Source organism: Tropicimonas sp. IMCC34043 (genome assembly GCF_003390845.1).
In the GTDB taxonomy this organism is placed as follows: domain Bacteria; phylum Pseudomonadota; class Alphaproteobacteria; order Rhodobacterales; family Rhodobacteraceae; genus Tropicimonas.
The window spans coordinates 505,078-560,582 of record NZ_QMEK01000002.1; the positions used below are offsets into that span (position 1 = coordinate 505,078).

53 protein-coding genes, 1 tRNA gene and 2 pseudogenes (1 of these 56 running past the window's edge) are annotated in these 55,505 nt (G+C 64.3%); 24 read left to right on the top strand and 32 right to left on the bottom strand.

What is annotated here, in order from left to right; all coding sequences use genetic code 11:
- The 3 genes in view from DQG17_RS12160 to DQG17_RS12170 are tightly spaced (each overlapping or abutting the next) and all read right to left on the bottom strand, a layout consistent with a single transcriptional unit that may run on beyond the window.
- Positions 1-565, bottom strand: the start of a protein-coding gene (locus tag DQG17_RS12160; RefSeq protein ID WP_116133097.1) for a DNA polymerase III subunit delta'. It extends 575 nt beyond the left edge of the window; only the first 565 of its 1,140 coding nucleotides appear in the window; its start codon is at positions 563-565; the stop codon falls past the left edge of the window.
- Complete coding sequence (tmk, locus tag DQG17_RS12165; protein WP_116133098.1) at positions 562-1,233, bottom strand: dTMP kinase; 672 nt, start codon at positions 1,231-1,233, stop codon at positions 562-564. The genes DQG17_RS12160 and tmk overlap by 4 nt, the downstream gene beginning before the upstream one ends.
- Positions 1,233-2,384 carry a D-alanyl-D-alanine carboxypeptidase family protein gene (locus DQG17_RS12170; protein WP_116133184.1) on the bottom strand — a complete coding sequence of 384 codons (1,152 nt, stop codon included), beginning with the start codon at positions 2,382-2,384 and terminating at the stop codon, positions 1,233-1,235. Before DQG17_RS12170 ends, tmk begins: the two co-directional genes overlap by 1 nt.
- 177 nt (positions 2,385-2,561) lie before the next feature.
- Between DQG17_RS12170 and DQG17_RS12180 the strand changes: the two genes are divergently transcribed.
- Positions 2,562-2,651: transfer RNA gene (locus DQG17_RS12180), tRNA-Ser, on the top strand.
- 136 nt (positions 2,652-2,787) lie between these two features.
- On the opposite strand, the gene DQG17_RS12185 is transcribed toward DQG17_RS12180, so the two are convergent.
- The 3 genes from DQG17_RS12185 to soxR all read right to left on the bottom strand — a co-directional run bounded on the left by DQG17_RS12185 (position 2,788) and on the right by soxR (position 4,795).
- Positions 2,788-3,075, bottom strand: a complete 288-nt coding sequence (locus DQG17_RS12185) for a thermonuclease family protein (protein ID WP_116133100.1) — start codon at positions 3,073-3,075, stop codon at positions 2,788-2,790.
- Between the two features lie 543 nt (positions 3,076-3,618).
- Positions 3,619-4,029 (bottom strand): VOC family protein, encoded by a 411-nt coding sequence (locus tag DQG17_RS12190; RefSeq protein WP_116133101.1) that lies wholly within the window; start codon positions 4,027-4,029, stop codon positions 3,619-3,621.
- Positions 4,030-4,363: 334 nt separating this feature from the next.
- Positions 4,364-4,795 (bottom strand): redox-sensitive transcriptional activator SoxR, encoded by a 432-nt coding sequence (gene soxR, locus DQG17_RS12195; protein ID WP_116133102.1) that lies wholly within the window; start codon positions 4,793-4,795, stop codon positions 4,364-4,366.
- A 63-nt stretch (positions 4,796-4,858) separates the two neighbouring features.
- Here soxR and DQG17_RS12200 point away from each other — a divergent pair, with 63 nt between their 5' ends.
- Positions 4,859-6,307: an MFS transporter gene (locus DQG17_RS12200; RefSeq protein WP_116133103.1), complete on the top strand. Its 1,449-nt coding sequence runs from the start codon at positions 4,859-4,861 to the stop codon at positions 6,305-6,307.
- A gap of 271 nt (positions 6,308-6,578) precedes the next feature.
- Here DQG17_RS12200 and DQG17_RS12205 read toward each other — a convergent pair whose 3' ends face one another.
- Entirely contained in the window at positions 6,579-7,430 is an 852-nt protein-coding gene (locus DQG17_RS12205; protein WP_116133104.1) for a helix-turn-helix domain-containing protein, read from the bottom strand.
- Positions 7,431-7,671: 241 nt separating this feature from the next.
- Here DQG17_RS12205 and DQG17_RS12210 point away from each other — a divergent pair, with 241 nt between their 5' ends.
- Positions 7,672-8,871: a CynX/NimT family MFS transporter gene (locus DQG17_RS12210; RefSeq protein ID WP_157973602.1), complete on the top strand. Its 1,200-nt coding sequence runs from the start codon at positions 7,672-7,674 to the stop codon at positions 8,869-8,871.
- Here the strand turns inward: DQG17_RS12210 and DQG17_RS12215 are convergent.
- Positions 8,804-9,289 (bottom strand): recombinase family protein, encoded by a 486-nt coding sequence (locus DQG17_RS12215; protein WP_232829415.1) that lies wholly within the window; start codon positions 9,287-9,289, stop codon positions 8,804-8,806. The two genes, DQG17_RS12210 and DQG17_RS12215, sit on opposite strands and share 68 nt — an antisense overlap.
- 211 nt (positions 9,290-9,500) lie before the next feature.
- Between DQG17_RS12215 and DQG17_RS12220 the strand changes: the two genes are divergently transcribed.
- Genes DQG17_RS12220 through DQG17_RS12230 form a run of 3 tightly spaced genes read left to right on the top strand, consistent with a single transcriptional unit; the run spans position 9,501 to position 13,903 of the window.
- The gene (locus tag DQG17_RS12220) at positions 9,501-10,781 is read left to right on the top strand and encodes an ATP citrate lyase citrate-binding domain-containing protein (protein WP_116133106.1); all 1,281 of its coding nucleotides are present in this window, start codon (positions 9,501-9,503) and stop codon (positions 10,779-10,781) included.
- Positions 10,782-10,793: 12 nt separating this feature from the next.
- Positions 10,794-13,505 (top strand): CoA-binding protein, encoded by a 2,712-nt coding sequence (locus tag DQG17_RS12225; RefSeq protein WP_116133107.1) that lies wholly within the window; start codon positions 10,794-10,796, stop codon positions 13,503-13,505.
- 2 nt (positions 13,506-13,507) lie between these two features.
- The gene (locus DQG17_RS12230) at positions 13,508-13,903 is read left to right on the top strand and encodes an acyl-CoA thioesterase (protein WP_116133108.1); all 396 of its coding nucleotides are present in this window, start codon (positions 13,508-13,510) and stop codon (positions 13,901-13,903) included.
- Positions 13,904-13,930: 27 nt separating this feature from the next.
- Here the strand turns inward: DQG17_RS12230 and DQG17_RS12235 are convergent, their stop codons facing one another.
- From DQG17_RS12235 to DQG17_RS12250, 4 genes are read right to left on the bottom strand one after another with little or no spacing between them, the layout of a single operon-like run.
- Complete coding sequence (locus DQG17_RS12235; RefSeq protein WP_116133109.1) at positions 13,931-15,010, bottom strand: isocitrate/isopropylmalate dehydrogenase family protein; 1,080 nt, start codon at positions 15,008-15,010, stop codon at positions 13,931-13,933.
- A gap of 40 nt (positions 15,011-15,050) precedes the next feature.
- Positions 15,051-16,115 carry a tricarballylate utilization 4Fe-4S protein TcuB gene (tcuB, locus tag DQG17_RS12240; protein ID WP_116133110.1) on the bottom strand — a complete coding sequence of 355 codons (1,065 nt, stop codon included), beginning with the start codon at positions 16,113-16,115 and terminating at the stop codon, positions 15,051-15,053.
- A complete protein-coding gene (tcuA, locus tag DQG17_RS12245) occupies positions 16,105-17,502 on the bottom strand; it encodes an FAD-dependent tricarballylate dehydrogenase TcuA (RefSeq protein ID WP_198666095.1) in 1,398 nt (465 codons plus the stop codon). The genes tcuB and tcuA overlap by 11 nt, the downstream gene beginning before the upstream one ends.
- Before the next feature lie 15 nt (positions 17,503-17,517).
- Positions 17,518-18,192, bottom strand: a complete 675-nt coding sequence (locus tag DQG17_RS12250; protein WP_232829416.1) for a GntR family transcriptional regulator — start codon at positions 18,190-18,192, stop codon at positions 17,518-17,520.
- A gap of 73 nt (positions 18,193-18,265) precedes the next feature.
- On the opposite strand from DQG17_RS12250, the gene DQG17_RS12255 reads away from it, so the two are divergent.
- A complete protein-coding gene (locus DQG17_RS12255; protein WP_116133112.1) occupies positions 18,266-19,309 on the top strand; it encodes an AbrB family transcriptional regulator in 1,044 nt (347 codons plus the stop codon).
- On the opposite strand, the gene DQG17_RS12260 is transcribed toward DQG17_RS12255, so the two are convergent.
- The 5 genes from DQG17_RS12260 to DQG17_RS12280 form a co-directional block, all read right to left on the bottom strand.
- Entirely contained in the window at positions 19,306-20,280 is a 975-nt protein-coding gene (locus DQG17_RS12260) for a D-2-hydroxyacid dehydrogenase family protein (protein WP_116133113.1), read from the bottom strand. The two genes, DQG17_RS12255 and DQG17_RS12260, sit on opposite strands and share 4 nt — an antisense overlap.
- A complete protein-coding gene (locus DQG17_RS12265; RefSeq protein ID WP_116133114.1) occupies positions 20,281-20,493 on the bottom strand; it encodes a hypothetical protein in 213 nt (70 codons plus the stop codon).
- 54 nt (positions 20,494-20,547) lie between these two features.
- On the bottom strand, positions 20,548-21,639 hold the full coding sequence (locus tag DQG17_RS12270) for a 4-oxalomesaconate tautomerase (RefSeq protein WP_116133115.1): 1,092 nt from the start codon (positions 21,637-21,639) through the stop codon (positions 20,548-20,550).
- 10 nt (positions 21,640-21,649) lie between these two features.
- A complete protein-coding gene (locus tag DQG17_RS12275) occupies positions 21,650-23,629 on the bottom strand; it encodes a tripartite tricarboxylate transporter permease (protein WP_116133116.1) in 1,980 nt (659 codons plus the stop codon).
- A gap of 139 nt (positions 23,630-23,768) precedes the next feature.
- Complete coding sequence (locus DQG17_RS12280) at positions 23,769-24,881, bottom strand: tripartite tricarboxylate transporter substrate binding protein (protein ID WP_116133117.1); 1,113 nt, start codon at positions 24,879-24,881, stop codon at positions 23,769-23,771.
- Between the two features lie 177 nt (positions 24,882-25,058).
- On the opposite strand from DQG17_RS12280, the gene DQG17_RS12285 reads away from it, so the two are divergent.
- The 3 genes from DQG17_RS12285 (at position 25,059) to DQG17_RS21995 (ending at position 27,419) form a co-directional block, all read left to right on the top strand.
- Complete coding sequence (locus tag DQG17_RS12285) at positions 25,059-25,730, top strand: response regulator transcription factor (RefSeq protein ID WP_116133118.1); 672 nt, start codon at positions 25,059-25,061, stop codon at positions 25,728-25,730.
- Positions 25,727-27,115: a sensor histidine kinase gene (locus DQG17_RS12290; RefSeq protein WP_116133119.1), complete on the top strand. Its 1,389-nt coding sequence runs from the start codon at positions 25,727-25,729 to the stop codon at positions 27,113-27,115. The genes DQG17_RS12285 and DQG17_RS12290 overlap by 4 nt, the downstream gene beginning before the upstream one ends.
- 175 nt (positions 27,116-27,290) lie before the next feature.
- Positions 27,291-27,419 (top strand): hypothetical protein, encoded by a 129-nt coding sequence (locus DQG17_RS21995; protein ID WP_369908026.1) that lies wholly within the window; start codon positions 27,291-27,293, stop codon positions 27,417-27,419.
- On the opposite strand, the pseudogene DQG17_RS21860 reads toward DQG17_RS21995, so the two are convergent.
- From DQG17_RS21860 to DQG17_RS12325, 6 genes and pseudogenes are all read right to left on the bottom strand, one after another.
- A pseudogene (locus DQG17_RS21860) lies at positions 27,388-27,504 on the bottom strand (ATP-binding protein); the annotation flags it as partial. The gene DQG17_RS21995 and the pseudogene DQG17_RS21860 overlap by 32 nt on opposite strands.
- Positions 27,505-27,814: 310 nt before the next feature.
- Positions 27,815-28,444 (bottom strand): flavin reductase family protein, encoded by a 630-nt coding sequence (locus tag DQG17_RS12305; RefSeq protein WP_116133121.1) that lies wholly within the window; start codon positions 28,442-28,444, stop codon positions 27,815-27,817.
- A 57-nt stretch (positions 28,445-28,501) separates the two neighbouring features.
- Positions 28,502-29,500, bottom strand: a complete 999-nt coding sequence (locus DQG17_RS12310; RefSeq protein WP_232829417.1) for a TRAP transporter substrate-binding protein — start codon at positions 29,498-29,500, stop codon at positions 28,502-28,504.
- A 77-nt stretch (positions 29,501-29,577) separates the two neighbouring features.
- On the bottom strand, positions 29,578-30,852 hold the full coding sequence (locus DQG17_RS12315; protein WP_116133123.1) for a TRAP transporter large permease: 1,275 nt from the start codon (positions 30,850-30,852) through the stop codon (positions 29,578-29,580).
- Entirely contained in the window at positions 30,849-31,376 is a 528-nt protein-coding gene (locus DQG17_RS12320; RefSeq protein WP_116133124.1) for a TRAP transporter small permease, read from the bottom strand. Before DQG17_RS12320 ends, DQG17_RS12315 begins: the two co-directional genes overlap by 4 nt.
- Before the next feature lie 74 nt (positions 31,377-31,450).
- Positions 31,451-32,383, bottom strand: a complete 933-nt coding sequence (locus DQG17_RS12325; RefSeq protein WP_116133125.1) for a carbon-nitrogen hydrolase family protein — start codon at positions 32,381-32,383, stop codon at positions 31,451-31,453.
- 297 nt (positions 32,384-32,680) lie between these two features.
- Here DQG17_RS12325 and DQG17_RS12330 point away from each other — a divergent pair, with 297 nt between their 5' ends.
- Together DQG17_RS12330 and DQG17_RS12335 are read left to right on the top strand one after the other, a co-directional pair.
- On the top strand, positions 32,681-33,427 hold the full coding sequence (locus DQG17_RS12330; protein WP_116133126.1) for a TrmB family transcriptional regulator: 747 nt from the start codon (positions 32,681-32,683) through the stop codon (positions 33,425-33,427).
- A gap of 84 nt (positions 33,428-33,511) precedes the next feature.
- A pseudogene (locus DQG17_RS12335) lies at positions 33,512-33,724 on the top strand (transposase); the annotation flags it as partial.
- Positions 33,725-33,952: 228 nt separating this feature from the next.
- Here the strand turns inward: DQG17_RS12335 and DQG17_RS12340 are convergent.
- Positions 33,953-34,732, bottom strand: a complete 780-nt coding sequence (locus tag DQG17_RS12340; protein WP_116133127.1) for an SDR family oxidoreductase — start codon at positions 34,730-34,732, stop codon at positions 33,953-33,955.
- Positions 34,729-35,043, bottom strand: coding sequence for a nuclear transport factor 2 family protein (locus DQG17_RS12345; protein ID WP_116133128.1), 315 nt, complete (start codon positions 35,041-35,043; stop codon positions 34,729-34,731). The genes DQG17_RS12340 and DQG17_RS12345 overlap by 4 nt, the downstream gene beginning before the upstream one ends.
- A 99-nt stretch (positions 35,044-35,142) precedes the next feature.
- On the opposite strand from DQG17_RS12345, the gene DQG17_RS12350 reads away from it, so the two are divergent.
- Positions 35,143-36,042 carry a LysR substrate-binding domain-containing protein gene (locus tag DQG17_RS12350; protein WP_198666096.1) on the top strand — a complete coding sequence of 300 codons (900 nt, stop codon included), beginning with the start codon at positions 35,143-35,145 and terminating at the stop codon, positions 36,040-36,042.
- A 189-nt stretch (positions 36,043-36,231) separates the two neighbouring features.
- Here the strand turns inward: DQG17_RS12350 and DQG17_RS12355 are convergent, their stop codons facing one another.
- Positions 36,232-37,224, bottom strand: a complete 993-nt coding sequence (locus tag DQG17_RS12355; protein WP_232829418.1) for a GlxA family transcriptional regulator — start codon at positions 37,222-37,224, stop codon at positions 36,232-36,234.
- 173 nt (positions 37,225-37,397) lie between these two features.
- On the opposite strand from DQG17_RS12355, the gene DQG17_RS12360 reads away from it, so the two are divergent.
- From DQG17_RS12360 to DQG17_RS12395, 8 genes are all read left to right on the top strand, one after another.
- Positions 37,398-38,228: an alpha/beta fold hydrolase gene (locus tag DQG17_RS12360; RefSeq protein ID WP_198666097.1), complete on the top strand. Its 831-nt coding sequence runs from the start codon at positions 37,398-37,400 to the stop codon at positions 38,226-38,228.
- A gap of 292 nt (positions 38,229-38,520) precedes the next feature.
- A complete protein-coding gene (locus tag DQG17_RS22145; protein WP_369908024.1) occupies positions 38,521-38,832 on the top strand; it encodes a DUF6538 domain-containing protein in 312 nt (103 codons plus the stop codon).
- 122 nt (positions 38,833-38,954) lie between these two features.
- Positions 38,955-39,845, top strand: a complete 891-nt coding sequence (locus tag DQG17_RS12370; RefSeq protein ID WP_116133131.1) for a substrate-binding domain-containing protein — start codon at positions 38,955-38,957, stop codon at positions 39,843-39,845.
- 105 nt (positions 39,846-39,950) lie between these two features.
- A complete protein-coding gene (locus DQG17_RS12375) occupies positions 39,951-41,465 on the top strand; it encodes a sugar ABC transporter ATP-binding protein (protein WP_116133132.1) in 1,515 nt (504 codons plus the stop codon).
- Positions 41,462-42,433, top strand: coding sequence for an ABC transporter permease (locus DQG17_RS12380; protein ID WP_116133133.1), 972 nt, complete (start codon positions 41,462-41,464; stop codon positions 42,431-42,433). The genes DQG17_RS12375 and DQG17_RS12380 overlap by 4 nt, the downstream gene beginning before the upstream one ends.
- A 3-nt stretch (positions 42,434-42,436) precedes the next feature.
- Complete coding sequence (locus DQG17_RS12385; RefSeq protein WP_116133134.1) at positions 42,437-43,381, top strand: sugar kinase; 945 nt, start codon at positions 42,437-42,439, stop codon at positions 43,379-43,381.
- Positions 43,382-44,665 carry a D-tagatose-bisphosphate aldolase, class II, non-catalytic subunit gene (locus tag DQG17_RS12390; RefSeq protein ID WP_232829419.1) on the top strand — a complete coding sequence of 428 codons (1,284 nt, stop codon included), beginning with the start codon at positions 43,382-43,384 and terminating at the stop codon, positions 44,663-44,665.
- Positions 44,666-44,740: 75 nt separating this feature from the next.
- Entirely contained in the window at positions 44,741-45,748 is a 1,008-nt protein-coding gene (locus DQG17_RS12395) for a LacI family DNA-binding transcriptional regulator (protein WP_116133188.1), read from the top strand.
- A gap of 49 nt (positions 45,749-45,797) precedes the next feature.
- Here the strand turns inward: DQG17_RS12395 and DQG17_RS12400 are convergent, their stop codons facing one another.
- From DQG17_RS12400 to DQG17_RS12425, 6 genes are all read right to left on the bottom strand, one after another.
- A complete protein-coding gene (locus DQG17_RS12400; protein WP_369908025.1) occupies positions 45,798-46,775 on the bottom strand; it encodes an FAD:protein FMN transferase in 978 nt (325 codons plus the stop codon).
- Positions 46,765-48,972 (bottom strand): PepSY domain-containing protein, encoded by a 2,208-nt coding sequence (locus tag DQG17_RS12405; protein WP_116133136.1) that lies wholly within the window; start codon positions 48,970-48,972, stop codon positions 46,765-46,767. The genes DQG17_RS12400 and DQG17_RS12405 overlap by 11 nt, the downstream gene beginning before the upstream one ends.
- Before the next feature lie 15 nt (positions 48,973-48,987).
- Positions 48,988-49,458, bottom strand: coding sequence for a DUF2271 domain-containing protein (locus DQG17_RS12410; RefSeq protein ID WP_116133137.1), 471 nt, complete (start codon positions 49,456-49,458; stop codon positions 48,988-48,990).
- 68 nt (positions 49,459-49,526) lie between these two features.
- Positions 49,527-49,889: a hypothetical protein gene (locus DQG17_RS12415; RefSeq protein WP_116133138.1), complete on the bottom strand. Its 363-nt coding sequence runs from the start codon at positions 49,887-49,889 to the stop codon at positions 49,527-49,529.
- A gap of 166 nt (positions 49,890-50,055) precedes the next feature.
- Positions 50,056-50,721, bottom strand: coding sequence for a cytochrome b/b6 domain-containing protein (locus tag DQG17_RS12420; RefSeq protein WP_232829420.1), 666 nt, complete (start codon positions 50,719-50,721; stop codon positions 50,056-50,058).
- Complete coding sequence (locus DQG17_RS12425; RefSeq protein WP_116133140.1) at positions 50,714-51,043, bottom strand: PepSY domain-containing protein; 330 nt, start codon at positions 51,041-51,043, stop codon at positions 50,714-50,716. Before DQG17_RS12425 ends, DQG17_RS12420 begins: the two co-directional genes overlap by 8 nt.
- Positions 51,044-51,189: 146 nt before the next feature.
- On the opposite strand from DQG17_RS12425, the gene DQG17_RS12430 reads away from it, so the two are divergent.
- From DQG17_RS12430 to DQG17_RS12440, 3 genes are all read left to right on the top strand, one after another.
- On the top strand, positions 51,190-51,849 hold the full coding sequence (locus DQG17_RS12430; protein WP_116133141.1) for a response regulator transcription factor: 660 nt from the start codon (positions 51,190-51,192) through the stop codon (positions 51,847-51,849).
- Positions 51,846-53,183 carry an ATP-binding protein gene (locus DQG17_RS12435; RefSeq protein ID WP_116133142.1) on the top strand — a complete coding sequence of 446 codons (1,338 nt, stop codon included), beginning with the start codon at positions 51,846-51,848 and terminating at the stop codon, positions 53,181-53,183. Before DQG17_RS12430 ends, DQG17_RS12435 begins: the two co-directional genes overlap by 4 nt.
- A gap of 305 nt (positions 53,184-53,488) precedes the next feature.
- Complete coding sequence (locus tag DQG17_RS12440) at positions 53,489-55,378, top strand: heavy metal translocating P-type ATPase (protein WP_116133143.1); 1,890 nt, start codon at positions 53,489-53,491, stop codon at positions 55,376-55,378.
- The last annotated feature ends 127 nt before the right edge of the window (positions 55,379-55,505 follow it).

The window sequence follows — 55,505 nt, forward strand, 5'->3', positions numbered from 1 at the left end:
AGGGCTGATGGCTGATCAGCAGAAGATGGGCGCGGGCAGGGGGCTCTTCCAGAAGTTTCAGAACCGCGTTCGCGGCACTCGGGTTCATCTCGTCGGCGGCATCGATGATCACCACACGCCGCCCGCCGTCCGCGGACGACAGCGCGAAAAACCCCTTGAGCCTGCGCGCCTCGTCGACGGTGATTTCCTGACGCAGCCGCTTTGCCTTGGCGTCCCAGGGCCGGCGCAGCAGGAACAGGCGCGGTTCGGACAGCGCCAGCAACCGCCGCGCGACCGGATCGTCGGGCGGAATGTCGAGGCTGTCGGGGCCCGCGGGTGCCCCGAAAAGACCCGCACCCTCGTCCACAGGGGTGGCCAGAAGGAACCGCGCCAGCCGCCACGCAAGCGTCGCCTTGCCGATGCCGCGCGGCCCGGTGATCAGCCAGGCATGGTGGATGCGCTCTGCCCGCACCGCATCGAGAAATCCGGCCTCGGCCGCGGACTGGCCAAAGACCCGCGCCGCGCTGCGCGGGTGCGGGGCGCCATCCAGCCGGTCGGGCTCGGGGATGTCGTCTGCGTCGCTCACCGCGCCGCGCCGGGACCAAGGGCGGGTTCGGGCAGCCGGCTGCGGGCCTGCGCCAGAACCTCGGCCGCCACGGACTCGGCCGGCCGGTTGCCGTCGATCACGATGCAACGTTCGGGATGGGCGGCGGCGATCTGCAGGAACCCCTCGCGCATCCGGCGTTGCAGCGTTTCGCCGAAATCCTCGAACCGTTCCTCGGCGGTGCGGCGGCCCTTGGCGCGCGCCAGCCCCTCGGCCGGGTCCATGTCGATCACGAAGGTCAGGTCGGGTTCGGTGCCGATCATCAGCGCATGCAACTGATCGACCAGATCGCGCAGATCGCCGCGGCTGACGCCCTGATACAGCCGCGTGCTGTCGGCGAAACGGTCCGATATTACCACCTTGCCAGCGTCCAGCGCCGGCCAGACCCGCTTTTCCAGATGGTCGCGACGGGCGGCGGTGAACAGCAGGATCTCGGTCTCGGGCGACCAGCGGTCGGGATTGCCCTGCAGAACCAGCGCCCGGATCTCCTCGGCGCCGGGCGATCCGCCGGGCTCGCGGGTCAGCACCACGTCGTGACCCTGCGCGGTCAGCGCATCGGCCAGCAGCCGGGCCTGGGTCGACTTGCCCGACCCGTCGATCCCTTCGAAGGTGATGAAGCTGCCGCGGCCTTTGGCAGGCGCCGCCGGCATCAGAGCCCCGCCGCCTGGCCTGTTACCTCGGCAAGCAGGGTCATGGCGGCGGTGCGTACCCGCGGCAGGAACCCGCCCTTGGCGACCGCGGTCGCAGCCGTCAGCGGCAGTTCCTGACGCTCGAGGTCGGGCAGGTCGACGATCAGCGTGCCGATCTGCTGGCCTTCGGCAATGGGGGCGCGCAGCGGCGTCTCATAGGTGATCTCGGCCTCGATCCCGCCGCGCACGACGGCCGGCACCAGCAGCGAGATATCCTCGGGCGCGATCATGGCCACGCTGCGCTGCGAGCCCATCCAGACCGGCACTTCGGCCAGCCGCGTGCCCTTGGTCACCACGGTCTTCTGGACGAACTGGCGGAACGCCCAGTTGACGACGCTTTCGGCCTCTTCGGCGCGGGCGGCATCGTCGGGCAGGCCCGAGATCACGAAGATGATCCGCCGGTCGCCCTGCACCGCCGAGCCGACAAGGCCATAGCCCGCCTGCGAGGTATGTCCGGTCTTCAGCCCGTCGGCGCCGATCCCGAGGTGGAGCAGAGGATTGCGGTTATTGTGGTTCGAGGGCACGCGGCCGTCGAAGGCGAAGGTCTTGATCGAGAAATAGTGATAATACTCCGGGAATTCCTCGATCATCCGCCGCGCCAGCAGCCCGAGGTCCTCCATGCTCATCTTCTGGTTCGGGTCGGGCCAGCCGCTGGCATTGGCAAACGAGGAATTGCGCAGCCCGATGGCCTTTGCACGCTCGTTCATCAGCTTGGCAAAGCCTTCCTCGGTGCCGGCGAGGCCCTCGGCCACCACGACGCAGGCGTCGTTGCCGGACTGCACGATGATCCCCTGGATCAGTTCCTCGACCGTCGGGCGGTCCTTTGTGGTCAGGAACATCGACGATCCGCCCATGCTGACCGCCTTGGCCGAGACCGAAAACCGGGTGTCAAGCGTCACGCGACCGTCGCGCAGTGCCTCGAACAGCATGTCGAGCGTCATCAGCTTCGACATCGAGGCCGGCGGCAGCGGGGTCTGGGCATTCTTCGACAGCAGCACGGTGCCGGTGGTCTCGTCATAGACCCAGGCGGCGGTGGCCCTGGTTTCGAAGGCGGCTTGCGCCGGAACGACGAACCCGAGGGCCAGAATCAGGATGAGGGAAAACAAGCGCATCATGGCCGAAGTCCTAGCGTGCGGATCCGTCGGGGTACAGTGGATCGGGATGTCAGAGGCAGCGGTCCCCTTTGTCGGCAGCTTAGCCGTGGCGGCGCCCGGGGAAAAGAGCCAGACGACGTCCGCGCAGCATGGGTTCCAGAATCACCACAACCGGTCTATGCGACGTCTCCGGTCGGAGGCGTGGCAGAGCGGTTGAATGCACCGGTCTTGAAAACCGGCGTACGTGAAAGCGTACCGTGGGTTCGAATCCCACCGCCTCCGCCATCATCTCAATCTATAACCATGATATTGCATAAAAAAATCCCTTTGGGGCGAATTTATTCCCCCACTACTTCCCCCAATGCGTTCTGGAAGGCCCCGGAATTTGTCGGAACAAGCTGGCCGGAACGGCCTGCTGCGTTCAGCGATAAGCCCGCCTCCATCCTGCGGTCACGGCTTCCGATTCGGAGCAGAACCACCGCTCTCCCTTCTCGGTCGAGATGCGGGTGCGGTCGTAGCGGTTATGGTCGCGGGGTTCACAGACCAGCTTCCTTGCGGCCATGAGGCCTGTCAGTGTCTGGCCAGCCCATCGGCCGCAGGCCCCGGGTGAGCCGTCCGCGCGCTTGCAGACCTGTTCCTTCTCGGGCGCGTCGATGCCATGGAGCCGGATCCGCGTGTCCGCGATGTCGAGTGTGTCGCCGTCGATCACGCGAGCGCTGCCCGACACGGCACCGAAGCTCCAGTCTTGATGAGGTGTTCCAGATGGGGGTGGGACGCTGCATCCGATCACGATCGCCGCGGGCAGAAGGGAGAAGGATCGTGCCATGCCGCCGATAGGCCATCCGGGACGGGGTGAAGGCAAGTCCTAAACCGGTCTGGCAACAGGCGGCAAGTAGGACGCCCGAGGCCACAGAATTGGACGCTCTTGGCGTCAGAAAATGATCCGGATTGCCACAACGATGGACGCCCGGGTGCCAGACAGGGACTTCGTACAGACAGCAGGGAAGGTTCGCTTGGGGCCCATATTTGCCCCTGCCGGGCTGCGCGTTTGCTGCGAGTGCAATCGGCTGGCGTCAGCCCCTTGCGACATTCGTACTCGTTGCAGCATGAAGCGGGGTGTCGACCCGATGAGCGGGAACCGGTCTTTCGTTTCGCGTAGCGTGAAGGTCGGCTTTGGGCCGAGAGCGACGGCGCACCTGGGGCAACGACGCGTGTGCCTCCTGCTGCGCCGCCGCATGACCGCTTCGAGCCCTTAGTGCCCAGTTCCGCTACGGTTGGAATGAGAGAATTCGATAAGATCCCAGCGGTTTCCCCAGGGGTCTTTCCAGACCGCGACCCGCCCGTAAGGTTCATCGCGGGGAGGGGATTCGAACTCGACACCCTCGGATTTGAGACGCTGGTAGTCGCTCGCAAAATCTTCTGTCTCGAGAAACAACCAGACACGCCCGCCGCCTTGTTCTCCGATAGATGCAGTTTGGCGATCACCTACGGCTCGGGCGAGCAAAATTTCGGTCTCGCCACCGGGAGGCGCGATTCTCACCCAGCGTTTGCCATTTCCGAGGTCGGTATCCTCCCGGCACTCGAAGCCGATGCGATGGAAAAAATCGAGTGCTGGATCGTAGTCCGGGACCAGAAGCGAAAACAGAGCAATACGCGCGGGCATAATGCGGTCTCTCGAGTGATTTGTTGTCGTTGCTCAAGTGAATCATATGATCGTCCAGAATGACATAGCTTGGTCGGCAGAGGCATTTGGGGAGCGTCCACTTCGTCCCGCACTGTGGACCTCAGGGTCCCGGGCTATGCTGCGCGGTGCCATGAAAGTCCGGTATGGGGAAGCTGCGTTGCGGCAATGGCGATCTTGGCGAGTGGCAACTATGCGCCGGAAGCGACGTCCGCTGATGCCTGCCAGGTGGCTGACCCGCAGCGACGCCGCATGTCAGCTTGGAGCCCATTTCTACGGAGCTTCAGCAACGCGGCGAATGACCGCTCCGGAGAGTTCAGAGCAATCGCGCTCCTGGCCCTTCTTTTGCCAGATGATCGTCTTCGTTGACCAGCGGGCAGCGTTTCACGCTGAGACAACCGCATCCGATGCACATCGCCATCTTGTCGCGCAGTGCCGTCAGGGCGTTGATCCGGCGCGTAAGATCGTCGTGCCAGGCCTCGGAAATCCGCGCCCAGTCTTTCGTGTCAGGCACAGAGTGTGTGGGTTGGCTGGAGAGGGCTTCAGCGATTTCGGAAAGCGGCACTCCCGCACTTTGGGCGACCTTGATCACCGTCACCCGTCGCAGGACCTCACGGCGATAGACACGGTGGTTCGCGCTGTTCCGCACAGAGGCGATCAGCCCCTTCCGCTCGTAGAAATGCAGCGTCGATACCGGCAAACCGCTTCGTTTCGCGACCTGACCAACCGACAAATAGATTGTTGCCATGAAAAACTCCTTGACCTCAACCAATGTTGAGGTCGCAGGCATAGGGCTGTCAAGGAGATCACGATGGCCGATACCAACCCAGATCCGGATTTCAGGAAAGACGCATTCGTCTCGTGGCGTGAATTCCTGGGCAGCGCCTACATGCCAGCTCTGGCCGTTGTTTGCCTCTCTGTCTGGTTGCACGCGGCGGATTCACTGATCGTGGCAACGATGCTCCCTTCGATTGTGGCTGAGATTGGCGGGGCTGGTCTGGTCGGCTGGTCGGTTTCGCTTTACGAAATTGCGTCTGTCGTTGCCGGTGCCGCAAGTGCCCTTTTGACGATGCGCTACGGGCTTCGCGCGCCCATGTGCCTTGCGGCGCTTGTCTTCGGATTGGGATGTTTTCTGAGTGCGTTTGCACCGACCATGCTTCTCCTTCTGGCGAGCAGGGTCTTTCAGGGTCTGGGTGGCGGCGGTCTGGTTGCCATGGGTTTTGTGGCCGTCGGCGTCATCTTTCCCCGGCGCTACACCGCACGGGCCATGGCCGCTGTTTCGACCTTCTGGGGCGTGTCGGCGTTCCTCGGGCCGCTGATCGGCGGCTTTTTTGTCGAGTTTGCAACCTGGCGGTGGGGCTTTGCATTTTTCGGCGGGCAGGCCATCGTCCTCGCCCTCTGGATTGTGCTGCGCCCGGATCACGCACCATCCGATGCCAGTTCCAGAACTGTCTTCCCTTGGAGGCGTCTGGCATTGCTCTGTCTGGCTGTGCTTCTGGTCTCCTATGGGGGCGTGGAGATCGAACCGGTGCAGACCACGCTATGCGTTCTTTCCGGGGTCGCCTGCCTGGTCCTGTTCCTTCGCCAGGACCATCACGCCCAGAACGACCGCTTGCTTCCATTAAGACCGTTTGACTTCACCAAACCGACCGGATCGGCCCTGCTGATGATCCTGTCGCTATCTATTGCCACGATTGCCATCACCGCATTCGGCCCTCTTCTCGTCGTCGCGATCCACAATGCATCCGCCCTGACGGCCGGATACATTGTCGCCTGCTCCTCAATCGGCTGGACCGTGATGGCGGTGCTCGTAAGCGGATCGCCTGAAAGGCTGGACCGTCTGATGATCGCAATCGGGATGGCGCTCGTGGCGGCGAGCATCGCCGGGTTTCTCTACGCCGTTCCTAACGGGCCGGTTTGGCTCATCGCCGTGTTTGCAGCGCTGGAAGGCGGAGGGTTCGGGATGGCATGGACATTCATCCTCAGAGTAACCACCGCCCTTTCCGCTCCGCAAGAAGTGCAGCGTATTTCCGGTGCGATCTCGACCATTCAGCGCCTCGGCTATGCCCTGGGTGCTGCGTATATCGGGATCGTCGCGAATGCGGCTGGTTTCGCAACGATGGATACAGCGGCTCAAACGGCGGAAACAGCTCGATGGATATTTGCTGCCTGTCTACCCTTTGCCCTCCTCGGTCTTCTATCCATGGTGACGCTTGTTCGGAGTGAGCTGCGTAACGGCAGTGGAGCCTTACATGGCTAAAGCAGACCTTGGCGCGGGCGCAGCGAAAGTCCGTTCCGTCCGCAAAGTGTGAGTTCGAAGCTGCCTCGATCTCGCGACCGCTGCGAACGGCCGGTTCGGCGGGCCGCGCTGCGGCATCCGGAGAAGCGGTGAACGGCGGCTGTGGACCGGGAGCGACGGACGCTGCTGTCCGCCAGGTGTACGGCTCGCTGCTCTGCCGCAAGCCCGCTCGGAGTCCAAATTGCTTGATGCTGCAGCGCAGACTCGCTTGGCTCCCAAGGAAGAAGCCGTTTCACCGCATGGCATTTGGGGTGTAGCCGAACACCGCCCGAAATCGACGGATCATATGTGTCTGCGATGAGAAGCCACACAGCACCGCCACATCACGTGCCTTCTGTCCATCCGCGAGCAGATCGCGGGCGCGCTCCACGCGTTGGCGCAAGACCCATTCGTAGGGCGATGTCCCATAGCTGACGGTGAAGGCGCGCGAGAACTGGCGGGAGCTCAGGCCGCTGACCTCCGCAAGGTCGCGGACGGTGATCCGGTTGGCGAGAGATGTCTCGACGGTGTCCTCCACCGCACGCCTTTGCGCGCCTGTCAGGCCGCCGTTGGGGGCCCTGAAATCGCTGGTCACATGCTCGATCACGAGCGCGCGCGCCAGCAAGGTCATCAGGGCATGATCCAGAACGTTGCCCTGGTCGGGGTCCGCCCAATCCAGCACGAGAAGAAACCGCTGGCAAAGCTCTCGCAACGCTGGATCGCAGCCGAACAGGACCCGCGCGGGCGTCGTCGCGGTGCTGCCGGTCGCGAAGCTCAGGTGGCGGTCCCTGAAATAGACGTCCAGCCATCTGACGTAGCCCTCGTTGTTCCAGGCAAAGCAGTCGCCGGCGCGCAGGGTGCAGATCGCTCCGGGAGAGCCCGCAGAATTCGGGCGGATTGCGGTGCGGGTCACCTCGCGGACTTGGCTTCCGCCTCGCAGATAGAGGCTGAACGTATGGTGGTCCGCCGCGCGATAGTGGACCTCGCCCTTGCGCTGCTCCCAGACCGCCAACCCGATGCCCATGGCCGTGACATGGGAGCGGAGGAGGCTTGCCCGAGACCGGAGCGCCCGCGCCACGTCAAAATCGAATATCTCCGGGGCCATGTCGCTCCGTTCTGAACATTGTGGCAGGATCGTATCAGATACGGCCTGATTAGGCGAGATGCGGCGTCCTCGGTTCGGTAGAACACGCCTCGGGATCACCAAAAATCGAGACCGTAGTCATGCCGCTCAACCCCGCTTCCGTCCTCGCGAAAAGAGGGCTCGAGACACCCTTCAACGCCCTGCCGTTCACCGCAGGCGAAGACGTCGCAAGCCTCTCCTGCAACTTCCTGGACGCGGCGCGATGACGGTGGTGAAGGGTTACTCCGCCTGGTCTGCACGGCAGATTGCCATTCTTTGCCTCCTCTGGGCCACTGGGTTGTTTCTCCGAATACCGGTGCTCGCGGTTTCGCCGCTGGCTGGTCGGATCGCGGAGGATCTGAAGCTGTCGACCACCGGCGCGGGCGCCCTGACCATCGTTCCGGTGGTGGTTCTCGCGTTGGCGGCGCCGCTTGCAGTATGGGCCATTGCGCAGATCGGGCCTGCCCGGACGATTGCAGTCGGTCTCCTACTCAGTGCCGCGCTGTCGGCCTCTCGCGGATGGACCTCGTCGGCGGTGGTGCTGTTCGCTGCCACCATTGGCATGGGGATCGGAATCGCGATGTTCCAGACGGCCCTGCCGAGCGCCGTCCGGGGGTGGCTTCCCGCGCAGGCGGCCATGGGAAGCGCGGTTTATCTGAACGGGATGATGGTTGGCGAGCTTCTCGGGGCCGGGGCAACCTTGCCCGTCATCATGCCCCTGGCGGGGCAGGACTGGCGCATGGCCCTGGCGCTCTGGGCGATGCCTGCCGCGGTGATCGCGGTGCTCATCCTGCTTGCCCGGGAGAAGGCCAAGCCCGGCGGGACCAGGCCAGTCTCGCCGGACTGGTCGGATGGCCGGACATGGGAGCTTGGTCTCTGGCTGGCCGGGTCGATTGCCGTCTTCTTTAGCATCAACGCCTACATGGACGTGGCCCTTTCTGCGCGAGGGAACGCCGCGTGGCTCGGTGCCCTGATCGTTGCCTATAATGCCACGGCGTTGCTGGCGTCTCTGGCCATGCTCTGGTGGAAGGCGGCTTGGATCGGTCGCCGCGGCCCGGTCGTCATGACCGGCATCGCCGCTGCTGCCGGTATGATCGGTTTTGGCTTCGTGCCCGGTCCGGTCGGCTATCTCTGCGCCCTCGTCGCCGGCTTCGCCGCATCACTGCAACTCATCCTGATCATGTCGCTGCCGCCAGTCGTGACCGAAGAGTCGAATGTCGCGCGCCTGACGGGCGGGATCACCTTCGTGGGCTACCTCGTCGGATTCGCATTGCCGCTCCTCGGTGGCTTGCTCTCAGATGCCGCTGGCGGTGTCGGGATGATTTTCATACCGACAGCCGTTTTCATTCTCGCTCTCACCGGGGTCGGTCGCAAAAGCGGCGGATACGCGGAGTGCTCGTCCCACATCGGGGGCAAAGTATAGGAGGCCGTAAGATCGAGCCGTCCCGTCCGCGGCAATGTAGACTATGTGCGTCCAGCCGTACGGCAGCTTCGCCGCGATAGATGCGGTTCATCAGCACCCTGTAGAGATATCCCTTGTCGACCAACGTGCCCTGCTTGTTGCGCAGCGCTCTGCGGCGCAGTTCGCGGGCCAGCACGGTCGCTGATCCGACCTCGACGAACCGTTCGAAGATGCCCCGCATGGCGGCAGCCTCGTCCTCGTTCACCACGAGCTTGCGGTCCTTCACATCGTACCCGAGCGGGACGTAGCCGCCCATCCACATGCCCTTCATGCGGTAGGCGCGGACCTTGTCGCGGATGCTCTCGGCTGCGACCTCACGCTCGAACCTCCCCTTTCTCTTGTCGCCTTGGGTCGAATGTCCGACTTCGACGCCTCGCATCCGACGGATTCCGAAATCCGCAGACGTCGACCATCCGTCATGGCCGCATCTGGGCAAGACTCCGCCAAACCGGCAGGCGGTCGCGGTCGTATCGACGCCGGAGCGTCACCGGTTCCATCGGGCCAGACAGGTTTCAGACAGCTACGTCGGTTATTTCTTCTCGAAATTGTCGATCGCAGGGGGCGGTCGAATCAGATTGGGAGGAAGTCTGATGGAGGTAACCGGAATGCTGACCGGCGCGAAGCTGCTTGGTCATGTCGGGTTTCCCACGACCGAAGTACTGGGGCCGGACGCAACCGAGGATGAAATCCAGAACCTGATCGACCGGCACAAGCTGATCTTCATCAAGCCGCTCTTTCGCGGCGGCGTCGGCAAGAAGGGCAAGGCCGGGCTGATCGGCAAGGCCAGCGACCTCAAGACGGCACTGGCCGAGAAGGAACGGCTCTATTTTGCCGAGCACCGTCATGGCAATGTGATCGCCAAGGCAAATGGCATTACGTTCGAGGCCGGGGTACCGGCAGAGCACGAGGTCTATTTCGCGATCACCGATGACAGCCGGTTCCGCGCACCGACGATGACGCTGACCCACCGGGGCGGCGTCGACATCGAGGAACTGGAGAAGCACGAAATCGCCTCGGTTCCCTTCGATGCGCTGACAGGTCTCAAGGCTTTTGTCGTCGCCAATGCGCTGACGGACATCAACGCGCCGCGCGAGATCATCTCGCCTCTGGTCCAGCATCTGCCGAAGCTCTGGGAGCTGATGCACCACTACGGCATGACGACGCTGGAGTTGAACCCGATCCGGATGCGTCCGGGGCGCGACGGTCGCCTGACACCGGTGGCGTGCGATTTCAAATGCGGGTTCGACCGTGACGACGCCCGCGTGGCGCGTCTTGGTCTTCCGGACTATCTCTTTGCCTCCGACATCTCGGCCTTCGAGCAGGAGGTGAACAGGCTGCGGACCCATCAGGGTCAGTCCGACGTGTTTGTCATCAACGACAAGGGCACGATCCTTGCCCCGACCTTCGGCGGCGGCGCCAACAGCCTCGTCACCGAAGTCCTGGGCGACGCGGCGATCATCTCGTCGGATTTCGGCGGCAACCCGCCCTACGAAAAGATGAAGGCGGTGGCGTCGATCTGCTACCGGCATTTCCTGGCCCAGACGAACGTGCTGTTCATCATCGGCGGCAAGTCCAACAACACCGACATTCTGGAAACCTTCAGGGGAATGGGCGACGCCCTGCGCGAGCATTTCTCGGCGCATGGGCCGACGCCGCTTTATGTCGTCGTCGGACGGGGCGGGCCCAACCTCGTGCGGGGCATGGGCAACCTTGCCGATACGCTCGACAGCCTCGGCCTGCCCTACCGGTTCTTCGGGTTCGACAGCGCCATTTCCGAGGTCGTCAATTACGCCAAGAAGGTCGACCTGTGGATGCGCGACGGCGGCAGGGCCGAGATCGCGCGACATCTCGGCATCACCGAAGCGGCCTGAGGGAGAGAGATCATGCATCGCCAAGGAATCGAGAATTTCCCCTATTATCTGGGGCTGAACTCGCTCGATCAGATCGCCACGCGCGAGGATCGGGTCTGTGTTCTGAACATCCTGGGGGGCGAATCCCGTCAGGTGACGCCCACCAGCCATGCGTTTTCGGGCGGAAACGTGGTGTTCGGCACCTCGCCGGGCCGCGCCGGGCAGAAGCTGAAAACGCCGGTCGGTGACATTCCGGTCTTCAACAACGTGCGCGAGGGCGTGAATGCCGGCCACGCCTTCAATGTCGGCGTCGTCTACCTGCCGCCGACCAGCGTGCGCGACGGGGTGGCGGAGCTGATCCGGGTCAATCCCAAGCTGACCAAGATCGTGATCATCACCGAAAAGATCTCCGTGCACGATGCCCGCGAGGTTCGTGCAATGGGGCAGGCCAACGGTATCGACATCATCGGCGGCAACTGCCTTGGCGTGGCCGACAGCTGGAACCGGATCCGGATCGGCGGTGCGCTCGGCGGCGATCGACCGGAGGAATCCCTGCTGAAAGGGTCGGTGTCGATCTTCTCGAATTCCGGCGGTTTCACGACCACCATCGCGCAGTATCTGTCGACCGAGGGCTGGGGCACCACCACGCTGATTTCTTCGGGCAAGGACGTCTATATCCATTATGCGGCGCGCGATTTCGCCCATGCCCTGCAGAACGATGCCCGGACCAAGGCCGCCGTGCTCTATGTCGAACCCGGCGGCTATTACGAACACGGCGTCACGTTCGGCAAGCCGACGGTCGCCTGTGTCGTCGGGCGCTGGAAGTCCAAACTGACGCGTGCCGTCGGTCATGCGGGTGCGATGGCCGGGTCTGGCGATTCTGCCGAGGACAAGGAAAACTGGTTCCTCGAGGCTTTCGGGGTCGACCGCGCCTTCACGCCCGACGATCCGGTCGTGTCAGCCAAGGGCGCGCTCGTGACCAACATCGCGGACATTCCGGCGGCGCTGACGGCGGTGATGAAGCTGAATGGCGTGGCGCCCGACTTCGCATCGACGGGAAGTCTGGCGCTGAAGCCGTGGATCGCCAACGATCAGGGGCTGAGGCTGCCGGAAGACCTGGCGATGCCGGTTGTCGAGGCGCCGGAGCCCTACAACGCGCAGATCGCGAAGCTCAGCGAACAGGTCGGCGCGGTTATCGCGCGCCAGACCATGAAGGACAAATCCGGCGCCTCGGTGATGGATCCCAATACCCAGGTCACCAGCGTTCACGGGCATTCGGTACTCGACATGGCATTGGAGCCGCTCGAGGCGATTTTCGCGCTGCCCCTGGTGCATGAAATTGCGACCGCGAACGACCGGGCAATGCTCGATGTCGCCGTCGCCGCCGAGGTGAACCTGGTCGGCGATCCGATCCTCGTGGCGACCGATGCGGCACGGGAGGCCGGCAATTCACCCAATACGGTGATGGCGGCCGCCGCGGCGATCGTCGGGCCGAACCGGGTCCGGCGGGCGCTCGACTGCGCCAGCGCCTTGATCGGGCTCTTTGCGCAGTCGGGGTTGAAGGACGGCCGGGATGAAGGCTTCGACTTCTCCAACATCCGCATCGACGACGAGACCCGCGCGCTTTTTCTCGCGACCGAGGCGGAAGCCGACGACCCCCGGCCGGAAGCGATGCTCGCCGCGATCACGGCGCGGGGCGGCAAGTCGGTTTTCCTGAAGTTTCTCGGAACGCTCGGCGGCCGGCTGTCGCGCGACGCAATCCTGGCCGCGATCTCGACGACGATCGCCTGGGGCCCGCTGATGCGCAAGCGCATATCGCGGCTGACGGCCGAGACGCTGCCCTGGTATCTGCGGCTCTACGGCGTGATGGTCGGGGCGACGATCCCTGGCGAACACCATCAGCACGGTTCTCTCTACGGCATCCCGCGCGAGGATCGCTTCGGCAAGTGGACCATGGCGGACATCTGCTATCTGGCGATGACGGGCAAGAAGCCGTCGAAGGAAGAGACTCTGCCACTGCAGATCCTGATCGGGCTGCTGATTTCCAACGGCCCGGGCTCGATCTCGGCGCAGGGCGCCAAGGGGGCGGTGGCCGCGGACGGCCCGCAGACACCGGAACGGGTGCAGATCAACAAGGCGATGATGGGCTTTCTGACCCACTCCGGCTACAGCCACGGCGGCAACGGGTTCGAGGGGATGGCCTTCCTGCTCGACCAGTTCAAGGATGCCGAACTGCACGACCCGACCGACCAGAACCACGGGCTTGACCTCAAGACCATGGCCCGCGATTTCGCGCTCAACTACAAGCGCGAGAAGGCGAAAGCGAAGGAGCTTGGCGCCGAGGTCCGCGCCCTTCCGGGCATTCATCACCCGGTCTTCAGGGGAAAGGCCGAAAATTTCGACCCGCGCGAGCGGTTTGTCGCGGCGTTCATGGAAAAGCGTGGCGATTACAACGTCTTCCACGAATACTACCGCGAAGTCGTCCGCGCCCTCTTCGACGTCGGGGCCAGCCGCTATGTCTTCTGCGTCAACGTCGACGCTATCATTGCGGCACTGCTGCTGGCGCTTCTGTGGAAGGATTACAAGTCGGGCGCGCTGACGACACGACATCTGGAGAACGCGGCTTTCACCGTGTTCCTGTTCGGGCGGATGATCGGATCGGCAGCCGAGATCGACGATCATCTCAATCGCGGCCGCAACATGGACACGCGCACGCCCGCCTCCGAGTGTCATTTCGTGGCGTGACCATGGGGGAGTATCACGAGCCCCCCAAGGATCAGCCGTCGATCCGCACGATCGCCATGCCGGCCGACACCAACCCTGCCGGTGATATCTTCGGGGGCTGGCTGATGTCCCAGATGGACCTGGCGGCGGGGAATCTCGCCGCCCGGGTTGCCGGGGGCCGCAGCGCAACCATCGCCGTCGATGCCATGAAGTTCCACCGGCCGGTAAAGGTGGGGGACGAAGTCACGCTCTTTGCCAATCTGGTGAAGGTCGGCCGCACGTCCATGCACATTCACGTCGAGGCCTGGCGCCGCCATCGCTTCGGGGAGCGTTCGGAACGGGTGACCGAGGCGACGTTCATCTTCGTGGCACTGGACGCAGAGGGTCGACCGAGGGAACTGCCGGTCAACCGCCCTTGAGTAGGGCGGGTCATGAATTTCGCCGGGTCACGCCGATGGCGGCAAATCTCGCAAGCCTTCAGCCACGGCCTGGGCGAAGCCACGTGTATCAAGGTTTCCGCCCAGGTCCCTGGTTCGCGTGGACGGGTTGGCGATCGTCGTGTCGAGCGCATGCAGGATCGCTCGACCGGCATGCGCCAGATCCGCGCGCCGACGGTTTGCACCCAGCCATTCCAGAAGCATGCCGCTCGATCCGATCAACGACGCGGGGTTGGCGATGCCTTTGCCGGCAATGTCCGGCGCCGAGCCGTGCTGGGCCTGGGCCATCGCCATACCGTCGCCGGCGTTGAGTGACGCGGCGAGCCCGAGACTTCCCGACAGCTCTGACGCGAGGTCCGACAGGATATCGCCGAACATATTGGTCGTGCAGACCACGTCGAACGCCTCCGGACGCCGGACAAGGTGCGCACAGGCCGCGTCGACGATGAGTTCGTCATACACGACCTCGGGGTGCCGCGCTGCGACCTCCCGGCAGCAGGACAGGAACAGCCCGTCCGTCACCTTGAGCACGTTCTGCTTGTGCACCGCAGTCACCTTCTTGCGACGCTGCATCGCCCCGGCGAAGGCCGCTTCCGCGATCCGCATCGACGCGTGGCGGGTGATGCGCCGCATGGCCAACGCCACATCGGCCGTGACCTGCAGCTCGCCCGAGCCGGTGTGCATGCAGCGATCCGCGTAGAAACCCTCGGTGTTCTCCCGGTAGATCACCAGATCGAACGCGGCACCGGTGGCCGATTTCAATCCCTTGCGCGTCGCCGCCGGCCGGATATTCGCATAGAGATCGAGGCGCTTGCGCAGCTCGCCCGAAGGGTTGAGCCCGCCCTCTTCACGGGCCGGATAGTCCAGGTGCGAGACAGGCCCGAGGATCAGGGCATCGGCCTCCCTGGCCTGGGCAAAGGCGGCGTCGGGAAGGGTCGAGCCTTGGTTCCGCAAGGCGGCAAAGCCGATCTCGATCTCGGAGAAGGCGAAACCGAGGTCGAAGTGGCGGTCGGCGGCGTCCAGAACCAACCGGGTCGCAGCGGAAATCTCGGGCCCGATTCCGTCTCCGGGCATGAAGGCGACTTTCATGAAGCGTCTCGCTGTTCAGGTTTGCAGAGGCGGGCGCGGCCTAGGCGCGGCGCTTCTGCTCTTCGACTATGAGGGTCGCAAAGCGGTAGAACCCGTGGATCATCTTGGTGAAGGGCAGAAGCAGGAAGAAGGCCACGATGCATCCGAGGTGGATCGCCAGCAGGCTCGGAACCGCAGCGGTGCCGGTTGCGGCGTAGAGCGCAAGTCCGGTGGCGCCGGTGGCACCCAGCAGCAGGACAAACGCCATCTCGCCGCCCCAGACACGCGCCGCACCGAGCGCCGGATCGGCCTGGGTCTTGAGCCACGCAAGGCCCGCGCAGCCGACGGTCAGCAGGATGCCGCCCGGTACGCCCAACAGTTTCGGCAGGCTGAACAGCCCATAGGGCGCGGGGATGGCAAAGGCATAGTGCAGGATGGTTCCCGACACCGTTGCCGCGAAGCACAGCAGGAAGCCGTACATCACCGCCTGGTGGAACCAGCGCCGCCGGTCGGAATATCGGTCTTCCTTTTCGAAGTTGCAGCCCTGGCCCTGACCGCCATTGAGGTTTTTCATCCGCGCCGCCGAGGCGCCGGCGGCCAAAACGTCCCGCCAGCGAAGTCTCTCGCCCCCGATCTCGCGCCAATAGGCACGAAGACTGACCGCAACCGAGGCGAGCGGCAGAAGAAATGCGGGCAGGAACAGCGCGAGGATCGTCCCGTGTGCAAGATAGGCGTAGAAACCGCTCCCGCTCTCGGGACGGAAGGCTTGAAGCAACCCGAAGAGAAGCACGAAACCCGCCAGCAGAGCCGCCGCAATGGCAACGCCGCTTTCATTGAACAGCCGGGCCAGCGGGCGCGGCCAGGCATGACGCTCCCAGCTTTCCTGCCGCACCTCGGCGAGGGCGGCGGGGAAGTTCAGCGCGAACTCGTGCGGCTCGGTGTATTGGCAGGAATAATAGCAGCCCCGGCAGTTGTGGCAGAGGTTCGCGAGATGCGTTATATCGCCATCGGCGAAGACCTTGCTGCGGGTAAGCGCTGGAAAGACCGAACAGAAGCCCTCGCAATAGCGGCAAGCGTTGCAGATTTCGGTCTGGCGGCGGGCTTCCGCGATGAGCTCAGTTGACATGGGCTGCGGCCTCCCGGCCCGCGATGCGTCCGAAGACTGTTCCTATGGTCATGCCGAATCCGGCGAGATAGCCTTGGCCGAGGATCGAGCCTGCCATGATCTCGCCCGCCGCCCAGAGGTTGCGGACCGGGCCTTGGGCGGTATGCACCTGCGCCCGGTCCGAGACCTTCAGGCCCAGATAGGTGAAGGTGACGCCGGGGCGAAGCTGGTAGCCGTAGTAGGGCGGCGTATCGAGCGGCCGCGCCCAGTTGGTCTTGGCCGGGGCAAGTCCCTCGGTCGCGAGCCCGTCAAGCTCGGTTGGATGAAACCGGCCCGGACGGCAGGCGGCGTTGAACTCGGCGACGGTCGCGGCCAGCCTGGCGCCGTCGAGGCCCATCTGGGTGCCCAGTTCCTCGATGGTGTCGGCGCGGTTCGGCGGAAAGACCGAGGGCATGAAAAGGTCGATGGACTTGGCGTCGATGATGGCATAGCCGACCTGATCGGGCTGCCCCGCGACCAGCCGGCCCCAGATCGCATAGCGCTTGGGCCAGACATCCTCGCCCTCGTCATAGAACCGCTCGGCATCGCGGTTGACGACAATGGAGAATGGCACGCAGTCGAGCCGGGTAACGATGCCGCCGTCGAATTTCGGCGCCCGCCCGTCGATGGCGACGGCGTGGCACTGGGTCGGGTCGCCGACGCTTTCGCAGCCCTGGTCGAGCATGTCGCGCAGCACCACGCCTCGGTTGTAGGGCGTGCCCCGTATCAGGAAGTTCGCCGCCGCCGGGCCCCAGGCACGGGTCAGCCATTCGAGGTTCGACTGGAACCCGCCCGAGGCGAGAACCGCCGCCCGCGCCTCGATACGCACGGTTTCACCACCGATCCGGGCCTTCAGATACCTGAAGCTGTCGCCCTCGAGATGCACATGGGTCACTTCAGCGTCGTAGGCGACCGTGACGCCCAGATCTTCGGCGGTGTTGTAATAGGCGTTCACCAGTGCCTTGCCGCCGCCGAGGAAGAAGGCATTGGTACGCGACAGCGACAACGTGCCGGACAGCGAGGGCTGGAACCGCACGCCATGCGCCTCCATCCACGGCAGGCATTCCTCGGAAGACCGGATCGCGAGACGCGCCAGCGGCTCGTCGGTCTTGCCCTTGGTGACAAGCATGAGGTCGTCGAAATATTCGTCCTCCCCATAGCTGTTCGTCAGCACCGAAAGCGGACCCTGGTGCATGCATCGGAAGTTGCGCGTATGGCGGCTGTTGCCGCCGCGATAGGGTTTGGGCGCCGATTCGAGGATCAGGACACGCGCGCCGGTTTCAGCGGCAGTGATCGCGGCGCAAAGGGCGGCATTGCCGCCGCCGACGACGACGATGTCCCAGGGGCCGTTCAGGTATGCCGATGTCATGGGTCTCTCCGTTCCCTAGCTTGCGTCGATGGGGCGTTCGCGGCAGCGTAATACTTTGAGCCGGACCCGGTGCGCCGCCTCGATATGCGCGCGCATCAGGGCCTCGGCCCGGGGTCCGTCGCCGTCCTTGAGCGCGCCCAGCACATCGGCGTGCTCCTTGACGGCCTGACTTGCCCGGTCCGCCTCTACCAGCGTCGACGGCCCGATGATGAGCAGCGCCTTCTGCAGCGCGTTGACCGACTTGACCAGGTAGCGATTCTTGGCCGCGTCGAGCAGTGTCATGTGGAACTGGCGGTTGAGCAGATAGGCCGCACCCGCATCCTGCGCCATGGCAAGCTCGTCATTCAGCGCGACCAGCTCGTCGAGCTCCAGATCGGATGCGGCCCGGGCGGCAAGGCGGGCGGCGGTGCCCTCCAGCACGGCCCGCATTTCGTAGAGCTCCATCACCTCCGAGTAATCCAGCACCCGGATCGTGGCACCCTGGCGCGGTACATGGGCGACGATGCCATCGGCCTCCAGCAGCCGGATCGCCTCGCGCACAGGCGTTCGGCTGATCCCGAACCGCTCCGCCAGCTCGGTCTCGCGCAGCCGCGCGCCCGGAAGCAGATCGCCACGGCTGATCTCTTCCAGCAGGCGGCGATAGGCGCTGTTGCCCTGCGGGCCATCCTCGAAGTCGGTTGGGTCAGTCACTCGAAACACCTGTTGTCGGATTGTATCCAACCGGATACGATAGGATTCAATAAACGTCAAGGAAGGAATCAGCATGACCCCGCTCCAGCGACTTCCGCCACGTATCCTGACCGTGATGATTGCGGCGTTGGGTGTGGCAACCTTCGCGATTGCGGGCTTGCCTCTGCCCTTTCTGTTCGGGCCGATGGCCGCCTGCCTGATCGCCGCGCTGTTCGGCGCGCCTCTGAAGGGACTGGGCCAGATCTCGGTCGCGGCGCGGACGATCCTTGGCGTCGCCGTCGGCGCGTCGATAACCCCGGACCTCTTGCACCAGGTGCCCCTCATGGCGGCCTCGGTGGCGCTGATCCCGGTCTATATCGCCCTGATCGCCCTCATCGGCGTCCCGTTCTTCAACCGCTTATGCGGCTTCGATCCAGTGACCTCGTTCTATGCCGCGATGCCGGGCGGATTGCAGGACATGGTCATCTTCGGCGAGGCAGCGGGGGCCAATGTGCGCACGCTGTCGTTGGTCCATGCCACCCGGATCCTGATCATCGTCACCGTCGCGCCCATCGTGCTGACCCAGTTCTACGGCGTGTCCCTGACCAAGCCGATCGGCGCCCCGGCGGCGGCGATCCCGCTGAAGGAACTGGCGCTGATGGCGGTCGCGGCGCTCGTCGGCTGGAAGGGCGGCGAGCGCATCGGGCTCTTCGGCGCCTCGATCCTCGGGCCGATGATGGTGGCGGCGGCGTTCTCGCTCGCCGGGTGGATCCACATGCGCCCGCCGAAAGAGGCGATCCTGATGGCGCAGTTCTTCATCGGCATGGCGATCGGGGTCTTCTATGTGGGCGTGACCCTGCGCGAGCTTCGGCAGGTCGTGGTGTCCGGCGTCGCCTTCGTCCTGATCCTGGCAGCGCTCGCCGCGGCCTTTACCGAGATCGTCACGCTTGCCGGCTTCGCGGGTCCGGTCGAGGCGTTCCTGTCCTATGCGCCCGGCGGGCAGGCCGAGATGACGGTGCTTGCCATCGTCACGGGCGCGGACCTCGGCTTTGTCATCACCCACCACCTGACCCGAATCGTCCTGGTCATCGCCGGCGCGCCGATAGCCGCACGACTGCTCGGGGTGCGGAAGCGTTAGCCCTTCCAGACCTCGGGATTGATCATGTGAACGGGTGCGCCTGCCGCGTAGGCATTGATCTGGTCGTAGATGTCGGCGAACTGGAGATCCAGTTCGTCCTCGGTCACATAGCCTATGTGGGGTGTGGCGATGACGTTGGGATGCGAGGCAAGCGGGTCGTCCGGATCCGTGAGCGGTTCGGTGTCGAACACGTCCAAGGCGGCCATGCCGGGGCGTCCGGCGTTCAACGCTTCCACAAGCGCGCCAGGCTGGACGAGGCCCGCCCGCGAGGTATTCACGAAGACCGACCCGGGCGCCATCGCCGCGAAATCGGCAGGCGTGATAATCCCGCGTGTCACCGGTTTCAGGCGGACATGCAGGCTGACCACGTCGCACGCGGCAAAGAACGCCTCGCGGCTTTCGGCGACGCGCTCGCCATCCGCCGAGGCCCGGGCGCGTCCGTCTTCGGACGCCCACCACAGCACTTCCATTCCGAACGCTCGCGCATACCCCGCGACCGCCCGGGCGATGCGACCATAGCCGTAAAGCCCGAGCATACGCCCCCGCAGCGACTTGCCGACGCCCATCTGCCAGCGCCCTGCGCGCAAGCTGGCCATTTGCTGCGGAATCTGGCGCATGGCCGCAAGGATCAGCCCCCAGGTCAGTTCGGCGGCGCCATGGGAGGGTGTGTCGGAGTGCATGTTGGAGCACAGCAGCACGCCGTTCGCGGTGCAGGCCGGAACATCGACGTGCGGGTAGACGCTGCGCTGCGAGACGAGCCGCAGCTTCGGCAGGTTTTCCAGCAGCCCGGCGGTGACCGGCGTGCGCTCGCGGAAAAGGACCAGAACCTCAGCCTCCTGCAGCCGTTCGGACAGCACGTCTTCGTCAACGACATGGTCGGTCCAGATCGTCACATCATGTCCGTCGAGCCGCGCGAAGGAGGGCAAGCCGCGCAGCGTATCGAACCAGTCGTCGAGAATATGAACCTTCATTTACGGCTGTCGGGGTGTCGGCACATGGGGGTCCGCGTCCAGCGCCTGCAGCGCGGCATTGACCCTGTTGCGCTGTGCAAGCAGGTGGTTGAACTGAGCGTCACACCCGGCAATCGGTGTCGGATACCCCGAGATTTCGTCCGCAATCTGTCGTCCGGCCGCCTTAAGCTCGGCTTTGGCCAGCGCGATGAAATCGGAAATGTCTGGTGTCATTTTGCGCCTCCTAATTGTATTTGACGGCATAGATGTCGATGAACCCGTCGCGACCTAAAGCCCTTTCCAGATGCTCCCCGGCACGAATACCTCGCCACGCGCAAGCAATCTGGCGGTGCGCAGCAATCCGGCGGATCGCAGCTGAAAGCCGTCCGCGCCGTTCTCATAATCGACCGTCACGTCGATCGTGCCGGAGGGATGTTCGATAACCACCAGCGCCGGAACGCCTTCGGGCGGTGTGAACAGACCTTCCGCGACCGTCCCCGGCGTCAGGACGCAGGAGGCGAGGCATTGCGACCCCGTCACGGCCATCGTCGGATGGCAACTCTTGGGCATGAAGTAGCGCGCCGCAATCGTCCCCCCTTCCCGGGGTTCGGCCAGCAGCCCGAACTTCGGCGTCACCGAGCCTGAGACGTCCCCCATGCCCATCCGCTTGCCCGCTTCGATCCGGATGGGCTCCATCCGCGCATAGAAATCGCGGTTGGCGTCAATCTCGGCGGCGGTCTCATGACCGGTCAGGCCAAAATCGGCAGCACGGGCGATCACCATCGGCATGGCGACATCCATGCAGGTGACCTCGATTCCGTCGATCTCGTCGCGGACCGAGCCGGTCGGCAGCAAGGCGCCGGTGCTTGAGCCCACGACATCCATGAAGTTCAGATAGATCGGGGCCGCCGTTCCAGGGACGCCGTCGATCGCGGCGGACCCGTCGTAGCGGACCTTGCCGCCGGGCGTCTCCACCACGGCCTCGATCCGGGCGCCGGTGTTCACCGACAGCACCCGGATATGCGTCCTGTCGCCGGCGGCTTCGACCAGTCCCATCTCCAGCGCGGCGGGGCCGACGCCGGACAGGATGTTGCCGCAGGTCGGCTTGAAGTCCACCGTCCGGTCCTCGACCGAGACCTGCGCGAAGAAGTAGTCCACATCCGCGTCCGGATCGGTGGAGCGCGACAGCATTGCGACCTTGGTCGTCACTGCCGCCCCGCCGCCGATGCCATCTATATTGAGCGGATGGCCGGAGCCGATAACCGCCAGCAACACCTTGGCCAGCGTCTCGTGGTCTTCGGGCAGATCGGCGCGTTTGAAGTAAGGCCCGCGCGACGTACCGCCGCGCAGGAAGTGGAAAGGGATTGCAGTCTGTGTCATCGCATTGCCCTCAGCGGATCGGCCAGGGCAGATCATAGGCGCTCTGCAGCCAGCCGGACGGGAAGTTCAGGCTCAGCATGTAGGCCAGGCCCAGGATGAAGCCTGCCGCACAGGCCGTCATCACCACCGTCGTCCTCCAGGACGCCTTTGCGCGCAGCTGCAGGAAGGCGATGAAGAAGACGATCATTGCGATGTAGAAGCCGACCAGGGACGTCGCTGCAACCAGCGCGGCGATCCAGGCGGGACCCGTCCAGAACCAGCTGTTTCCTTCGCTTCCGACGTGATCGCCGACGATCTCGTAGTCGAAGAAGGCCGGATGGTCCTCATGGCCGTGCCACAGGTGGATCAAAAGGATAGCGCCGAACAGCACGCCCACGACGGCGACACCGAGCGGGAACACCGAGCCGAGGAAGGAGTGTTGCGACGCATCCCAGAGAGCCAGGCCAAAGAAGACGACTGTCGCGATGCCAAAGGCGATCTGGATGTCTCGGCTCGCGTGCGAGGTCACGACGGCATCACCCGTGGGGCCAGTGTCGTCGACCCGGTTCTTCAGGCCGAAGTAGATCGATATCAGCGTCATGGCACCGATGATCAGCACGCCCGGCCGGATCAGGAAGCCCCAGCCGTTGAACTGCAGCGCCTGGTAGAAGAAGGTCTCGGCCTGCGGGGCGAGGACGAAACCGATGAGCAGCGCGGGACGCGGCCAGCCGAAGCGCTTCATCAGGATACCGACGAGGCCGACGGCCAGCAGCGCCACCAGGTCCGCGAGATCGCGGGTGGCCTGGAAGGCGGCGAAGCAGATCAGCGCGATCATGCAGGGCGCCAGCAGCTGGAACGGAATCGCGGTCAGCCGCGAGATCGGCCTGGCCAGCGCCAGACAGATGCCCGCGCCCATGATGTTGGCCAGCGCCAGCGACCATATGATCGAATAGGTGACATTGAGGTCCGGGCCGACCATCGACGGGCCCGGCTCGATCCCGATCAGGACCATGCCGCCAAGGAACACAGCCATGGAACCGGAACCGGGAATGCCGAAGAGCATCGTCGGCAGCAGCGCACCACCCTGCATCGCGTTGTTGGCGCTCTCCGGCGCGACGACGCCGCGCGGATCGCCCTTGCCGAACTGCGACGTGTCCTTTGCCGTTTGCACTGCATGTCCATAGGCGATCCAGTCGACGACCGAGCCTCCGAGGCCGGGGATCGCACCGATCATGCAGCCGAAGCCCGAACAGCGGATCGACAGGAAGATGTTGCTCCACCAGTCGCGCAGGCCCAGCAGCCAGCCGGACCCGAGCACGTTGCCCTCGGCGATGGTGCTGTTCTTGCGCAGAAGATCCGAGATCTCCGGAATGGCGAACAGTCCCAGGCCGATGATGACCAGAGGGATGCCGTCATAGAGATATTCGCTGTTGAAGATCATGCGGAATTCGCCGGTTGCGGGGGCCGCACCGATCGAGCCGATCAGCAAGCCGACAGCACAGGCAGCAAGGCCTTTGGGCAGGCTGCGACCGGCAAGGACCGCGACCATCGACAGACCGAAAAGCGCGAGCATGAACAGCTCGGCCGAGCCGAACATAAGGATCAGCGGCCGCGCGATCAGCACGAAGCCGGTGAGGATGATCGCCCCGACGATGCCGCCGAAGAGCGACGAGATGAACGCGGCCGAAAGGGCCCGCGCGGCCTGGCCCTGCTTGGCCATCGGAAAGCCGTCGAGCACGGTGGCCTGGCTGGCGCTCGATCCGGGTATCCCCATCAGGACGGACGAGAAGGTGTCGGAGGTCGGGATCACGGCGACCAGCCCGATGAGCATCCCCAGCGCCGAGACCGGCTCCATGCCGTAGAGGAAGGGAACCAGCAGCGAGAGACCGGCAATTCCGCCCAGACCGGGGATGACCCCGATGATCAGGCCGACGGAAACCCCGAGCAGCATGTAGGCCATGTGTTGAAACGTGAAGAGGGTGACGAGCGCAGTTAGTAAGGTGTCCATCATGTCGGGATCCTCCGACCCGGCGCAGCAATGCTCCGAGCGATGTGAACGGTGGCAGTGGAAGGCTGGGTTTGGGCGGCCCGCTCGCGCGTCGCGGCGCGCCGCCTTGATCTCGTTGGCCTATCGGCGGATCTGTGGCGGCCTAGTCGCCTTCACCCAGCTTGACGCCGTAGTCGGCCGCCAGCGTGTCCACAACCTGTTTGCGCAGTTCAGGGGTGATCGTCGTGCCCTTCTGGAAGAGCGTGTCGGCGGCCGGACCGGTCACCTGCTCGTATGTGCCGAGCACGGATTCCTTGTTGTCCTGATACACCGGGTCCGCCTTCATCGCCTCGAAAGCCGCCTGATAGGCGTCGACGATCTCCTGCGGCGTGCCCTTGGGCAGGAACACCATCTTCTGCGCCGGGAATCCCGCCGTGAAGAACGCGAAGTAGGCATCGTATTCCGGACCTTCGGGCGCCTTGCCGGTCACCATCTCGTAGGCTTCGCCGAAATGGGGAAGGTCGGGGAACGTCGGGTCGCGCACCAGATTGCCGTCCGCGTCCAGAGCACCCCAGCTGAACAGCGGGACCGCGGTACCGGCTTCGACCAGGGGCTCCACGTTCTTGATGTAGGCGGAAGAGGTCTGGTAGTCGATGTTGGTTTCGCCGCGCTCAAACGCGAGGCGACCATCGCCGCGACCCTTGAAGCCGAAGACGTGCTGCACGTCGAGGCCCATCAACTTGAAGCCAAGCAGCGGAACGAGATCGAGCGAAGTTGCGCCCTGGCTTGCATAGATCAGTTTCTGACCGGCCAGCTTGGCGATTTCGTCCGGGTTCGTCACCCCGGTCGAGGGCGACGTATAGACGACTCCGCCGGTCGGCGAGGCCATCGCGATCTCCCAGTCGGCATAGTCGTAGCGCACGCGCGGGTCGCCCAGAAGATAGGGGAACTGCGTGGAGCCGGACGTGCCGAGGATGGTCAGCCCATCGGGCTTGGCGCGCGCGGCAAAGAGGTTGCTGCCCTTGGTCGAACCGCCCCCGGGCTCGTTCACGACAACCACGGTCGGCTCGCCGGGAAGATATTTGCTCAGGAGCGGCGCGTTGAACCGCGCCCAGGTGTCCGACCCGCCGCCGGCGGAGAACGGAATGATCCATTCGATGGTCTTGCCCTCGAACGACACTTCGGCAGCGGCCGGGCCGGCAAGCCCGAACGCCGCCGCCGCTCCCAGAGCCAGACCGATGGCGCCCCGTCGCGTGGTCGTGAATAGTTCTGTCATGTGGGTTCCTCCCCTCGCCTATTTCATTTCCGGAGGTGCGGGCCATCCGTCGTCAGAAACGATCTCTTTTGCCCGGCTCCTCCCAGACACCAGCCTTCCGAGAGGCTTCTCTCTCGGGCGACTTGATGCGAGGCACCATAATAGCGCATCCTGTCGAAAACCTGTCGGAACAAATATATGCGGATCGTCCTGATCGAGGACAACGAGAGACTGGCCAAGGGAATCGAGAATTCCCTTCGCGATCAAGGTCATGCTGTCGACTGGCTCTCGGACGGCGCCGAAGCGAGCCGGTTTCTCGAAGCCGAGGGCGCGGACATTGCCATCATCGACGTCAACCTCCCCGGCCTCAGCGGTTTTGAGATGGTGCGCGCGCTGCGCAAACGTGGCAGCACGATCCCCGTGATTATGCTCACGGCCCGCGCCGAACTCGATGACCGGGTGGAAGGGCTGGATTCGGGCGCCGATGACTACCTCGTCAAACCCTTTGAAATGGCTGAGCTTACCGCGCGGATCAGGGCGCTGTCCCGGCGCAGGTCGGATATCCAGACGGGTGCACAGGATGTCGGCCAATTGCGCTTCGACCGTATCGCGCGAACCGTGACTGGTCCGGACGGCGCGGTCGATTTGCCTCGGCGCGAGCTTGCCCTGTTTGAATGCCTCGTGGAACACAGTGGCCGGATAGTGTCGAAGGACCGCATTTCCGACACGCTTTACGGGGTGGGATCCGAGGTAGAGGCAAATGCCGTCGAACTGCTGGTATCGAGATTGCGGCGCAAGCTGACCGGCACAGGTGTCACGATCCGCACGGCGCGCGGATTGGGATACCTTCTCGACGATGGCGCCAAATGAACGGCTGGTCACTGCGCAACCGACTGTTCGTCCTGATTATCATGCCCTTGGTCGTCATCGCGGGCTTCGCCGCCGTGGCGCGCTATGTAATGGCCGAACGCACCTCGCAGCGTCTCTACGACAATACATTGCTGGCGGTCGCACTGACGATTTCCCGCGACGTTGTCCTCAGTGAGGGCGATCTGCTCACCGAACAGTTGCTCGATGCCCTGACAAACGCACTCGGTGACCCGGTCTACTACCGCATTGAAGGACCGGAGGGACGCTTCGTCACCGGCTACTCCGATCAGCCGCCTCGGCCCGATGGGGCCAAAGTGAAGTCCGGCGTCCCGTTCTTCTATTACGCGAAAAGTCTCGGCGAATCCGTGCGCGTGGTCACGTTGCGCGAGTTCATCGCCGAACCGCAGTTCGGTGGCTGGGTCACAGTTGACGTCTGGCAGACCGTCAAACAGCGCAAGGCGCTGAGCCTGGAGCTTCTGGTGCAGTCGATCATCCTGATGACCTTGGTTGTTGCCGCTGCGGCGCTCCTCGTCTGGTTCGGGATCAATCTTGGGCTCAGGCCGCTCTTGCAACTGCGAGAGGCCGTCGCCGAGCGGTCGCCCGATGATCTGCGCCCCATCAGGCGGGTGGTTCCAAAGGAGGTACGGAGCCTCGTTGCGGCAATGAACTCGCTGTTCGGCCGGTTGTCGGATGCCTTCGCGGTGCGCGACGCCTTTATCTCCGACGCGGCTCACCAATTGCGCAATCCGATCGCCGCTATACAGGCGCAGGCCGAAGCGGTCACGACCGCGCCGAGCGAGGGGGAGCTTCGCAGCCGTGCGGCGGAGCTTGCCGAAACGGCGAGGCGGACCGGCCGGCTGACGCAGCAGCTTCTATCGATGGAAAAGGCACGCGGGCGCGCGCCCGCGAGCAATTGGCAGGCCGTCGATATCCAGGCGCTGGCCGAAGATCAGGCGAGGCGCTTTGCGGAACGGGTACTGCGGCGCGACATTTCCGTTTCCTTCAAGGTCTCTGGAGACAGGCGCAGGATTTCGGCCGATCCGGTCATGTTGTCGGAGGCAATCGAGAACCTGCTGGACAACGCCAGCCGCTATGGTTGCCCGGATGGAGGTGAGGTTGGACTGGAGTTGGAATTCAGCGACACTGACGTGGTCATCCGCGTGGTGGATACGGGACAGGGATTTCCCGAAGAGGTGCGTGACCGGGTTTTCGACCGGTTCTTTCGAGTGGGCGAAGATGCGTCGGGGGGCTGCGGGCTTGGCTTGGCGATCGTCAGAAAAGTGGCGGAGGCTCATGGCGGGTCAGCCCGTGTTGCCGAGGCCACCAGCGGCGGGGCGGTCGAAATTCGCGTTCCTGCCGGCAATCATAGAAGCAAGGCGGACTGAGGCGCTCCGGAACAAGGAACTCCAGTCGGCCGCCACAGGATAGGGTCAGATACATTCGGTCCGAGGGGACCGAGAGCTCTCGTTGTCTGGGTGCTGCCGGCCGGAGCGGTGCAGGGCCAGCAGCCGCAGAAGGATCGCCAGGACGAGGGCGCCCGATCGGGTGAGCCAAAGGTGCATGAACCCCAAACCGCACGCCGTTACCGACGCCCTGGGCCATCCGATCCGGATCGTCATGTCCACCGGCCAGGTCGGCGACGGCATCGAGTCGGCGGCACTGCAGGCCATTCGCCGAAGGCGAGGTTGATGGCTGCGATGACCGAGGTGCGCTTGTAGAGACGGCTGATCAGGTGGAACAGCGGCTGGCCACCGGATCGCGCGAAGGGCAGATAGGCGCCTGAATATCCGGTCGCAAGCAGCGCAAGGCGACAGCGAAATACGACAAGCGCCGTCACAAACGGCGCAGTGGTATCGAGATCATTCTTGGCAGGCTCAAGGATTGGCGACGTGGTGCCACGCGATGCGACCTCGGCCCCAAGGTCTTTCTCTCGGCAAGCGCACGCGCCGCAACGGTCATGTTCTGGCTATGAAACAAGAACGGGTCCTGACCCTAGACAAAACTTTCCGACAGAACCCTCGGGTTTACCGAGACGCCCGCAAAGATGGCCGCGGTGTGCTGGGAGGGCCGTTCAGCCCATTGGGTCAGTCAAGGGGTTGAGTCTGACTGTCCGGGCGCGCGATGTTGAAGCGATCCATCGTTCTGCAATAGATGCCCGCGCCTCCCATGCGTGCAATGGGGGTATGCGCGTCAAGGTCAATTGTGGCCGTACTTGGGTCGATCATCAGCTCATCGTGAATGTAAAGAGACAGGATCTCCCCCAGAACGATCTTTTGTTGCGTGCGCGTCGATATGGTTTGCATCAACTGGCATTCCAACCGGACGGGGGAGTGCGCAATGCCTGGAACCCCATTGGTGGCGGCAGGGCAAAGCGCAACCGCGGCCATGTCCGCCTCGCTCTCGGCATAGGGCAGATCCGTCGCGGTTTGGTTCATCAGCGAAGCCAGCTCTTCGGTCACCAGGTTTACCGTAAAGCGCCCGGTTTCCGTGATGTTGCGAACCGTGTCCTTGAGGGCTTTTTCGGGATGTTCGAGGATTCCAAGCGCAACCACCGCAGGGTCATGGCCCATCACATTGAAGAAACTATAGGGGGCAAGGTTGATGATGCCACTGGGGGAATGGGTGGAGACCCATGCGATCGGGCGCGGCACCACGAGGGAAGACAGGAGTTTGTATCGCTTCCGCGCCTCCAGGGACATCATATCGTATTGCATTGAAAACTCTCTATAAACATGGCTGCCCTGCCATATGAATGACAGGGCAGCGCGATATTATTGCGTTGTTGTGCGCTCTGCTGCGGCAAGCAGGACCGCGAGCATTTCGGCATTTTTGGGGTCTTCGTTCAAAAGCTCAAGAACGGCCTCCCGCATCTCGGAGAGCAGGGCGTCGCGCTCTTCTGTCGGAAGGTAGTAGACGGTGCCGCCCATCTCTTCCCAGGTTTTGTAGGCATTGGCCTGGTCTTCCAAAACGTAGTCGTAAAGCTCCGGCTCCAAAGCTGTGGCTTCTTCGCGCAGCATCGCTTGCAGGTCTTCTGGCAAAGTGTCCCACCAGATCTTGCTGACCAACATGACTTCGCCCATCACACCGTCTTCGGTGGCGGTGATATTGTCGACGATGTCGTAGAGTTTGAGAGAGGTGAACGCAGGCGGGGAGCTTTTCATCCCATCCACGGTCCCTTGTTGCAACGCTGTGGCAACCTCGCTGAAGTCAATCGGAACAGCGGTGGCGCCCATGAGTTCCACGCCTTTGCGCTCGACCTTCGAGGCGAGAACGCGGAGCTTCTTGCCTTTGAATGCCTCAAGCGTATCGCCCTCAAAGGCGGTCGCAAAGGCCGTGTTGCCGTAGATATATATGCCGAGACCAACGAGGCCCTTGTCGGTGCCGAGGTCGAGGAATGTTTCGCGAAAGGTCGGGTCGCTGAACACCCGTTGGGCGTGGCGGGCGTCTTCAAAAATGGCGGGAAGGTCGGTGACCTGATAGCGCGAGTCCACGCCAACGAGATAGGCGGCAGGCCCCGTGTAGAACTCGACCGTCCCAAATTGCAGACCCTCGATCATCCGGGCGTTCGACCCAAGCTGTGCGGCGGGGTAGAGCTCGGTCTTGATCCGGCCATCGGACCGTTCCTCGACCCGTGCGGCAAAGCGCTTGATGGCTTCGGTTTGCACATCGTTCACCGTGGCCGTGGCAAGCTTCATCGTGAACTCTTGTGCAAGGGCAGGGCTGCCGCCGAGGGTGGCGAGCAAGAGGCACGCGCTTGCGACCTTGATCATACTGCGTCGGTTGGGGGGCAAAATTGACATAGGAGAGCTCCATTCATGTTGAAGTTCGGGAGGGAGGGGGTGTCGGTTCAAAACAATGTTTGGGGGAGGGAGATCGCCGGCACATAGGTGATCAGAAGCAGCGCCAGCGTTTGCAGGATGATAAAGGGCACCAACCCGGCGCTGATGCGCGAAATCGGAACGCCAAACAGGGCATGCGAGGTGAAGATGTTCAGGCCGAAGGGCGGTGTGAACATGCCAATGCTCAGGTTCACGGCCATGATGACGCCAAAGTGGACAAGGTTCACATCAAGATGCGTGACCACGGGCACCAGCATCGGCGTCAGAAGAACAATCGCGGAGACCGGGTCCATCAGACAGCCGACGATCAGCAAGAACACGTTGATGGTCAGCAAAACCACCCAGGGTTCGCTCGATGCGGCTTCGACAGAATTGACGAGCGTTTGTGGAACGCCACTGGTCGTGAGAACCCATGAAAACACCCCAGAGGCCGCGACGACGAGCAAGATTTGCGCGGTAAGATGGGCAGAGCTGAGCACGACGCTCCAGATTTCCCGCCAGGTGATTTCGCGATAAAAGAACCGCGCGACCAAGACCCCGTAGAGGCCCGCCACGCCCGCAGATTCCGTCGGTGAAAATATGCCGGAATAGATGCCGCCAAGGATCACCACAGGCGTGCCAAGCGCCGGCAGGGCTGCAAGAAGGAGCGAAAACGCCTCGCCTTTTTGCGGTTTGCCGGCGGTGGACGGGGTCATCTTGCGCGACACCCAAAGGATATATCCGGCAATCACAAGCCCGAGCAGCAAAGCGGGCAAGATCCCAGCGGCAAAGAGCGCGGTGACGGATTGCTCCGAGGAGGCCGCATAGAGGATCATCAGGATGCTTGGCGGCATGACACTGGCGATGCCACCCGCAGAGGTGATGAGGCCAAGCGAAAACTTCTCGCTGTAACCGCCTTCGCGCAGGCTTGGGTACATCAGCCGACCGATGGCTGCGACGGTGGCAGGGCTTGACCCGGAGACCGCGCCGAAGAACTCGCTGGCACCGATGGCAGTCATGGGTCGGGCAGATTTCAAACCGCCGCAGAGCATCAGGATGCAATCGACGATGCGGCGCGAAACGCCGCCGCGCGACATGATTTCACCTGCGAAGATAAAGAACGGCACGGAGAGCAAAGCGAATTTATCAAGACCTCCGAACATGATTTGCGGCACCATCGTGGCGGGCACGCTCATCTGCGTCATGATCGCGACGCTCGCGGTGGTGAGCAGGACCAGATAGATTGGCAAACCTATGATCAGCAAAAGCAGCGGCAAGCCGCCGAGGATAGCAATGAGCGTCATTTGGAGCCTGCCAGTGCGTCTTGAACCTCGATGGGGTCGGAGGTGTTAAGGAGATTGTCTGAGACGAGAAGCGAGAGGCTGCGCGTCATGCCGCCAAGGCACGCCAAGACGAAGGCTGCGAGGATCGAGCCATTGACATATTGCTTGGGAATTTCGGCCACATTGGTCACTTGTGAAAAGCGGGCGACCAGTTCGACAACGAGGTAGGCGTTGTAGGCGAAATATCCGCACAGGGCCGTGCCAGCGACGGCAAGGCCAAACGCGACCCATCGCTGTGCAGAGCGCGGCAGCAGCGGTTTGATGATTTCAGCGGACAGATTTTCCCCCCGCAAGGTCAGCCGATATGACATCAGGCAGACCGACCAGATGATCAGCAGGGTTGTAACCTCCTCGGCCCAGAAAATCGGACTGTGAAACAGGTACCGCCCCGCAACATTGGCGGCGTTGATCAGCAGGGCCGCGGCGAATGCGACCCCCGATAGCAGGTCGAGCGTTTGGGTCATAAAGGTGGACAGGCGCTGCATCGGCGAATCCTTTATCGGGTGCGAGGGCGGGTGACGTGTCGGTGTGGGGAGGGCTGCGCCATCGTCGCGGCCCCTTACCCATCCGCTCTGGAATAGGTGACCGGCGCCCGGGCGGTCGTATTCACCCGCAACTCAAAAACGTCCGGGCGGGCGTAGTGCCCGGCGGCGTCAAAATCGAGCTTGGCCCGCGTCACGGCGTCAAGATCGATCTCCGCGACCAGGATGCCTTCTTCGTCAAACAGCGGTCCGGCAAGGACATTGCCCAATGGGTCAATGATCACGCTGCCGCCCCGCATCATGATGCGTTCGGGGTCGGTGCGGTTGAACGCATAATCTTCCGGAAAGTCTTTTTCCCAAAGCACCTGGCAGCTTGAAAACACAAACGTGCGCCCTTCGAGGGCGATGTGTTTCATCGTCGCCTGCCAGCTGTCCCGATCATCGGCGGTCGGGGCGCAATACAGGTTGATGCCCTGACCATACATGGCCATGCGCATCATTGGCATGTAGTTTTCCCAGCAGATCACAGCGCCGAGTTTGCCGATGTCCGTATCGAACGTGGGCAGGGTGGAGCCATCGCCAAACCCCCAGACCAGACGCTCTGCGCCGGTCGGCATCAGCTTGCGATGCTTGCCCAAAAGCTTCCCGTCGGGACCAAGGAAGACGACCGTACAATACAGGGTGCCCGCATCGCGTTCGATGACCCCCATGACGAGGTGAAGCCCGGCTGCGGCCGCCGCTTGCCCCAAACGATCCGTCTCGGCGCCAGGGATTTCAATGGCACTGTCCGCATAGCGACGGAACTCTTCACGGCCCGCAGGAGTGCGCACACCGACAGAGATGTCGTAGGTCTGCTCTTTGGGGTAGGCCGAAATATACGCTTCGGGGAAAACGGCAAGGTGACAGCCCTGCGCCCCGGCCTGGGCGATCAGTGCCTCCGCTTTGGCGAGACTTGCCTCGATATCGAATGGCACGGCCCCTGCCTGAATCACTGCCGCTTTGAAACTCATCGGTCACCTCTGGTTAGTCGACTGGTTTAGACACGCATGTTCTGTGGCAATTTCGAGGCACTATGTCAAATATGGGCGAAAAATTCGATGATATCCCGGAATACCGTCTAAATTTTAGCCGAAAGTTGATGATTATGCTTACGTGTTGTGCGATATCTTTTGGATCGCGAAGGGCTGTCGACCAGAATCGACACCTTGCGCGTGGTAGCGTGTCGAGTGCTTTCGACAGGCAAGATTCGCTTGTGTGCGATGGGAAGCCGTAATATTTTATGGGCTTAGCGGTCCGGGGAGTGCCTGATGTACGACTTTCAAAGCAAACTGTCGAAGTTGGGCATTAGTGGCACGCTCTACAGGTTGTATGTGGCCGCGATCGAGTTGGGTGAAGCGCCGATCTCCGATGTTGCGACGCGGGCGGGCCTGGTGCGCACCACGGCATATGACGCGCTTTCCCGTTTGGAGGAGGAGGGTCTCGTTGCCATCGTGAAGAGCGGCAACAAGCGCATCGTCGTCGCCGAAGATCCATCTGTATTGCTGGAGCGGATCGAAGCCCGCAAGCAGATGCTCAACGAGGTCATGCCGGAATTGCGCTCGCTCTACAATCGCGCGAAAGGCAAACCTCGCATTCGGTATTACGAAGGGCGCGCCGGTATTCTAATCGCGCTTAAAGACACATTGACCATCAAAGGGGCGCATCCGACATTGATGGGGATATTGTCCATGGATGAGCTGCGCGATGTTCCGGGACTTGAGGAAATGGAGCAATTTATCGCCTCTCGGATAGAGAAGGGGATTTGGCTGCGGGTGATCAGGTCGCGCACAAAGGATGTGGCCTCGATTTGGCCATCGGATTCAAGCGATCTGCGCCATCTCCGCTTCGCCCCTGAGAATGTCCTCCTGTCGATGACGACATTCATCTATGACGACAAGGTTTGCCTGATCTCGTCCATGCGTGAAAACTATGGAATGATCATTGAAAGTGTGGAGTTCGCAGCAATGCAGCGGCAGTTGTTTGAAGCCTTGTGGATGACGTCTTCAGAGTCCTGATGTTCGTCTCGTGCCTGCCTGTGGCGTTGTCGCGCAAGTCCATTGGGGATTCATCTCGTGAATTCCCCATGCCAGCGACCGGGCATGAGCCGACCTGCGAAGACGACGTACAAGACCGCCAACTGGCAAAGCTCCAATCGGGCTCTGAGGCAGCGGGGGTCGCTGACTGTCCGGTTCGATCCCTCGATGCCGTGGGAAGCCGCGTCCGCACGGCACGGCGGCCAGCGGGCCTGTAGCGACGCGGCAATCCTGGCCCGCCTGACCCTCAAGGTTCTGCCGGGGCTGCCGCTCCGCCGAGGCGTGATATGACGGGTCATCGTGCGATAAGCGCGCGCAAAGGGCTTTCGGGAGAAACCCTCCCGCCCTGCAGAGCAGACGGCACACTCGACATCACGGGCCGGCACCTTCTCCGGGCCCCATGAAGCTGCCACAAAAGCTATCGCCGCCGCCATCGCCTGTGTTTCCCGTCACTCTCCCCAAAAAGCTGCGACGACTTTCGGGGGGCGTCCGTGCTCCGTTCCGCCCTCACGCGGTGGGAACGGTGCCTCCGTCGATCACATACTCCGTCCCGGTGATGCTTCCGGCTCGTTCGGATGCGAGGAATGCGATGAGGTTGGCGATCTCGGCAGGCGTCGAGGGGCGGCCGAGCGGGATGCCCCCGAGGCTCTGCATGATGATCTTCTTGCCGCCCTCCAGGTCGGTGCCCGCTTCCGTCGCGAGCCTTTCTGCCAACCGGATCGACGCTTCGGTCTCGATCCAGCCCGGCGACACGCGCACGACGCGTACGCCTTTCGGGGCGACTTCCTTCGAGAGGCTCTTGCTGTAGACTGAAAGTGCCGCCTTGGCGGCGGCATAGGCGGTGGTCGCCTCGGGCAAGGGCAGGAGACGCTGGATCGATGTGACGTGAACCACCACGCCGGAGCCCTGGGCCACCATGCCGGGCAGCAGCACCCGGTCGAGGCGAACGGCCGGAAACAGGTTGATGTCCAATTCGGCCTGCCACTCCGACTCGCCCAGGGCGGCAAAGCCTCCGGCGGGCGCGGAAGAGCCGCCCAGCATGTGTACCAGGATGTCGACCCCGCCCAGCCGGTCGCGCACAGCATCCGCCACCGTTTCGACGCCCTCCAGGGTCGTCAGGTCGGCGGCGACGAAGGTTTCCTCGCGCAAGCCTGCAGGACGTTTGCGCGCCGTCGTCAGAATTGTCGCGCCCAGCTCCTCGAACAGGGCGACGGTTGCCGCGCCTGCCCCCTGAGTGCCGGCCGTGACGAGGGCGCGTTTCCCCGCAAGCGTCAGGAACGGAGTCATGCGCCGATCCTCAGGTCGCGGATCCGGTCGCCCTCGAGGCCGAAGGCGAAGTGCAGGACCGCCGGGCTGCCGGGGAAGTCGCCGGTAACGCGCGCCCGGACGACCGCGGTGCCATCCGTTTCCCTCAGCTCCAGTGGCTCGGCGGTGTGGTTGTATTTCGCCTTCGCGGCCAGCCACCAGGCGCGGATCGCCGCGATCCCGCGATGCGTCTCGCCCTCGTCCCGAACTTCGGAGTCGGGGGCGAAGGCTGCGGCGAGGGCGGCGTCGTCTCGTGCCGAGAAATAGGCCGCGACAGGGGGGGGAAGGGTCATCTTGATGCTCCTTGAGGTTGTTCCGGGAAGATAGGCCTCGACTGTTGTCCGCATAACCGGGATAATTTTGGATGAAATGATGACAGAAGCAGGATAATCATGGATGCCGGACTGAAGGCGCTGGACGCCGTCCTGACCATTGCGCGGCGCGGCACGTTTCGCGCGGCGGCGGTCGATCTGGGCATGTCGACCACCGCACTGTCGCATGCGGTCGGGCGGCTCGAGACGAGCCTCGGAGTGCGGCTCTTCAACCGGACCACGCGCAGCGTGTCCCTGACCGACGCGGGGCGCGACTTCGTGGCGCGCGTCGGTCCCGCGATGTTCGAGATCCGTGCGGCGATGGACGACGCCAGATCGCAGCGCGAGACCCCGGCGGGGCTGTTGCGGATCAATGCCTCTGTGCAGGCAGGCCGTCAGGTGGCGCCGCTCGTGCTGGAGTTCCTGCGCCGCTATCCGGACATGCAGGTCGATCTGGTAACCGAGGGACAGCTCGTGGACATCGTGGCCGAGGGCTTTGACCTCGGGATTCGGACCGCCGATCTGGTGCCGCGCGACATGATCGCGTTACCGCTGGGCTTGCCGCATCGCCACGTCGTGGCGGCCTCGCCCGGTTGGCTCGAAAGCCACCATGCGCCGACGTCACCGGCCGACCTCGACCCCGGGCAGTGCCTTCGCGTGCGGCTGCCGAACGGCGTGCTGCTGCGGTGGCCCCTCGAGAAGGATGGCAACCGGGTTCTGTTCGAGGCGAAGGGTCGGGTGACCCTAGACGAGCCGGGCATCGCCCGCAGCGCCATTCTGGCGGGGGCCGGGATCGGCTATTTCATCGAAACCGACGTGGCCGACGATCTCTCGGCCGGACGCATGATCCGGCTACTGGAGGACTGGACCCCGCCGCGCCCCGGCTTCAGCCTGTACTACCCCGGCCGGCGCAACCCGTCTGCCGGGTTCGCGGCCTTCCTGTCCCTCGTGCGCGAGAGTGCCGGGCGCGCGCGGGTGTAGTCGCGCAGGCGTGACCTCTCAACATCGCGTCCCCGCCGGCGTCTCGCGAAGAAGCGATGGCCCATGCGATGGAAGGGCTGACGGCCGCCATCGGGAGCGCGTCGCCGCAGGCCGTGGCCGATGCCATCGGCCCCAACGTCACGTTCGCGAAATGAACGCTGCACTGCCTGAACCCGGGCTAGGCAGCATTCAGCCCGCGATGCCGAACTGCTGGCGATAGGCGGCAGGCGGCAGGCCCGTCAGTTTCTGAAAGAGTTTGCGGAACGCTGCGGGGTCGGAATAGCCCACGTCCCAGGCAATTCGGTCGACCGGTGTCAGCGAACGCTCCAGCGCTTCGCGTGCCTTGGCGATGCGGACCTGTTGGAGGTATTCCACCGGCGTGAACCCCGTCGCCGCGCTGAACCGGCGCAAATAGGTGCGGGGGGTCATGCCCGCCTGATCGGCAAGATCGGCCACCCCTCGCAGCGTCGCGGCATGGGCGTGGATCCGATGCTGGCTGGCCCGGATCGCATCGTCGCCATGGTCAAAGCGCGGAACGAACTGCGCAAAGGGCCGCTGGCTGTGCCGGGGTGGCTCGATCAGCAGAAAGCGCGCGGTGGCCAGCATCGTGGACGGCCCAAGCAGCCGGCCGACCAGGGTTAGGCCAAGATCGGCCCAGGCGAGGATGCCGCCCGCGGTCACGATGTCGCCGTCCTCCAGAACCATGTGCTCGTCGGCCAGGTGCACTTTGGGGAAGCGTTGCGCCAGTTGGCTGGCAAAGGCCCAGTGCGTGGTCGCGCGGCGGCCGTCGATCAGCCCGGTTTCCGCGAGCACGAAGGCCCCCGCACAGACCGAACAGAGCGTTGCCCCGGCGGTATGCCGGTCGCGCAGAAAGGCAGCCTCGACGGGCGCAGGCGCCATGCGCTCGGGCATAACGATGCTGGGCGGAGCGATCACATGTGTCAACCGATGGTCCGTGCCAGGATGGCTGTCCCAGACGCAAATGACCCCCTCGTCGTCAGCCTGCCAATGTGAGACCCGAAAGCCGCGCTTGTCCTCCCCCGTCCAGTCTTCGGCGATCCGGAACAGGTCGGTCAGCCCGTGAATCGCGGCCAGAGCGCAGCCCGGATAGATCAGAAGGCCGATATCGGCCACGAGGTCCGTTTTCTGTGCCATTGTCCGATAGGCCTCGATTATTGGCATTTCCGCCACGTCCTTTCCTGCCAATCAGGACGTAACTTGTCCATACTGAAACGAAAGGCGCTGCAATGAACCCGACGCTCACCAGACGGACGCTGATTGCCACCGGGGCCGCTGCGGCCGCCCTGCTTATCCTGAGCCGTACCTCTAACGCAAACACTGAGAGAGACCTGATCATGGCTACATTCACGACTGCCGACGGAACGAACATCTTTTACAAGGACTGGGGTCCCCGCGATGCGCAGCCCATTGTCTTCCACCACGGCTGGCCGCTTTCGAGCGACGACTGGGACACCCAGATGCTCTACTTCCTCGAGCAGGGCTACCGCGTCGTCGCCCATGACCGCCGCGGCCACGGCCGGTCCGACCAGACCGACACTGGCAACGAGATGGACACATACGCCCAGGACGTGGTTGAGCTAGCCCGCACGCTGGACCTGAAGAACGCGATCCATATCGGCCATTCGACCGGCGGGGGCGAGGTTGCCCGCTATGCCGCGCGCGCCGAGCCCGGACGCCTCGCCAAGGCCGTGCTGATCGGCGCAGTGCCCCCCGTCATGGTGGCCTCCGAGGCAAACCCCGACGGCATCCCGATGGAGGTCTTCGACGGCTTCCGCGCGTCACTGCTCGCCAACCGGGCGCAGTTCTTCCTCGACATTCCCTCGGGTCCGTTCTTCGGCTTCAACCGCGAAGGCGCCAAGGTCAGCCAGGGTCAGATCCAGAACTGGTGGCGGCAGGGCATGATGGGTGGGGCCAAAGCGCATTACGACTGCATCAAGGCCTTTTCGGAGACCGACTTCACCGAAGACCTGACGGCGATATCCGTCCCGGTCCTGGTGATGCACGGCGAGGATGATCAGATCGTGCCGATCGCGAATTCCGCGCACAAGGCGATCAAACTTCTGCAGAACGGCACGCTCAAGACCTATCCGGGCCTTTCGCATGCCCCCTTCGCGACACATCCCGACATGGTGAATGCCGACCTTCTGGCATTTTTCAAGGCCTGAGCCAATGAGACCGGGGGCAGGAAATGCCTGCCCCCGGCCCGCCCTGCAGTCCAGACTGCAGTGGCGCATCGTTCTTGATCTTGCTGGGAAAAAAATCTGATCCGGTATGGTCCGGACCGGGTGACCAGCTGTCTACCGTTCAAAGGTTTTCAATACCGTTGGTTTCGGCAGCGTCGGGTTTCACTCCCATCCCATCCGCCGCTATCTGCGTCGCAGCATTAATCAACTAATTGAAAATAAAACATAAAAATTTGTTCTCGCTAAGGCATTCGTCAAACGTCCGCCTGATTTGATGCACTATGTGCTGCGCAAGCCGCTGCACAAATGCGGGGGAGCGGGCGAATTTGGGGTCACGAAGCGGGGTGGCACGTTCCATCTCAGACGCCGCGTTCCCGCACGATGCAAGAGCGTCGAGCTGCGTGAAACGGTGTGGATATCCCTGCATACGGATTCGGACTCGGCTGCGAGAAGCAAGGCCGATCGGGCTTGGAGTCAGAAGATCGAGCCATGGGAGGCACGGCTTTCCAAAGCCAACACCGCCGCTCATCTGCACCAGGAATACCAGCATCCTGTCAGCAACGGCAGGAGGCGCCACGCATCGTGAAAACTTTAAAGTTGACACGTGTAAAGAAATAACGCTACACGAGGAGCGCGTCGCGGAGGGTGGAGTCGTGACGACACAAAAAAGCCTGCTCTGCCGAGACACCTGACATCTGGGAGGAAACCATGTCAGTCGCACGTACCCTCAAGACTCTTCTCGCAACCAGCGCACTGGTCCTGGCCGCCGGCGGCGCCTGGGCCGATGGAATTGGCGCGTCACTTCTGACGCAGCAGCATCCGTTCTATATCGAACTTGCCGGTGCCATGGTCGCCGAAGCCGAAGCCCAGGGCGTTCCGCTCAAGGTTTCCATCGCCAACCAGGATCTTTCGAAACAACTCGCCGATGTTGAGGACTTCATCGTCAGCGGTGTCGACGTGATCGTGATTTCGCCGGTCGACAGCGCCGGTGTGCTGCCGATCATCCTGAAAGCCGAGAAAGCCGGGATCAAGGTTGTCACCGTTGACGTGCCCGCCAAGGGTGTCGACGTGACCTCCTATATCGGCACCGACAACTATGTCGGCGGCGTCAAGGCGGCCGAGCTGATGGGCAAGGAACTTGGTGGCAAGGGCAAGGTCGCGATCATCGACTACCCGACCGTGCAATCGGTCGTTGCCCGTATCGACGGGTTCAAGAAAGGCCTCGAATCCTTCCCGGACATCGAGATCGTTGCCCAGCAGACCGGGATCACCCGCGCCGAAGCCCTGGCCGTTGCCCAGAACATGCTGCAGGCCAATCCCGATATCACCGGTATCTTCGGTTTCGGGGATGATGCCGCTCTGGCCGCGGCCGTCGCGGTCAAGTCCGCCGGACTCGAAGACCAGGTGAAGGTCATCGGCTTCGACGGGATGGAAGAAGCCCGCAATGCCGTGGACACCAACCCCGTCATGGTCGGTGTCATCCAGCAGTTCCCGGCCCAGATGGGCAAGGAGGCCGTCGACACCGCCATCAAGATCATGGCCGGTGAAGAGGTTCCGGCCGAGCAGCCGATCGCACCTGGCGTCTACACGGGATCGTAAAAACTCCCGTCCCGCCGCATCGCCACGCACCGCCGTTCCCCCCCCCCTCGGCGGCCCGTGTGAGGCGATGCGGCCCCTTATTCCATTCCCTCGGAGATCTTGGTCTTGGCACAGAACGATTCCGACATCGTGCTGACGCTTTCCGGTGTCTGCAAAAGCTTTGGACCGGTTCAGGCCCTGAAAAGCATGGACCTGACCGTCCGCAGTGGAAGGGTTCACACGCTTCTGGGCGAGAACGGTGCGGGTAAATCGACGTTGATGAAGATCCTTTCGGGGATCTATCCGGCGACAGGAGGCAGCATCGAACTGGCTGGAAAGCCCTATGCGCCGCAGACGCCGCTGGAAGCCGCCGAAAACGGACTGGCGATCGTTTTTCAGGAGCTGAGCCTGTGCAACAACCTGACGGTTGCCGAAAACATCCTGGCGATGCGCGAACCGTCGCGGGCCGGATTCATCAGTGACCGAAAGCTATTCCAGACCGCCGAGGCGCTGGTGCGCGATCTGGGTCTGCCAATCGACGTGCGGGCGCGGGTCATCGACCTGTCTATGGCGCAACGCCAGCTCGTCGAGATCGCAAAAGGCCTCAGTCACGACGCCCGGATCGTCATTCTGGATGAGCCGACCTCCTCGCTGACCGGCGCTGAATCCGAGATCCTGTTCCAGATCATCGGCCGCCTCACGCGCGAGGGAAAGGCGGTGATCTATATCTCGCACCGCATGGAAGAGATCATGCGCCTGTCCGACGACATCACGGTGATGCGCGACGGCGAATATGTGACCACCGTCGAACGTGGCGATGCGACCGTCGAGCAACTGATCGCATTGATGGTCGGGCGCCAGATGAACGAAATCTATCCGCCACGCGAAAGCGAAGCGCCGGGCGAGGCAGTGGCGCCTGTCCTTGTCGCCGAAGGTCTTTCCCGGCCGGGCGAATTCGAAGACGTCTCGTTTACGGTGCGCCCGGGCGAGATCCTCGGCTTCTTCGGGCTCGTGGGGTCCGGCCGGTCGGAAGTGATGAACGCGCTCTTTGGCATGACGGCGGCCGAGGGGCGTGTGGTTCTGGACGGCAAGGCGGTCACGATTTCATCGCCCGCCGAAGCCATCGGCCACGGCATGGCGTTTCTGACCGAGAACCGCGGCGAACAGGGCCTCGTCCGGTCGCATTCGCTGCGTGCCAACGTCACCATGGCGGCGCTGCAGGATTTCACGACGCGCGGGGGCTTCCTGAAATCCCGCAAGGAAACGACGGAGGCGCAGCAGGCGATCGAGCGTCTGGCAATTCGCGCAAACTCCATCGAGACCCGCGCCGGGACGCTTTCGGGGGGTAACCAGCAAAAGGTCGTGGTCGCCAAGTGGCTGGCTACCAACCCGCGGGTTCTGATCCTGGACGAGCCGACCCGCGGTGTCGACGTCGGCGCAAAATTCGAAATCTACCGCATCATTCGCCGACTTGCCGCGCAGGGTACTGCGATCGTCATGGTTTCCTCGGAAATGCCCGAAATCCTCGGGATGTCGGACCGGGTCGTGATCATGTCGGAGGGTCGGGTCGGTGCCACAAAGGAAAGTGCCGGTCTGACGCCAGAGCGCGTGATGGCATATGCAACGGGACAACATAAATGAACCAGACTGCCGATATCGCGGCCCGCCGCGTTCAGCTCAGAAGTTTCATGCGCCAGTACGCCGGCATCTTTCTGTCGCTGGTGATCCTGTGTGTCATCTTTTCCTTCGCCAATCCGCGCTTCATGTCGGTGGCGAACCTTACCAATATCCTCCAGCAGGTGTCGGTGATCGCCATCGCGGCATTCGGGATGACCTGGGTCATTCTGCTGGGCGAGATCGACCTGTCCATCGGGTCGATCATTGCGGTTGCGGGAATGGTCGGCGCCCAGGTGATCGGGCTTGGCTGGGGGTTCGTACCGGCGCTGCTGCTGACGCTGGGCTCGGGGGCGCTCATGGGGCTGATCAACGGTGCGCTGACAGCCAAGCTGCTGCTGCCAAGCTTCATCGTCACCGTCGCCACCATGAGCATCTATCGCGGTCTGGTCAGTCTGCCGACCAACGGCGCCCCGGAAATGATCATGGACCCGTCCTGGACGGCGATCGGCGGCGAGAGCTTCCTTGGTATTCCGATCATCATCTGGATCGTGTTCGTGCTTTTCGTGGCCAATCACATCCTGCTGTCGCGCACCACCTTCGGGCGCCGAACCTATCTGACCGGCGGCAACCGCGAGGCGGCGCTCTACTCGGGCATCAACGTCGACCGGATCAAGATGATCGTCTTCATGATCTCCGGGACCATGGCGGCCGTGTCGGGCGTCCTGCTGTCGTCGCGGCTCTATTCCGCCCAGACGAATGCCGGCTTGAGCTATGAACTCGATGCGATTGCCGCGGCTGTTCTGGGCGGCACCAGCCTTGCCGGTGGCGTCGGGACCATGATCGGCACACTGCTTGGCGCCCTTATCATCGGGGCGCTGAACAATGGCATGAACATGCTTTCGGTGCCATATTTCTATCAGCTGATCGTAAAAGGGCTGGTCATCATCATCGCCGTCTATCTCGATGTGCGCTCCAAGCAGAGGCGGGCCTGAGCCATGGTCAAGAAGGTTCTGACGGTCGGCGAGATACTGGTCGAGATCGTCGCCACGACCAGGGGCGACGGGTTTCTCGAGCCGCAACCGCTGGTCGGCCCGTTCCCCTCGGGCGCCCCGGCGATCTTCATCGATCAGGTGGGAAAGCTCGGGACGCCCGCTGCCATTGTCTCGCGGGTCGGTGCAGACGATTTCGGCGCCCTCAATATCGAACGGCTGACGGCTGACGGGGTCGATGTATCGGGCGTCGAGGTTGCGACCGGCGAAACGACCGGCAGCGCCTTTGTGCGATACCGCAACGACGGCAGCCGGAAGTTCGTGTTCAACATCGCCCACAGCGCCTGCGGGACTGTGCCGATCACCCCTGCCGCCGACGCGCTTTTCGATTCTTGCGACCATCTGCACATCATGGGCACCGCGCTGTCCTCGCCGGGGCTGAAGGACACGGCCCTTGCGGCGCTGGCGCGGATCAAGGCGCGCGGCGGCACGCTGTCCTTCGATCCGAACCTCCGGCCCGAGATCCTCGGGACGCCGGGTCTTCGCGCGGCGCTCGACGAGGTCCTGGCGCAGACCGACTTGTTTCTGCCCTCGGGCGAGGAACTGTTCCTGTTCACCGACGCCAGCGAGCCGGACGCGGCGGCAGACGAACTGCTTGGCCGCGGGATCGGCGAGATCGTGATCAAGAACGGCAGTCGCGGCGCGCGATACGTCAGCGCCGGCAGGAAACTGGATGTCGCGGCCCTTTCTGTCGAGGAACTGGACCCGACCGGCGCTGGCGACAGCTTCGGCGGCACATTCGTCAGCTTCTGGCTTTCCGGTGCCGATCCCGAAGCAGCGCTGCACTATGCCAACGCCGCAGGCGCGCGCGCGGTCACGGTGCTCGGACCGATGGAGGGCACCTCGACGCGGGCAGAACTCGACGCCTTGTGCCGCAGAACGGAAGGATGAATGATGATGGTCAATCCCCTGCATGACATTGCCACATGGCGCGGCCGCACCGGCCCGTCGGGCATTCCCTCGGTCTGTTCCGCCCATCCGATGGTGCTGGAGGCCGCAATGCGGGCCACATTGCCGACGCCGCTGCCCCTGCTGATCGAGGCGACCTGCAATCAGGTCAACCAGGACGGCGGCTACACCGGCATGACCCCATCGGATTTTCGCGCCTTTGCCGAGGTCGTTGCCGAGAGGGTCGGGTTTCCGAAGGACCGGATGATCCTTGGCGGCGACCATCTTGGACCCAATCCGTGGAAGTCGCTTCCGGCGGAACAGGCGATGGCCAAGGCCGAGGTCATGATCCGCGCCTTTGCCGCCGCAGGCTTCACCAAGCTGCACCTCGATTGCTCGATGGGATGCGCGGGCGAAGCGCCGGCGCTGGACGATACCCAGACCGCCGCACGTGCGGCGCGCCTTGCCGCGGTGGCCGAGGCCGCGCTGCCGGGGGGCGATACGCCAAAGCCCGTCTATATCATCGGGACAGAAGTGCCGATCCCCGGTGGCGCGATGGAGGAGATCGAGGCGCTGGAACTGACCGCACCCGACGCGGCGCTGGAGACGATCCGTGTCCACAGGGCCGCCTTTGCGGCGTCGGGTCTTTCGGATGCTTTCGACCGTGTGGTCGGCGTCGTGGTGCAGCCCGGCGTCGAATTCGGCAATCACAACGTGGTGGATTACGTCTCCGCCGCTGCGCAGGGCCTGAGCAAGGTCCTCGATGATGTCCCCGGCATCATATTCGAGGCGCATTCGACCGATTACCAGACCCGCGAGGCGCTGACCGCGCTGGTCCGCGACGGGTTTTCCATCCTGAAGGTCGGGCCGGGGCTGACGTTTCGCATGCGCGAGGCGCTCTATGGGCTCGACGCGATCGCGGAGGAGTTGTTTCCCGGCGTCCGCTCCGTCACGCTGCGTCAGGCCATGGAACAGGTGATGCTGGCGGATCCCGCGAACTGGGACAGATATTACGAGGGAACCGAGGCCGAACGCGCGCTGCAGCGGCACTTCTCCTACAGCGACCGCATCCGCTATTACTGGCCTGATCCGCGGGCGACCGGGGCTGCAAATGACCTGTTGTCGCTGCTGGACGGCGTGGTTCTGCCCGAGACGCTGATCGGGCAATATCTTGGCGCGCGTTACCAAAGCGTTCGAACCGGGACGCAACCCGCACAGGCGCGGGAACTGGTGCTTGCCGCGGTCGAGTCCCTGATGCAGGACTATATAGCGGCCTGTGTCGCATAGGGCGAAAGTCATCGCGAAACCGGGAACAGGCAGGACAGATTGAACGACATGGGCGAAACACCGGAAATCCGAACGATGGAGGATTTTTCCGCCTTCGTCGGCCTGTCCCGCCCAACGGTCTCGCGCTATTTCAGCGATCCGCAATCGGTGCGGGAAAGTACCCGCCACCGGATCGAAGCCGCCATCGTCACCTCCGGCTTCCGGCCGAACATGTTTGCCGTCAATCTGAAACGCCGGCAGGCACGAGTCCTTGGCATCATCATCCCGAGTTCGACCGATCCGTTCTATATGGCGCTGTCGAGCCGCATCGAGGAGATCGCCGACAAGTCCGGCTATTTCGCCTTCATGCTGTCGTCGAACGGCGATCCGGGGATCGAGGCGAGCGCGATCGAAAAGCTTCAGTCGATGAATATCGCGGGCGCCATCGTCGTGCCCTCGGATGTCGGGCAGACCAGCAAGAACCTTGCCGCGCTGGCGCAGAAGATCCCGGTGATCTATGTCGATACGCCGCCCGACGACACCTCGCCCTTTGTCGGGACCGACAACAATCAAAGCTTCGGTCTGATCGTCGACTATCTCTGCCGCTCGGGCGAACCGCCCTGCTATCTCGGAATGCCCGAGGTCAATCGCAACGCTGCCGCACGTCGCAATGCCTATCTGCGGGCGATGGAGAGGGCGGGCGAACGGCCCCACCTGTTGCCGCTGCCCGATAGCCACAGTTGGGAGTTCGAGAAATTCGGTCACGAACAGGCCAAGGCCCTGATCGCGGCGGGGCTGCCAACCCGCACCATCCTGTGCGCCAACGACCGGATCGCCCTTGGCGCGCAACTTGCGGCCTGGCAGGCGGGCCTGCGGGTGGGCCTGAGAGAGCACGGCGATCTGAGGATCGCGGGCCATGACGATCATCCACAGTCGCGCTATGCCTGCCCACCCCTGACCACGGTGGCGCAGAACTATGCCGAGATGGCGGGCCGGGCGATGGCGATGATGATGGAGCGTCTGGGCGATGCGGACGACGGCAACGGGACGGACGGGGAACGGGTGCTTCTGAAAGGCGATCTGATGTTGCGCGCGTCTGCGTGACGGGCGTCCGTCCCCAGGCCCGCGACACGACGCCCGCCGATGCAATGGTTCATGCGGATGTCTGCGTCTGGGCCGCCGCTGCGGCATCGGAGAACAGCGTTCCGACCCCCAGTTCCCGGATGCCACCGTTGTCATCGTGCAGCAGGAACAGGGCGCCGAGCCCGCGGTCTTGCGCAACCCGCGCGCCCGCCTCGGCACCGAGAACCATCAGCGCGGTCGCCCAGGCATCGGCCTCGGCACAGGTCCGCGCGACCACGGTGACCGAGGCCGGCGAGGCGACCAGGGGTGCGCCCCGGCGCGGGTTCATCGTGTGCGACAGGCGGCGGCCCTGCACTTCGACCCAGTGGCGGTAGTCGCCCGAGGTCGCAACGGCGGCGTCTTCCAACGACAGGACCGAATGCGGCGCGCGGCGTTTGGGATCGGGCGATTCCACTGCGATGGTCCAGGGCTGGCCATCGGGCCGCAGCCCCTGCGCGCGCATCTCGCCGTCGATGCCGACGAGGCCCGCATCGATGCCGGCCACCATCAGCGTTTCGGCCAGCCGGTCGGCGCCATGGCCCTTTGCGATCCCGTTCAGATCGAGCGCGACCGAGCGCAGCTTGCGCACCCGTCCGGTGGCGGCGTCAAGCTCCAGCGCCTCCTGCGCCGGCCCCCGTGCGGCGTCCATCGCAGAGCGGATGCGTCCGGGGCTCGCATCCTCTGGGCCAAAACCCCAGGCAGCCACCGCGTCCCCCATGCCGATATCGAAGGCCCCATTCGAGGCCTTCCCGATCTCGATCCCCAGACGCAGCACCTGCAAAAGCTGGGCGGGCACCGACAGCCAGTCTCCCACAGGCGCCGCGTTCAGGCGCATCAGGTCGCTTTGGGTGTTCCAGGTCGACATCTGCACATCGACCTCGGTCACCGCCGTCTGAAGTGCGACCTGAACCGGCGCGGGATCGAACCCCTGCGGGGCAAAGAACAGCGCCGACCAACGGGTGCCCATGGTAGGCCCGTTCAGCGCGTGGCGCACGAGATCAGTAGACATCTTCCAGATACCGCCCCTCTGCCTTCAAGGTGCCCGTGGACAGCGCCATGGGCGCAAGAATGTCGGCAAGCGCATCGGCGACCCCGGCGGCCATGCCGCGCCCGCCGCAGACCATGACACGCGCACCGTCCTCGATCAGCCGGGCGATCTCGGCCCGTTCGGCCCGCAGCGCGTCCTGCACATAATGGGGCCTTTCCCCCCGCGAGACCGCCGTGACCAGCCGCGCAAGCTGTCCCTTGTCCTGCCAGCCCGAGAGGTCGTCGCCATAGAGAAAGTCGCTGTCGGGGTGACGCATGCCGAAGAACAGGTGGATCGGCCGGCGCCGCGAGTTGCCGCGCACGAAGCCTGCAAGCGGGCCGATACCGGTCCCTGCGCCGATCAGGATCAGCGGGGTGCGGTCGCGGCCCGGCCGGAAGCCCGGGTTGGGGCGGCAGAAGGCCGAGACGGTATCGCCCGGTTCGAGCGCCATGAGTTGCCCCGAGCAAAGCCCGCCGGGGTGCTTTTTCACCACGATCTCGACAAAGCCGTCGCGGCGTGCGGATGCCAGCGAATAGAACCGCGGCAACGAGGAGCCTTCGGGCAGGATGCCCAGAAGGTCGCCCGCCCGGAAACATCCAAGCCCGCGTACCGTCAGGCGACGCCAGAGCGGCAGTTTCGGAAGCGCAAAGCGCAGGATCGCGGTCGGCGCCTGAACCTCGGCGCCATAGTCGCGGCGCGACACCAGCGTCAGCGCCGTTGTCTGCACCTTGGCCGGCTGATGCGCCAGTTCCAGATCGATCCCGATTGCCTGCCCAAGCGCGCGGCCCCAGCGGGCAAAGTCCTGCGGCGACTGGCGGTCGACGGTGTCGAAGGGGACAAGCTCCGCCCAGCCCTTGGCCTCGGCCGCCGCCGAGACCGCCCGTGCAAAGGCGCAGAAGGCCGGAAAGCTGCGGTCGCCGAAGCCAAGCACCGCAAGCGGCGCGGCGGGCGCGGTATCAAGCTGCGCCAACTGGTCGAGAAATCCCTTGGCCGAGGCGGGTGCGTCGCCCTCGCCATAAGTGGCGGCCAGAACGATGATCCTGTCCGCGCGGGCATAGCGGACGGGATCGAAGGCCGACATGGGCGCGACATGGACGCTCTGCCCGGCCTCGGTCAGTGCCTTGTGCAAGGTGGTGGCAAAGCCCCAGGTGCTGCCACCCTCGCTGCCGACCAGCACGATGGTTCCGGCTTTCGCGGCGGGCTGGTTGCCGCGGATCCGCGGCCGGCTGCGCCGCCGGGCCCACCACAGCAGCGCCCCGGTCACCGCCATCGTCGGCACGCCAAGCGCCATCAGTCCCAGCACGAGCCCGAGCACCGCGGCGCCCTGACCTGTGTGCAGCATATAGATCGTCTCGGTCACGCGCGGCCATCCGGCCAGATCGGCCCATTCAAGCAGCGCGCCGTTGCCCTGATCGAGGTATCCGGTGCCGCGGTCGGTCGTCAGGGTGAAAACGTCGGTCGCGTCACCGGGATAGGGGAAGCTCAGCTCGCGCAGCTCGGCCACCGGGGTCGTCCCCAGCAGATCGAGCGCGCTCAACGCCACGCCGGTCTCGCCGCTGACCGCGGCCGGAAAGGCGGGTGTAACGGCCTCGTCGGGCAGCAGGCCGAAGGTGGAGGCGGTCATCCACAGCGCGGTCAGCGAGGACAGCACAAGGCCCAATACCGAGACGCGGGCGATCTCGACATGCAGCCGTCCGGCAAGCGGACCGCGGAGCGGCGCGAACCAGCGCCGCCAGCCACCCGCACGCCGCGTGACCAGCACCGTACCAGACAGCGCCAGAACGAACATCGCGGCTGCGGCCGCCGCCATCGCGATCCGTCCTGAATCGCCCAGAAACAGCGAGCGATGCAGTTTGGTCAGCCAGCGCTGGACCTGGCTCGGGTCGGCCGAGGCGACGCCCTGGCCCGTCGCCGGATCGATGACAGCCGCCCCCGGTGTGCCGTCATCGAACCAGTACGCCGTGATCCGCCCCGAAGGCGCGCGCCGGATCTGTTCGACACCCGGATAGACCCCTTGGATGCGCGTGGCGAGGTCCGCCACGCTCAGCCCGGTTTCGGCCTGTGGGGCCAGAATGCGCTCTGCCGCCGGAAACACCGACAGCACGGCCCCGCTGAGCGCGAGCACGATGAGCAGAGCCATGGCAAGAAGACCCGGCCAACGATGGAGCATGCGGATCATGACCCTGCTTCCCTCTCACATGCCGTAGCTGAAATCGGCGACGTACCTGCGCCCTTTGACCGGGGTTCCGGCACCCTGCGTCGTCAGCGGCACGGCAACCTCGTTCGGGCTGTCGCGCATGTCCTCGACCGCCGCGTCGATGTGCAGGGTATAGCCCGCGTCGAACAGCGCATCCGCCAGATCGAGCGTGATCTCGAGCGTCCGGCCGGCGCCGACGCTGGCGCCGGTGATGCCGTTGATCTGGGAGGTGTTGCCGCCGGTAAAGCGATACCAGTCGGTCAGGTGCTTGTAGTATTTCGATTTGCCACCGGCCATCCAGAGGCTGCCGGCATAGGCCCCCTGCGGGTCGGTGACATAAAGCGCCAGATAGGCGCCGTCGCCGCCATAGTTGGTGAGCGTTGTGGTCATCGTGACCGGGCGAGCCGTGGCAATGCCGGGAAGCGTCAGCGCCGTGGTCAGCGCGAGCATTGCGAAAGTGGATTTCATGGGCGTACCCCTTCCAAGATATATCTTTAACGTTTGGCGGATGCATTTCCGCCGCTGCATGGCGGAGTTCAGTTCACCTTGACCTGCGGTGGCGCACCGGTGCCGAAAAGCCCGTTCTGCGGCGGCGCGACGGTGCCGGCCGGCGCCGCGTTGCCCGCGCTGCCGCCGCAATCGTCGTCGTCGTCATCATCGCAATCGTCATCGTCGTCGTCGTCGTGGTCACTGCGGGAAGCCTTGCGGTGGCCGTGATCGTCGTCGTCATGGCCGTCGACCAGGACGAGGGGCAACGCCGTCTGCCCGTCCTCGAAGATCGCGGCAAAGGGGCGGGGCAGGGCGCCATCGTGGGGCACGCGCGCGGCGCTCCAAGCGGGCAGCCCGATGGCCGCCGTCAGCGTGGTTGTGGCGAAAAGAACGGTGAGGGTCTTTCTCATGGTTGGGTCTCCTGTGGACTGCTGGGATCTATCTGGGGGGGCCACCTGAGGTCTTCCTGACACCGGGGCGATTCCCGCTTCAGCTTGCCGTCAGGAAGGAAAAGGCCCCGCCGGGACGGGCGGGGCCAGGCAGGGCCGAAGGGACGGATCGGCCCTGTGGTCGCGATCAGGCGATATCGCCTGCCGCGGGCGCACGCTTGTCGCCGGTGACCATCGCGCGGGCGAGGTTCTCGTGGTGCCGGAACGAGGCCAGCACCACCCCGCCCACATGCATCGCCACGAGCAGCAGCATCAGGTTGGCCAGAACTTCGTGCGCCTCGTAAAGCGCCCCCCTGGCGCCCTCGCCGGACCCCTCGCGTTCGCCATCATCATCGGCAAAGGCAGGTGCCACGATCTGCGGCAGGTCGGGCAGCATCGCGACGCGGCTTGGTTCTTCCATCAGCCATCCGGTCAGGGCGGTGCCCGACAGCGTGATCAGCAGCACTGCGATCATCGCGCCGCCCGTCGGGTTGTGGCCCAGATACCGCCGTTCCTTGCCGCGCGTCATGTCGCCGAGATAGGCCAGCGTCGTGGCCGGCCCGCGCAGGAACTGCGCAAAGCGCGCATAGCGGCTGCCGACAAGGCCCCAGACGATACGGAAGGCGACGAGGCCCGCGACCGTATAGCCCGCAATCTCGTGAACCGGCTGCAGTTCATCGGCTGTCAGCCACGCGATCGCGAAGGCCGCGACGAGACCCCAGTGAAAAATGCGCACGAGCGGGTCCCAGACCCGGACTGTTCGCTGTGCCCCGTCACCCCCCGACACCGCGTCCTGGGTCGCCATATCAGTCATCGTTCTTCCATTCCTCTCGATTGCCGCGATGGCGGTTGCGCTCGCCCTCGTATTCGACTTCGATCACCTGAAGCGTCGACGGATGCACCGTCACCTCGATCCGGCGCCCATCGGCGTCGGTGCCGTCGATCTGATAGCAGCCGTCGTCGATCTTGATCCGGCGCACGACCCAGCCGTTGTCCTCGGCAAGCTGCGCGACCGCCTCTCGCGGTTGCCAGTCCGCCATCGGCACAAAGCAGTCGTCGTGCCTGGCCGCCGCGGCGACGGGCAGGAGGACGGGCAGGAGGGCGAGAAAGCCAAGAATTGTAAGTGTCATTTTCATGGGCCAAAGTCCGTTTGTGCGGCCATCTTCAAGCGACTCTGCGACGTGAAGCTGACGGGATCCTGAAGCGCGAGGCGGGCATACGTCAGCTTTGCGTCAGTCCCAGGGGTCATGGAAGGGTCATCGGGGCAAGAACGGGGACAGTCATGCGCATCCTGCTGATCGAGGACGATACCGTTCTGGGGGCTGCCGTGCGCGACCAGATTGCGGGCGACGGCCAGTCGGTGGACTGGGTTACCCGGCTCGATGCGGCGGGGGACGCGATGAATGGCGCGGGCTACGATCTGATCCTGCTCGACCTGATGCTGCCCGACGGTCGCGGCATCGGTTTCCTGAAAGGCCTGCGCATCCGCGGCGACGTGACCCCGGTGATCATCCTGACCGCGCTCGACCAGATCTCGGACCGGATCGAGGGGCTGAACGCGGGCGCCGACGACTATCTTGTGAAACCCTTCGATCTGGCCGAACTGTCGGCGCGGATCGGTTCGGTCGCGCGCCGCTATTCCGGCAACCCGAACCCGATCATCACCCACGGCGCGCTCGATATCGATCTGGCCGCGCGCAGCATTCGCTGCAGCGGCAAGTCGGTTCAGTTGACCGCCCGCGAATGGGCCCTGTTCGAGGCGTTTCTGGCCCGCCCCGGCCAGCTTCTGTCCAAGGCGCAGCTCGAGGAGAAACTCTATGCTTTCGGCTCCGAGATCGAGAGCAACACGATCGAGGTCCATGTCAGCCGCCTGCGCAAGAAGCTTGGCGCCGGCGTGATCGAGACCGAGCGCGGCATGGGCTATCGTCTGGGCACGCCATGAGGTGGCCGCGCAGTCTTCAGGCCCGGCTCGGGCTGACGTTGGGCATCTTCCTGACGGTGCTGTGGATCGCTGCCGCCTCGGTCACGGGATTGATCCTGCGCCACGAGATCGACGAGGTGTTCGATTCCATGTTGCAGGAAACCGCACAGCGGCTGCTGCCGCTGGCGGTCGTGGACATAATCGGTCGCGATGAGGATGGAATAACCCAGCGTCTGGCCGCGATCCGCGAGCATAACGAGTTCTTCACCTATATCGTCCGCGACGCGCAAGGGCGCGTCCTGCTGCAATCGCATAGTGCCGATCCGGCGGCGTTTCCGCCCTATGACGGACCGGGGTTTCGCCAGACCGGAACGCTGAGGATCTATAACGACGACGCGTTGCAGGGCAGTATCCGCATCACCGTCGCCGAGCCGCTGGACCACCGCGCGACGGTGGCGCGCGAGATCCAGATCGGCCTCGGGTTGCCTTTGGTCATCGTGATCCCGGTCGCGCTGCTTGCCATCGTGTTCGCGGTGCGGGCGGGGCTTGGGTCGCTGCGCCGCTTTCGCGAAAGGCTTGCGGCGCGCAATGCCCGCGATCTGTCGCCGATCCCGGCCGAGGACCTGCCGCTCGAAATCGCGCCCATGGCCGCGACCCTGAACGGTCTGCTGGCAAGGCTGAAGGCCGCCTTTGACGCCGAGCGCAGCTTTGCCGCCAATGCCGCGCACGAGCTGCGGACCCCGCTTGCCGGGGCCATCGCACAGGTGCAGCGGCTGCGGTCGGAAACGCACGATCCCGCGGCCGAGGCGCGCGCGGCCGAGATCGAGGCAACGCTGAAACGCCTGACCCGCCTGTCCGAACGCCTGATGCAGCTTGCCCGGGCCGAAGGCGGCCGGCTGCGGCTGGACCAGATGTCGGACCTGCGGATCGTGGCGCGCATCATCATCGAGGATATGGCGCGCACGACCGCGCCGGGCCGCATCGTGCTGACGCTGCCCGACCGGCCGGTGATGTCGGATCTCGACCCGGACGCCTTCGGCATCCTGTGCCGGAACCTTGTCGAGAATGCGCTGCGCCACGGGTCCGACGACGCGCCGATCGAGGTTGCTCTGGCGGAAGACGGATCGTTCACGGTGTCGAACGACGGGCCGGTCGTCGCGCCCGAGGCACTGGCCCGGCTGACCGCGCGCTTTGAACGCGCCGGAACCCGGACGGACGGCAGCGGACTTGGTCTCGCCATCGTTGCTGCGATTGCCGAACGCATCGGACGCCCGCTGACCCTGATGTCGCCGCGGTCAGGATCCACGGCGGGGTTTGAGGCAACCGTCTTGTTGCCGGTCGAAGGCGGGCTGTGACCCGGTATGGCACGTCAATCCGGCGTATCGCTGGCTTCGCTGGGGCCATGGTTTGGAAAGTTCTTCAGGAGTTCACCGATGGCCTTATGGTTATCTCGACCGGGCGTTCTTCCAGCGGGTCTGGCAGGCCACGCTTTCGCCGTGCCGTCCCGGCGCAGGCGGCAGGCCCGCGCTGCAATGCGTGATCGACGGCCGCCCGCTCTTGTGCGCAGGTGCGCGCGGGTGACGCGAATGTCCCGGGGAGTCGGACGCCCCGTTCCCGATGAACCTTCGGCCATCGCCTTGGCCGGGTGGAGTTGAGCAGGATGGAACATACAAGTACCGACCGGCTGAAGAGGGCGCTTCTGGGCATTGCCCTTGCAGGCCTTGTGGCGGGACTCGTCCTATACACGATTGGCAGGGCCGATCTGGCCGGCATCGCCTGGTTCGTCGGGGTGGTCCCCGTTCTTGTGGCCCTTGCAGTCGAGATCCTGCGCAGCCTCGCGCGCGGGGAGGTCGGGCTCGATATCGTGGCGGCCTTGTCGATGACCGCGGCGCTTGTTTTTGGCGAGACGCTGGCGGCGGCGGTGGTCGCCGTGATGTATTCGGGCGGGACCTTCCTTGAAAGCTTCGCCGAGGGCCGCGCGCGGCGCGAAATGCACGACCTGCTGTCGCGGGTCCCGCGCACCGCAACCCGTCACCGCGATGGCGGTCTCGAGGATGTGCATCTCGATGACATTCAACCGGGCGATCTGCTGCTGATCCGACAGGGCGATATCCTGCCGGTGGACGGGCTGATTGTGTCGGACACGGCCTTTCTCGACACCTCGCCGCTGACGGGCGAATCGCTGCCCGCCCGCTCTCCCCGAGGGGCCGAGGCAATGAGCGGATCGACCAACGCGGGTGAGGCCTTCGATCTGAGGGCGACTCGGCTTGCGAGGGAAAGCACCTATGCCGGGATCGTCCGGCTGGTCGAAGAGGCGCAGCGCTCGAAGGCGCCGATGGCGCGGCTGGCCGACCGCTGGTCGCTGGGATTTCTGGCCGTCACGGTCGCCATTGCCACGGCTGCCTGGTGGGCGACCGGCGATCCGATCCGGGCGGTTGCGGTGCTGGTGGTGGCAACGCCCTGTCCGCTGATCCTTGCCGTGCCGGTCGCGCTGGTCGCGGGCCTGTCGCGGGCGGCGCATTTCGGTGTTTTGATCAAGGGCGCCGGACCGCTCGAGGCGATGGCGCGTGTCCGGACCCTGATCCTGGACAAGACCGGCACTTTGACCGACGGGCGCCCGCAGATCGTCGCGATCGACAGCCAGGGGGACCTGCCCGAGGACGACATCCTGCGCCTTGCCGGCGCGCTCGATCAGGCATCGAAACATCCCGTCGCGCAGGCCATCGTGGCGGCCGCAAAGGTGCGGGGCCTTTCGCTTGCCGTGCCCTCGGACGTTGCCGAGATCCCCGGCGAAGGCGTCGTCGGAACCGTCGAGGGGCGCAAGGTCATCGTGGGTGGCGACGACTTTGTGACCGGCCGCGTCGGGCACAGCGGCGCCGCGCATCCGGCGCGGGAGGCGGGATCTGTCCTTGTCGCCGTTGCGGTCGACGGTCAGGTGGCAGGGCACCTCGTCATGGCCGATCCGCTGCGGGAAGGCACAGGTGCCATGTTGGCCGGGCTGCGCCAACAGGGGGTCGAGCGTATCCTGCTGGCCACGGGCGACCGTGCCGAAGTGGCAAATCGCGTGACCGAGGGCCTTGGTTTCGACGGCATTCATGCCGGCCTGACACCGGACAAGAAGGTCGATGTGGTCCTGGCCGAGCGCAAGAACGGCCCGGTGATGATGGTGGGCGATGGCGTCAACGATGCGCCCGCACTCGCCGCCGCGGACGTCGGCGTGGCCATGGGGGCGCGCGGCGCGGCCGCCTCGGCCGAAGCGGCCGACGTCGTGCTGCTGGTCGATCAGCTCGACCGGCTCGGGCGGGGGATCGAGATCGCACGGGCGTCGCGGCGCATTGCCGTCGAAAGCGTGGTCGCGGGGATCGGGCTGTCGGTCGCGGGCATGATCGCGGCGGCCTACGGCTATCTGACGCCGGTGCAGGGCGCACTGCTGCAGGAGGTGATCGACGTCGCCGTGATCCTGAATGCGCTGCGGGCGCTGCGTGTTGCTCCGGATGACCCAAAGACGCCGCAGCCTGCCATCGACGGGGTGGCGCGGATCGGTGCTTGACGGGCCGGTAGGCACCGGCAGTACCTGACGCAAGGTCGGTCGCCCCCCCCCCCCCCGGCCTGGCCGGTCCCCGGAATCGCGCCGAGGCTCGCGTGGTCGATCCGGTCGAGAAGGCCCGCGCCCCAGC

Coding starts and splice junctions, on each gene's coding strand:
- tmk (WP_116133098.1), bottom strand. CDS start 1,233: ATGCCGGCGGCGCCTGCCAAAGGCCGCGGCAGCTTCATCACCTTCGAA.
- DQG17_RS12170 (WP_116133184.1), bottom strand. CDS start 2,384: ATGCGCTTGTTTTCCCTCATCCTGATTCTGGCCCTCGGGTTCGTCGTT.
- DQG17_RS12190 (WP_116133101.1), bottom strand. CDS start 4,029: ATGCCCGCGCGTATTGCTCTGTTTTCGCTTCTGGTCCCGGACTACGAT.
- soxR (WP_116133102.1), bottom strand. CDS start 4,795: ATGGCAACAATCTATTTGTCGGTTGGTCAGGTCGCGAAACGAAGCGGT.
- DQG17_RS12200 (WP_116133103.1), top strand. CDS start 4,859: ATGGCCGATACCAACCCAGATCCGGATTTCAGGAAAGACGCATTCGTC.
- DQG17_RS12205 (WP_116133104.1), bottom strand. CDS start 7,430: ATGGCCCCGGAGATATTCGATTTTGACGTGGCGCGGGCGCTCCGGTCT.
- DQG17_RS12210 (WP_157973602.1), top strand. CDS start 7,672: ATGACGGTGGTGAAGGGTTACTCCGCCTGGTCTGCACGGCAGATTGCC.
- DQG17_RS12215 (WP_232829415.1), bottom strand. CDS start 9,289: ATGCGAGGCGTCGAAGTCGGACATTCGACCCAAGGCGACAAGAGAAAG.
- DQG17_RS12220 (WP_116133106.1), top strand. CDS start 9,501: ATGGAGGTAACCGGAATGCTGACCGGCGCGAAGCTGCTTGGTCATGTC.
- DQG17_RS12225 (WP_116133107.1), top strand. CDS start 10,794: ATGCATCGCCAAGGAATCGAGAATTTCCCCTATTATCTGGGGCTGAAC.
- DQG17_RS12230 (WP_116133108.1), top strand. CDS start 13,508: ATGGGGGAGTATCACGAGCCCCCCAAGGATCAGCCGTCGATCCGCACG.
- DQG17_RS12235 (WP_116133109.1), bottom strand. CDS start 15,010: ATGAAAGTCGCCTTCATGCCCGGAGACGGAATCGGGCCCGAGATTTCC.
- tcuB (WP_116133110.1), bottom strand. CDS start 16,115: ATGTCAACTGAGCTCATCGCGGAAGCCCGCCGCCAGACCGAAATCTGC.
- tcuA (WP_198666095.1), bottom strand. CDS start 17,502: ATGACATCGGCATACCTGAACGGCCCCTGGGACATCGTCGTCGTCGGC.
- DQG17_RS12255 (WP_116133112.1), top strand. CDS start 18,266: ATGACCCCGCTCCAGCGACTTCCGCCACGTATCCTGACCGTGATGATT.
- DQG17_RS12260 (WP_116133113.1), bottom strand. CDS start 20,280: ATGAAGGTTCATATTCTCGACGACTGGTTCGATACGCTGCGCGGCTTG.
- DQG17_RS12265 (WP_116133114.1), bottom strand. CDS start 20,493: ATGACACCAGACATTTCCGATTTCATCGCGCTGGCCAAAGCCGAGCTT.
- DQG17_RS12270 (WP_116133115.1), bottom strand. CDS start 21,639: ATGACACAGACTGCAATCCCTTTCCACTTCCTGCGCGGCGGTACGTCG.
- DQG17_RS12275 (WP_116133116.1), bottom strand. CDS start 23,629: ATGATGGACACCTTACTAACTGCGCTCGTCACCCTCTTCACGTTTCAA.
- DQG17_RS12280 (WP_116133117.1), bottom strand. CDS start 24,881: ATGACAGAACTATTCACGACCACGCGACGGGGCGCCATCGGTCTGGCT.
- DQG17_RS12285 (WP_116133118.1), top strand. CDS start 25,059: ATGCGGATCGTCCTGATCGAGGACAACGAGAGACTGGCCAAGGGAATC.
- DQG17_RS12290 (WP_116133119.1), top strand. CDS start 25,727: ATGAACGGCTGGTCACTGCGCAACCGACTGTTCGTCCTGATTATCATG.
- DQG17_RS21995 (WP_369908026.1), top strand. CDS start 27,291: ATGAACCCCAAACCGCACGCCGTTACCGACGCCCTGGGCCATCCGATC.
- DQG17_RS12305 (WP_116133121.1), bottom strand. CDS start 28,444: ATGCAATACGATATGATGTCCCTGGAGGCGCGGAAGCGATACAAACTC.
- DQG17_RS12310 (WP_232829417.1), bottom strand. CDS start 29,500: ATGATCAAGGTCGCAAGCGCGTGCCTCTTGCTCGCCACCCTCGGCGGC.
- DQG17_RS12315 (WP_116133123.1), bottom strand. CDS start 30,852: ATGACGCTCATTGCTATCCTCGGCGGCTTGCCGCTGCTTTTGCTGATC.
- DQG17_RS12320 (WP_116133124.1), bottom strand. CDS start 31,376: ATGCAGCGCCTGTCCACCTTTATGACCCAAACGCTCGACCTGCTATCG.
- DQG17_RS12325 (WP_116133125.1), bottom strand. CDS start 32,383: ATGAGTTTCAAAGCGGCAGTGATTCAGGCAGGGGCCGTGCCATTCGAT.
- DQG17_RS12330 (WP_116133126.1), top strand. CDS start 32,681: ATGTACGACTTTCAAAGCAAACTGTCGAAGTTGGGCATTAGTGGCACG.
- DQG17_RS12340 (WP_116133127.1), bottom strand. CDS start 34,732: ATGACTCCGTTCCTGACGCTTGCGGGGAAACGCGCCCTCGTCACGGCC.
- DQG17_RS12345 (WP_116133128.1), bottom strand. CDS start 35,043: ATGACCCTTCCCCCCCCTGTCGCGGCCTATTTCTCGGCACGAGACGAC.
- DQG17_RS12350 (WP_198666096.1), top strand. CDS start 35,143: ATGGATGCCGGACTGAAGGCGCTGGACGCCGTCCTGACCATTGCGCGG.
- DQG17_RS12355 (WP_232829418.1), bottom strand. CDS start 37,224: ATGCCAATAATCGAGGCCTATCGGACAATGGCACAGAAAACGGACCTC.
- DQG17_RS12360 (WP_198666097.1), top strand. CDS start 37,398: ATGGCTACATTCACGACTGCCGACGGAACGAACATCTTTTACAAGGAC.
- DQG17_RS22145 (WP_369908024.1), top strand. CDS start 38,521: ATGCACTATGTGCTGCGCAAGCCGCTGCACAAATGCGGGGGAGCGGGC.
- DQG17_RS12370 (WP_116133131.1), top strand. CDS start 38,955: ATGTCAGTCGCACGTACCCTCAAGACTCTTCTCGCAACCAGCGCACTG.
- DQG17_RS12380 (WP_116133133.1), top strand. CDS start 41,462: ATGAACCAGACTGCCGATATCGCGGCCCGCCGCGTTCAGCTCAGAAGT.
- DQG17_RS12385 (WP_116133134.1), top strand. CDS start 42,437: ATGGTCAAGAAGGTTCTGACGGTCGGCGAGATACTGGTCGAGATCGTC.
- DQG17_RS12390 (WP_232829419.1), top strand. CDS start 43,382: ATGATGATGGTCAATCCCCTGCATGACATTGCCACATGGCGCGGCCGC.
- DQG17_RS12395 (WP_116133188.1), top strand. CDS start 44,741: ATGGAGGATTTTTCCGCCTTCGTCGGCCTGTCCCGCCCAACGGTCTCG.
- DQG17_RS12400 (WP_369908025.1), bottom strand. CDS start 46,775: ATGTCTACTGATCTCGTGCGCCACGCGCTGAACGGGCCTACCATGGGC.
- DQG17_RS12405 (WP_116133136.1), bottom strand. CDS start 48,972: ATGATCCGCATGCTCCATCGTTGGCCGGGTCTTCTTGCCATGGCTCTG.
- DQG17_RS12410 (WP_116133137.1), bottom strand. CDS start 49,458: ATGAAATCCACTTTCGCAATGCTCGCGCTGACCACGGCGCTGACGCTT.
- DQG17_RS12415 (WP_116133138.1), bottom strand. CDS start 49,889: ATGAGAAAGACCCTCACCGTTCTTTTCGCCACAACCACGCTGACGGCG.
- DQG17_RS12420 (WP_232829420.1), bottom strand. CDS start 50,721: ATGACTGATATGGCGACCCAGGACGCGGTGTCGGGGGGTGACGGGGCA.
- DQG17_RS12425 (WP_116133140.1), bottom strand. CDS start 51,043: ATGAAAATGACACTTACAATTCTTGGCTTTCTCGCCCTCCTGCCCGTC.
- DQG17_RS12430 (WP_116133141.1), top strand. CDS start 51,190: ATGCGCATCCTGCTGATCGAGGACGATACCGTTCTGGGGGCTGCCGTG.
- DQG17_RS12435 (WP_116133142.1), top strand. CDS start 51,846: ATGAGGTGGCCGCGCAGTCTTCAGGCCCGGCTCGGGCTGACGTTGGGC.
- DQG17_RS12440 (WP_116133143.1), top strand. CDS start 53,489: ATGGAACATACAAGTACCGACCGGCTGAAGAGGGCGCTTCTGGGCATT.